Here is a 56,834-nt window from a genome sequence, read left to right on the forward strand (position 1 = left end):
TGGGCAGAACTCCTGGCCGCAGATGGGCAGTTCTATTGGCCACCAGCGGGCACTTCTGCTGGCCGCCGATGGGCACTTCCTACTGGCCGTTGACAACGCTGCACTCCTTCTCGAAATGTTCACTTCTTTGAACAGGAGAGTATGATGTTCAATTAATTGATCACACTCCACCTGCGAACAGGCAAGGCGAGGTGAGTTGGATGAGCCTGATCACGTTTCGCGATGCCGTCGAGCGGATGCCGTATAGCAAATCCGAGCTGGCGCGTCGGGCTGACATTTCGCGAACCACTGCGCTTTCAGTGACCGCAGACCAGTCAAGCGCTCGCGTCGACACACTCCGCGAAATGGCGCTCGCGCTTGGATTCGACATCTCCATCGAACTCGGTCGCGCGAGCGAGCCGCTTGCGGCAGCCGCAGCACGCGTCATGCTCGGGGAGACGGCGCTCCGCGACATCCTCGAGGCTCGTGAACTCGACGCGTGGATCGCTCGGCTGGAGCGCTATGTCGACATCAGCTCTGATGAAGGCCCAGACATCCTCGACGTCATCGCCGAAGCGGCTCATGTCGCGGGCGCCCAAGACCGCGAGGGCGCGGTCATGTTAAGCGGCCGCAACGACGCCGACCGGCTGGTCTCGGCCGGACGAGCATCCGGCGCCCGATGGGCGCTCTCGGGGTCGGCTTCGCTCGAGGCACTCGGGGGCGACCCGGGCAAGACCGTCGTGTTCTGGACTGAGGACGCGAAGCACGTCGCGGAGCTGCTCGCCGGCACGCACCGCCAGGTCAAGATCCACACGGCTGCCGACGTGATCGTCGCGCCCGCCCATCCGAGCGTGTTCGCGGGTTCGACGACGATCGAGGATGTGAACCTCGTCACCCCGATGCAAGGGATCATCGACGCAGTGGCAATCGGCGGCATCGACCGAGAGATCGCCGAACAGCTCGTAGGGAGTTGGTGAGCGATGAACGCCCAAACGGATGGGCCGGGCGGCAGTGGCCCCGCGTACGTACGGCGCCCTGCAGGTCGCGCAAGCACAGGGCGGCCGGCGAATCAGCGCGGCACGCTTCCGGGCGACGAACTCACGCGCGCCGAGAAGCTCGATCTGCTCGGCATCGACTGGGACCGGTCGGGTATCGACGCGTCCGTGATCGGCGGGAGCGAAGGCGAACTCGCGGTCGAGCGATCGCTCGCGCGCTTCCGAGCCAACCTGACGGTCATCATCTGGGATGCCGCACGGCTCGAAGGGAACACCTTCACACTCCCCGAGGTGCAGACCCTTCTCAGCGGCGTCACCGTCGAAGGCAAGAGGATCGAGGAACAGCAGCAGGTGCTCGCCCTGAGCGAGGCGTACAACGAGTTGGATCGTCTGGTGCGGTCCGGTGAGTTCAAGCTGACCAAGGATGTCTCGGACAAGCTGCATGGGCTCGTCGCACGTCACGAGGCGATCGAGTCGGGTCGTTTCCGCGGCGAAGGGTCTGCAAACGGCGGCGGGTCGGTGCGGTTGTCGACCGGCGGCGTTGTCGACGGGCGAGCGCACGGCGACGGCGGGTCGCTGCTCGTCGAGGCGTTCAACGACCTGACAGACTACCTCGACGGCGTCGACGACCCTCGTCAGCGGGCGCTGCTCTACGCTGCATCGGCAACGCGGCACCAGTTCTACTTCGACGGCAACAAGCGCACCGCGAAGCTCATGGCTTCGGGCGTGCTCATGTCATCCGGCTTCGACGCGATCTCCGTGCCGTACAGCCGACTGTACGAGCAGAATGTCTCGCTCGACCGGCTCTTCTCGACCGATGACGCGACGAGCTACATGAACCTGCTTGCCGACTGTGCGCGGTGACGCGCTGCCAAGGATCCCGGCTGGTCGAATGCACCTGACGTTCAGGGTCCATGGTCGATCTGGGCGAGTGCGCTGATGACGCCGGCCACACCGTGACCCGACGTGGGAGGCACTGTCAGTCCCCGTCTTGACAGGATCTCCCGCGCATCGCGCGAGTGGAGTGACATGGAGTCATGCCGGGCGAACATCGTCGGCACATCCTGACTGAGAAGGACTTCATGAAAGCCACATTCATGTACGGAGCCGGAGACGTTCGCATCGAGAACGTGCCCGACCCCGTCATCACCGCGCCCACCGATGCCATCGTGCGCGTCATCCGTGCCTGCATCTGCGGCTCGGACCTGCACCCGTATCACTCAATGCCGCACAACGAGCACGGCGTGCCGATGGGGCATGAGCTCATCGGCGTCGTGGAGGAGACCGGCTCGGCCGTCACCACCGTGCGCAAGGGCGACTTCGTGATCGCCCCGTTCGCGATCAGCGACAACACGTGTGCATTCTGCCGGGAAGGCCTGCACACCTCCTGCATCCACGGCTCGTGGTACGGGACGCCGGAGACCGGCGGCCTCCAGGCGGAGCTGTCGCGCATCCCGCTCGCCGACGGATCGCTCGTCAAGGTCCCGGGTGTCGACCTGGCGACCGCCGACGAAGGCCTGCTCGCGTCGCTGCTGACCCTGTCGGACGTCTACCTGACCGGCTACCACGCCGCGCACCTGGGCCAGGTGGAACCCGGCAAGACCGTCACCGTGATCGGTGACGGCGCGGTGGGCCTCTCCGCGGTGCTCGCGTCGAAGCAACTTGGCGCCGAGCGCATCATCCTGATGGGCCGCCACCAGTCCCGCACCGACCTCGGCATCCGGTTCGGCGCGACCGACGTCGTCGCCGAACGTGGCGCCGAGGGTGTCGCGAAGGTCATGGACCTGACCCGTGGCGAAGGCTCCCACATCGTGCTCGAGGCCGTCGGCCACCTGCCTGCCTACGAGCAGGCGTACGGCATCGTCCGGCCCGGCGGGATCATCTCCCGAGTCGGCGTCCCCCAGTACGAGGAGGCCCCGATCGGATTCGGCTCGCTGTTCGGCAAGAACGCGCGCCTGGCCGGCGGACCCGCCCCCGTGCGCGCCTACCTCGAGCCCGCCATCGCGCGGGTACTGAACGGCGAGATCAACCCCGGCCTGGTCTTCGACCGCACCGTGACGCTCGACGACGTGCCCGCCGGCTACGCCGCGATGGACAACCGCGAAGCGCTCAAGGTCATGGTCACCGCCTGACCCTGGCCCCCTGATCCCCGGCGCGGCCGCCGACGTTCCTCCCCCAAACGGTCGACGGTCGCGCCGGTTCTGCGTTCCCGGCCATCAGCATTCCCGCCCTTCAGAAGGAGCACCACGATGACGACCACCGGCTCGGTCGCGGTTGCGGCGCCCGCCGACACCCGCCGGACGGAGCCCCGCGTACTGAGTCGATCCACCACATTCGGGCTGGTGTCGGCGGCGCTCGTGCTCGTGTTCGCGTCATCCGGCAGCCCCATCCCGCTGTACAACACCTACCGCGTCGCCGACGGCATCGACGACGCCGCACTCGCCGCGACCACGGTCACCTAGCTGGCCGTCACAGCGCTGTCGCTGCTGCTGCTCGGCCGCCTGTCCGACCACCTCGGTCGAAAGCCAGTTGCGACGACGGCAGCGGTCGCCATCCGTCGCACCAGAACTGGAGAATGAACGATGAACATCGAACCCACCCGCCCCACGATCAAGAACCCGCCCGAGCAGTTCGCCGGCGATGTCTGGGTCGACATGATCGCCCTCCCCCACGAGGAGGATCAGCGGATGACCGTCGCAACGGTGCGCTTCGCACCCAGTGCGCGCACGGCGTGGCACTCGCACGCGCGCGGACAGTACCTGCACGTGACGCAGGGCGTGGCCCGCTTCGGGCACCGAGACGGCACCGTCATCGAGGTGCACGCCGGACAGACCCTGTACACCCCGCCCGGCGAAGACCACTGGCACGCCGCAGCACCGGGATCCTTCATGGAGCACCTCGCGATGCTCGAGGCCGGGGATGACCCGGCCACGACCACCGTCTGGAAAGAACACATCACCGACGACGAGTACGACGGGCGCCCCGGCGCCTGAGAGAAGAGAAGGGGACCGACATGGCCACGTGGACAGATGCAGAACTCCGGCAACTGGATGACGCGCACGAGGTGAGGGTCGCCGGCCGCCGCGCCGACGGGTCCTCGCGCACCCCGAAGATCGTGTGGCACGTCGTCGTGGACGGCAACCTGTACCTGCGATCGGTCTATGGCACCGAGGGGCAGTGGTACAAGGGTGTCGCCCGGCACTTCGAGGGATTCCTGCGCTGGGATTCGGCGACCCGCGCCGTGATCTACACGCTCGACGGTTCCCACGACGACGCGATCGACGCGGCATACTTCGCCAAGTACGGCAACGGGGCGCCCAGCCGCTCGATCACCACCGCGGCCGCGCGCGAGACCACACTGCGGGTCGACCCCCGGTGACGCATGGCGAAGCAGGTTCTCGCCGCAGGCAGCGAGTGAGTGCGTCGCCGTTGCACGCCATCGTCGTCGGGGGTTCACTCGCGGGGCTCGCGGCGACCCTCGCGCTCGCTCGCGTGGGGGTGCGGGTCACCGTTCTCGAACGCTCTGGACCGCAGCCCAGGTCGGGCGGCGCCGTCGGTGTGGACCAGGACCACCTCGAGCGGATCACCGGCATCCCCGCGGCCGATCCCGGCCGGCGCGGCTCCGCGCCCGAGTCGTGGAGCGGACTGCATCAACGGCTCAGGCGAGCGGCCGAGGCATCCCATCTCGTACGCATCGTGGATCACACCACCGTGACCGGTATCCGGCAGAGCGAGGATCACGTCACCGTGTTCGCAGACGGTGAGCAGTGGCACGCGGATGTCGTGGTCGGTGCAGACGGACACCGGAGCGTCGTGCGGCGCACCGTGGCGCCCGACCACACCGAAGCCAGATTCGCCGGCTACGGGCTGTGGTTGGGGATCGCCGCAGAGTCCGCTGTCGCCGGCCTTCGACCATGGCCTGCGGATGCCGACATCCTGGGCGCCGACGACGCCGTGCTCATCGGATATCCGCTCGAGGGCGAGGACGGCCGTCGACGAGAGGGCACCCGCCGCTTGGGCTGGGCGTGGTTCGACCCGACGCGGAACGCACTGCTTCGAGACCGTGGAGCGGTGCGCGACGGCGTCGTGCGGCACTCGGTCCGTGCGGAGGATGTGCCGTCGCGCACGCTCGACGAACTCGGCCGCTCCGCGTCGCAGTGGCCCGAGCCCTGGCGCGCCGCGATCCGCGACAGCATCCGGCGTCGCTCTGTCACGGGCACCCCTATCGCCGAATACGTGCCCCGCCGACTCGTGGCCGGTCGGGTCGCGCTCGTCGGAAATGCGGCGCACGTGCCGACACCGATGACCGGCCGCGGGTTCGACACATCGCTCGACGACGCGGCATCCCTCGCCGAGATCCTCGACGGGGCCGCGAACGACGACGTGCCGCGCGCGTTGGAGCAGTACGAGTTCGAGCGTCTGGAGCCGTCCCGGGCGATGGTGCGATCGGGACAGTCGTTCAGCGAGTGGTTCGGTCGCAGCTGACCTTCGGTCGTGGCATCCATCACCTGCTGCCGACTGCTCGCCCAGCGCGATGGCACGGTCAAGCTCAACTCACCGCTGCCACCGGGTCGGTGATCGACAAACCCAAGTGTTCGGCAACCGTCTTCATCGTGGCGTCGTGACTGGCGACCGTCACCGGAGCACCGATCAGGAGCGCGGTCGCCAGATGGAGTGCGTCGAGGGTCTTGATGTGCCGCTCGAAGGACTCGGCGACGGTGTGCGTCTCCCGCGTGATCTCCAGCATGCCGACGCGGTCGAGTAGCGGTGCTCCGTCAGCGAGCGATCTGCCGTCGCGCCGCAGTACGCGGATCACCTCGGTCCGCAGGAGGCGAGAAGAAACGTATGTCGTCTCCGGCGTCTGCATCCACGACTGCAGCCGCGTTCGCTCAGGCACATCCAGAATCGTGCGGAGCGCGATCGAGGTGCGTTCATCACCGGCAGCGACATCCTCATCGATGGCGGCGGCACCGCCTCGCACTTCTACGGCGCCCTCGCCGGCCTCGCCCCCACTCCGAAAGCGTGAGGAAGGGTGCGTCGGGCTCAATAGTCTGGGGTCCAGGTCTGTGCACGGATGCCGCATCGCGGCATGATGATCGCGTGGGTGAGGGTCGATGGTGACGGAACGCAGCCGACGCATGGATGCACTTCGCACGCGGCTGAGCGGAGGCGTCGGTGCGGCGGCGCTGCTGCTTCTGGCAACAGTGCTCGCGCTGATCTGGGTCAACTCGCCGTTCGGCGACACGTACGACGCGTTCTGGCACACCGAACTGGGCGTGAGCATCGGCGACCTCGAACTCTCGTTGACGCTGCAGCACTGGGTCAACGACGGACTGATGACCTTCTTCTTCCTCATCGTCGGATTCGAGGTCAAGCAAGAACTGGTGCTCGGGGAGCTTGCTGACCCGAGACGGGCCGCAGTACCGGCCATCGCCGCGCTGGTCGGACTCGCTGTTCCGGCGCTCGTGTACGTCGCGTTCAACCTCTCCGATGGCGAGGTCGGCGCGTGGGGAGTGGTGATCTCCACCGATACCGCGTTCGTGATCGGCATCCTGGCGCTGCTGGGCAGAGCAGTGCCGTCGCAGCTGCGGGTGTTCCTGCTGGCCGTCGCGATCGGCGACGACGTGGGCGCGCTGACGGTGATCGCGGTGTTCTACTCGGAGGATCTCAACCTGCTCGCGTTGGCGGTCGCTGCCGCCGGTCTGCTGGTGATGGTCGGGCTGCGGGAGTTGCGGGTGTGGCGGGGGCCGGCATACCTCGTTGTGGGGACAGTGTCGTGGGTGGCGTTGTACCTCTCGGGTGTGCACCCCACGCTGCTCGGGGTCGCTGTCGCGCTGATCACCCCGGCCTACCTGCCTCGCCGTGGTGAGGTGGAGGATGCTGCCCGCCGCACCCGGATGTACGCGCAGTCACCGAATGCGGGGTACGCGCGGGCCGCACGATTGTCGATCGAGCGGTCCACGCCGCCAGGCCCGCGCCAGAGGGAGCTCTGGCAGCCCTGGGTGAGTTTCGTCTTCGTTCCGCTGTTCGCACTGGCCAACGCGGGGGTGCCACTGTCGGCCGAGACACTGGCGGAATCGCTGACGTCTCCGATCACGCTCGGCGTCGTCGTCGGTCTCGTGGTGGGCAAGCTCATCGGCATCACGCTGGGGACCTGGTCGGCGGTCGCCCTCCGATTGGGCACGCTCGCTCCGGGCATCCGCCGGATGCACGTGATCGGCGGGGCGGCGCTGTCGGGGATCGGATTCACGATTTCGCTGTTCATCATCGATCTGGCCTTCACCGACGACCGGCTCGCGAATCAGGCGAGGGTCGGTGTGCTCGCGGCATCCGTCATCGCAGGCATCCTCGGCAGCGTGCTGCTGCGGGTGGCGGCGCGCCGCCATCCGGTGGAGGCCGGTCCGCGGCTGCTAGACCCACCGGTCGATGCCGAGCGCGACCACATCCGGGGCCCGGTCGATGCGCCGCTCACGCTGGTCGGGTACGGCGACTTCGAGGCACCCTACCGGGGATGGGGCGCGGTCGACGAACTGCAGGAACGTCTGGGCGATCGGTTCCGGTATGTGTTCCGTCATGCTCCGCAGCCCGGTGTGCACCCGCAGGCGGAACTGGCGGCAGAAGCCGCCGAGGCCGCTGCGGCGCAGGGGCGCTTCTGGGAGATGCACGATCGCCTCTACACGCACCAGGACCAGCTCAGCGCCAACGATATGGTCGCTCACGCCGCCGCTCTCGGCCTTGACCTGCCGCGCTTCACCCGCGACCTCGGCTCGGGGCGATTCGCGCGGCACGTGCGCCACGATGTGGAGTCCGCTCAGGCCAGTGGCGTGTCCGGATTTCCCGCGTTCTACATCGGGGGCCGTCTGCACACCGGCGAGCACGATGCGCGCACCCTCGCCGCGGCGCTGCTCGCGGCGGAGGGGGCGACTCCGGCCGAGCAGCGTGCCGTGACGGCTTCCTTCGTCGCCGTTGTTCCCCGCCCGTCGATGGCGACGACTGAGTGGGATCCGGCCGCCCTGCTGGATGACCTGCCGCCTGACCTGCCGGAAACACCCGACTCCGGCGGCGATCAGCCGCGCCTGACCGACGAGCAGCTGGCCCGGCTCACCGGTATCGGCGAGCATCGCGACGTCGCCCGGGGCGACATCCTGTACCGCCCCGGCGATCCCGGCTACGACTTCTATGTCGTGCTGGCCGGCGCCGTCGCCGTTCTTGCCGATCCGGAGGATCGGAAGCGCATCGTCCGGATCCATGGTCCACGGCGATTCCTCGGGGCCCTCGACCTGTTCGATCAGACCACCGTTCAGCGGACCGCCGTCGTCATCCGCGACGGATCGGTGCTGCGGCTGACCATCGAGCAGCTTCGCGAAGTCCTCGCCGCGGACGACGAGCTGCGCGAGCTCGTGCAGCGCGCCTATCTCATCCGCCACGCGATCGGCCTCGAGAACATCGCCGATGTGCGCATCGTCGGGCACGTCGACAACCCGCAAGCCCGCCGCCTGCGCGAATGGGCCGACGCCAACGGCCTGTCCTCCGTGGTCATCGATCTCGACAGCGGCGATGCCGCCGAGGCTTACATGACGAAGCTCGGGCTTGTCGATTCCGACCTGCCGGTGGTCGTGTGCCCGCGTGCGGGAGCCGTGCTTCGCGATCCTGACGAGACGCAGCTGCGCGAAGCACTGCAGGGCGACAAGAAGTGAGTATGGCGACGTTCTCGCCGCTCGATCAGACAAGGGTTCACCGTCAGATCAGACGATGGAGTGCGCGTCCGTCTCGTTCGTCGTCTCGTGGCTGGCCGCCCAGGAGGCGAGCAGCTTGAGCGCGTCCGCGGTCGGCGACCCGGCGGGCGCCGTGTACACGTTCATCACGAGACCCGGTTCACTGGGCAGATCCATCGACTCGTAGTTCAGGTCGAGGTCGCCCACGACGGGATGGTGGAGCCGCTTGACGCCGCTGCGGTGGAACATGACATCGCGCGATGCCCACCGCTGACGGAACAGTTCGCTGCGCGTGGACAGCTCCCCCACCAACTGCACGAGCGCCTGATCGTTCGGGTTGCGACCCGCCTCGAGGCGCAGCATCGCCGCCGCGTCGTTCGCGATGGTGTCGTAGTCGCGGAAGAAGTCGCGGGCCGCGGGATTCAGGTAGACGAACCGCGTGGTGTTGGCGGGTCGGCGCGGGTCGTCGAAGACCGGCGCATACAGCGCCCTGCCCAGACGGTTCGCGGCCACGATGTCGTGTCGGCCGTTGCGCACCCACGCGGGCGCGTCGGTCATGGCGTCCAGCACCTGCTGCACGGCCGGCTTCACCGATGTCGCGGGATTCTTCGCCCGGCGCCGCGGTGCCGGGCCTGCGGCGCGGGCGAGATCGAAGAGGTACTCGCGCTCGGCCTCGTCGAGCTGCAGCGTCCGTGCCAGGGCATCGAGCACGCTGTCGGATGCCCCGGCGAGGTTGCCGCGCTCGAGGCGCACGTAGTAGTCCACCGAGACGCCCGCCATCATGGCGACCTCCTCACGGCGCAGCCCCGCCACTCGCCGGTTGCCGCCGTAGGCCGGAAGGCCCGCCTCCTCGGGTGAGATCCGCGCACGCCGGGAACTCAGGAACTCCCTGACCTCTGCTCGTGTGTCGCTCATGTCTTCACGGTAGATCGATCCCGCGCGTTGCGGGAGGGTCTGCCAGTACCCCGATGCGGCCAGGCGAGAGCGGCGACGGTGTTACGGCGCACACGTCGGCGACCTGTGCGCGAACAGTGATTCTCCACCTCCTGAGCCACGCAGGATGAGTCGCCGCCGGCCCCCTCCGGAAGAGGAACTCGTCGGCGAGGCGATCCCCTCGCGCTTGTGGCGGTCAGTGGTGAACGACCGTTAGTCCGACCAGGTCCGTCGGTGGCGCCGGCAGCACGGTCAACCCGCCTTCCTCGCAGGCGTCGAAGCCGTCGATTGGGTTGGAGTCGACCGGTCGGCGATCATCGGGCCCTGCCGGGCCGAACACGGCCCAGGAGGTCGCATCGAAGTAGGAGAAGCGGCCGCGGTAGTGCACGCCACCGAAGCCGGCGTCGTCGAATGCTCGTGCCCACGCCTGGGGAACGCTGTAGTCGCTCATCGAAGTCAGTTCCGCCGTGATCGGATACCCACCGACTCCGGGCGATTCGAGATCCGCCGCCCGCAGCCTCCGAGGCAGCTCCAAGCGGGAGACGACCATCTTCTCGGCATCTTCGGGAGCGGCGATCCGCCGGGCCGCGAACTGCTCCCCCAGGCGCTCGCGCACCGCGGCCCCAACGGTGTTCGCCAAGTAGCAGGTGCCGCGCTCGCCAGCCAGGTCGAAACGACCCTCGCCGCTGTTGGAGAAGTGCCAGGGACCGATGCCGCGGCTGTGTGCCCGGTACACCGGATCCCTCGAGGAGAGCACAGGGAAGTCGGCCAGGTCCAGACCGGCGGGCGGCGGTGCCTGGATGACGTTCTGACGGCTCACTGAGCGCGCCGGTCGATGTCCGCGTGCGCGAGCTGCATGACGCGATCACCGTTACCGCGATGCAGCAGCTCGGCGGGTGTGCGCTCGCCGAACGCAGGCACGGGAGTGTTGAGCCAGAGGGCCTGGGTCCACGGGCTCTCCATCTGCTTGCGCAGGATCGGGAGTACCTCGCGGAGGCGGGGAAGCAACTGGCCGCTGTCGGAGAATTGAAAGCGCGGGTAGAGCATGCGCCGGCCGACCATCACTGCCAGCAGGTCGCCACGCGCGACGGCGTTCGAGACGTTCTGCCGGTTGCCGTAGTTCAGCCATGTGACCACGCCCGCCGTGTCGAGGAATGGCCCGACGGCTCGGTCCCACTCGTTGCGAGCTCGGCGGGAGGCAACGAAGCGCGACGCGACTTCCTCCGGAGACTCGTCATCTGTCAGTCGGAGGTCCTCCTCGGGCATCGCCTCGAGCCGCCGCTCGACCGCTGCGATGACTTGCAGCTTGAACGACTCGTGGGCCCGCCGTCGCTCTTGCGTTTCCATGGCACTCTCCGTCAAAGTTGTCAACTTCCACGCTACGCGCGATCGTCAAAGTTGTCAAAGGTCTGTCGGCGTCGCCGTCGCCGCGGTCGTCGAGCAGCAGCGCGGCGAGCTCGCGACGTGGGCCGTGTCGAGCACGTACGCAGTGCCGAACAGGTCGACGTGCACGATCCGCTCCGGTGAGACTTGGGTCGGGGAGACGCCGGCGGCATGGATGACGCGCACGGATTCTCCTTGAGGTGATGGATGTCGCTTCTCGCACGACCATTCGGACATGCTCGCCTTGCACGCGCCCGTTAACCTAGGGGGATGAGCACCGCCACACCGTCGAGTGTCGCCCTGCGGGAGGTCATCGACGCGCGCCGCCCCGAGCTCGACCTTCTGCTGGCGAAGTTTGCCGCGCGGAATCCGCGACTGTTCGGCTCCGTGGCACGCGGCAACGCGAACGAGAGCAGCGACATCGACATCCTTGTCGACATGGACCCCTCGGACGGGAACCTGCTCATGCGAGCCAGCGGAGGAAACCCGGCAGCTGTACGGGCGGGAGGACATCGACATCTTCCCGGAGCAGCTCCTCAAGCGACCGATCTCGGAGACAGCGCTCGCCGACGCGGTGGATCTGTGACCATCATCGGCGAAGCTGTCGCCCACCTCCCGGCGGAGATCACCGATGCCCACCCGGAGATCGCGTGGCCCCAGATCCGCGGCTTCCGCAACATCCTGGTTCACCAATACTTCGGCGTCGATGTCGACACGGTCCGGGATGTGATCGAGTCCCATCTCCCCGCGTTGGAGACGGCGCTTCGCGCTCACGTCACCGAGTAACGAACTCGCTCAAGACCGTGCCATCGACCCGGGTTGCGTGCGAAGAATCTCCTGACGTCAGCTTCGTGCTGCAATTCCTCCACAGGGCGAGGTTGGTTCGCGTTGTACCCAATCTGTCGGGTGCGGCAAGTCCCGCCGGATCTGCCACGGGATGATCGCCGCATGGGAATCCGCTACTACGCATACGCCTTCGACCCTGAGCTCACACAGCGGGCGGTCGATGACCCGCACAGCATCCTGTCCACCGACCCACTCGCCGACGCATGGGGTTTGGAGCCGCACGCGAGCGTGAGTGTCGCGACCTTCGAGCAGGTTTCGCCGAAGCGCGACATGCTCTACCTCGACAAGGCCTGGTCTGCTCTGCAGTCCCTCACGCGCCCGACGTCCGACGATGCCGCCGCTGGCTCGTCATACCGCATGTTCGAGGGCAGCGTGACGATGCACGACATGGGTTGGGACCCATGGGTGAGGACGATCCTCCCGGAGGAGGTGCCCTCGATTCGTGACGACCTCTGCGCAATGGACGAGTTCCGGGTGCGGTCGTGGGCGCGTACCTGGCGGAGCCGGCACGGAGCGGACGATGACTCCGAGCTTCGATACGTCCTCGACTACCTCAGGCGAGCGCAGGAGTTCGTCGAGTCGCTCGCGGCGGATGGCCGCGGAATGGTCTACCTCATCGGGTGACCTGCAGACGTGGGTGGCGGCCTGTTCGCGTCGGCTGATGTCGGTGGTCCGAGGGTAGGCAGATGGCTGCGCCGCCGGGAGGTACTGCCAGTACCCGGAACGACCGTGACTGGCTCGGATGCCGCGACGGGCGTGTGATGGATATCGGGACGCGGAGCGCCGCCCACCCCGACGAAAGGAATCACCACCCCATGCGAACAACAGTCGACTACGGAACCGGCGAGGTGCGGACCCTGAACAACGGCGTCGTCATGCCGGCGCTCGGCTTCGGCGTCTTCCAGACCCCACCCGAGGTCACGACCCGCGCCGTCGAGACCGCACTCGAGACCGGCTACCGCTTGATCGACACCGCGGCCGCGTACGGCAACGAGCGCCAGGTCGGCGACGCGATCCGCAACTCGGGGATCGCCCGCGACGAGGTCTTCATCGAGACCAAGGTGTGGATCAGCGACTACGGCTTCGACGAGACGTTGCACGCGTTCGACAAGAGCGCCCGCAAGCTCGGCGTCGACTCAATCGACCTGTTCATCCTGCATCAGGCACTGCCCGGTGAGTTCGACAAGACGGTCGATGCCTACCGTGCGCTCGAGCGGCTGGTCACTGACGGCCGGGTGCGCGCCGTCGGCGTCAGCAACTTCATGCCGGGCCACCTCACGGATCTGCTCGAGCGCACCGAGATCGTGCCCGCCGTCAACCAGGTCGAGGTGCACCCCTACTTCGCCCAGCCCGCTCTTCAGGAGGCGAACGCCGAGCGCGGCATCCTCACGCAGGCGTGGTCGCCCATCGGCGGCATCACCTCGTATCGCGGCGACAGCGAGCGGAGTACGTTCACCGACCCGTTGATCCTCGGCATCGCCGAGCAGTACGGCAAGTCCGCCGCGCAGGTGATGCTGCGCTGGCACCTGCAGCAGGGCCGCTCCGCGATCCCCAAGTCGGTGCGCGCCGAACGCATCGCCGAGAACTTCGACGTCTTCGACTTCGAGCTCACCGCCGAACAGCTCGCCGCCGTCGACCGCCTCGACACCGGCGTGCGGGGCGGCCCCGAGCCCGAGGACATCACCCTCGAGACGTTCGGCCTGGTCATCCCCGAGGCCTGAGATCGCGTCATCCGCCAGGCCGAACCGGAAGGAGGGCACCGTGGATCGGGACATCCCGAAGATCAGTCGGCGAGCGCTGCTGCAGCACACCCTGTTCACCGGCTCGGCCGCCGCGGCGGCCGTGCTGCTGAGCAGCTGCACGCCGGCCTTCGTGCGCCCACCGGTCGCGACTCCCGAACCGACGGCGGCGCCGACGACACCTGCGCCCACGGCGACGCCGGCCGGGGCATCCGTGCTCGTCGTGTTCTTCTCGCGAGCCGGCGAGAACTACTCCTATGGCGATCGCATCGACCTCGAGGTCGGCAACACCGAGGTACTGGCCGGCAAGCTCAGCGCGCTCATCGACTGCGACGTCTACGAGATCGAGGCGGCAGAGCCCTACTCCGACAGTTACGACGAGACGCGCGATCGGAACGTGCGCGAGCAGGACACCGACGCACGCCCCGCGATCGCGAACCTGATCACGTCGATCGAGCAGTACCAGACCATCCTCGTCGGCAGTCCGATCTGGAACGTGCGGCCCCCGATGATCATGTCGACGTTCGCCGAGAGCTTCGACTTCACCGGCAAGCTGGTCCACCCGTTCGTCACCTACGCGGTCAGCGGCCTCGGCAGCACCGAGCGAACCTACGCCGAGCTCCTGCCCACGGCGACCTTCGGCGAGGCTCTCGCGGTGCAGGGTGAGATCGTCGCCCAGTCGGATGCCGACGCCGAAGCCTGGCTGCGCCGGATCGGGCTGCTCGCATGACCTGCACAGACCAACGCTCCGCGCTTCGGCACGCGATCTCGCTCGCCGGCCGGATGCCCCGGCGAGTCGTCGCGCTGCGTCGCCCGCGTTGGATGCGCGGGCCGCGCCTGCCGAACCCGGTACACGCGCCCCGGTTGCAGACGGAACGCCTGGTGTTGCGGCCGCACCGACTCTCGGATGCACCAGCCTGGTTCGCATTGCAGTCGGACCCGCGCGTCATCGAGTTCCTTCCGTGGCCTCTGCGCAATCGACGCGAGTCGCTCCGGCATCTCGCGCACCGCATACGCCACGTGCGGCTCGAGCAGAACGACGACTTCCTCGCGCTCGGCGTCGAGCTCGACGGCATCCTGATCGGTGACGTGTCGCTGCACCTTCGTGACATCGACCCGGAGCGCCATGCAGAGATCGGGTGGATCATCGGTTCGCGGCGAGGGATGCCACACGGAGTTCCGATCGGGCATCGCGATGGTGCACGCGCGGGCCGTCGTTGACGCACGGTCAGCGGCGACTATAATGTCAGCGTGTGCTGACCATTACTTCTCGCCTCGACGTCATGAACCGCGTGGGTCGCGCGATGGCGGACCCCACTCGATCACGCATCCTGCTCGCGCTCCTCGAGGGCCCCGGCCATCCCGGCGCGCTCGCGCAGGAGCTCGGCCTCACCCGCACGAACGTGTCGAACCACCTCGCCTGCCTCCGCGGCTGCGGGATCGTCGTGGCCGTGCCGGAAGGGCGGCAGACACGGTACGAGATCTCCGACCCTCACCTCACCCGTGCCCTCGGCGAGCTCATCGGTAGCGTGCTCGCGGTCGACGAGGGCGCTCCCTGCATGGATGAGCACTGCGACCTGCCCGGATGCCGCTGATGGCCCTCAACACGGCACATGCCCGCGTGCACGTGCTGCGACGCCGCATTCGCCTCGTCGTCGCCTTCACGATCGGGTACAACGTGATCGAGGCGGTCATCGCCCTCGCGGCCGGCAGCGTGGCCTCGTCGGCCGCGCTCATCGGGTTCGGCCTCGACTCGATCGTCGAGGTGCTCTCGGCCGCTGCGGTCGCGTGGCAGTTCGCGGCGCCCGACCCCGAGGCCCGCGAGAGAACGGCCCTGCGCATCATCGCCGTCTCGTTCTTCGGCCTCGCCGCCTATGTCGCGGTCGACGCGACGCTCTCGCTCGCGGGCCTGCGCGAACCCGAGCACAGCCCGGTCGGCATCGCGCTCGCCGCGGTCAGCCTCGTGGTGATGCCGGTCGTCAGCTGGATCGAGCGCCGCGCCGGCCGTGAGCTCGGCTCCGCGTCGGCGATCGCCGACTCGAAGCAGACGCTCATTTGCACCTACCTCTCGGGCGCGCTGCTCGCCGGCCTGCTCCTCAACTCGCTGCTCGGGTGGGCGTGGGCGGACTCGATCGCCGCCCTCGTCATCGCCGGGTTCGCCGTGCGCGAGGGCGTCGAGGCGTGGCGGGGCGAGGCATGCGCCGTGCCCGTCGCGGCGCTCACCGGCGAGCGCGAGATCGAGCACCACGACCACGATTGACCACGGTCGACGGATGCCGCGACCGCCCGATCGCTCCGCCCGAGGCATCCGCTCACCGCGCTGTCAAGGGGCAGCGGTCGACCGGCGCGCGTGCAACGCTGACGGCATGGACACCGCTGACGGCACGCAGGACGCACCGATCCAAGAGGGACACGACGAGGCGAGCCTCGCCGACAAGATCGCCGGCATCGCCGAGCAGATGCGGGCCGACGCCGACGCGGGCGCCGTCGACGAACTGCGCTCGATGGCAAGGCAGCGCCTCGAGGAGGCGCACCTGCCCACGGATGACGCGACCGTCGACTCCGTCGTCGACGGCATCCGCGGCGCCTGACTCGCGACGACACGTTGACGCGTGCAGCGGCGACGAGGATGATCGTCGCATGGCCGCGATGGCTGCCGACGACACCGCGGCATCCCGACGTCAGGCACGGCGGACGCCGAAGCGCCGGGCCTCGAGCCTCGCCGAGCGGTGGACCGTGATCGACGGCGTCGACGTGTTCTACCGGGAGTCGCCCGACATCCCCGACGAGCCGGCGATGGTGCACCTGCACGGCTTCGGCCTCTCGGGGCGCTACCTGCTGCCCACCGCCGAGCGGCTCGCCGACGAGTTCCACACGGTCGTGCCCGACCTGCCGGGGTTCGGACTGAGCTGGCGGGCACCCCGGGCACTCGACGTGCCCGGACTCGCGCGCACGGCAGCTCGGTTCCTCGACGATCGCGGAATCGAGTCGGCCACGCTGGTGGGCAACTCGATGGGGTGCCCGGTCATCTGCGAATTCGCGTACGAGTTCCCCGAGCGAGTCGACCGGGCCGTACTCGTCTCGCCCGCGGGAGGACGCTTCAACCAGCCGCTGCTGGGTGCCATCACGCAGCTGGCCCGTGACGGAGGACGCGAGCCGAAGCAGATGATGCGCGTCGCCGTGCCCGACTACCTGCGGTTCGGTCTCTCGAGCACGTTCCGGATGTTCCGAGCGCTCACCCGGTATCCGACGCTCAGGCGCCTGCTCGACTTGCGCATCCCGACGCTGGTCGTCGTCGGCGACCGCGATCCGCTCATGCCGCCGCCGATCGCCGTGCGCGAGGTCGCCGCCCAGGCCGACACGCCGGTGGTGCTGGTCGTCATCGAGGGGGCGGCGCACGCCATCAACTTCAGTCACCCCGACGAGCTCGCCAACGTCATCCGCCTGTTCATGGCCGACGAGCCCATCGTCGACGATCCCGATGCCCCGGGTGTCGCCCGCGAGATCGACCTGCATCCGCAGTCGTGACGCAGCCGCGAAGTGACGTGGCAGCGTGCGCCGCCCGTGGCGGCGTGTTCAGCCGCCGCGACTCCACTCGAGCAGGCGCTCGGCCGGCCAGGTCGTCACGACGCGGTCGGCGGGCACGCCGTTCGCCTCGGCGCGCGCCGCCCCGAGGTCGAGGAACGAGAAGTGACCCGGCGCGTGCGCGTCGGTGTCGATGCTGAAGAGGCATCCGGCCTCGAGTGCCAGCCCGATGAGCTCGTCGGGCGGATCCTGGCGCTCGGGGCGCGAGTTGATCTCGACGGCGACGTCGTGCTCGGCACACGCGGCGAACACCGCGCGAGCGTCGAACGTCGACTGCGGCCGCGTTCCGCGCGCGCCCTCGACGAGCCGGCCCGTGCAGTGGCCGAGCACGTTCATCCGCGGATTCTCGATCGCCCGGAGCATCCGCTCGGTCATCTCGCGCGACTCCATGCGCAGCTTGGAATGCACGCTCGCGACCACCACGTCGAGGCGGCCGAGCATCTCGGGCGACTGGTCAAGGGCACCGTCGAGCAAGATGTCGGTCTCGATGCCCGAGAGCAGTCGGATGCCGCTGCGCACCTCGTTCGCCGCATTCAGCTCGTCGAGCACGCCGAGCTGCTCGCCGAGGCGCTCGGCGCTCAGCCCGTTGGCGACCGTGAGGTTCGGCGAGTGGTCGGAGATCACGAGGTACTCGAGGCCCACGAGCTCGGCCGCGCGCGCCATCGTGGCGATCGGCGTCGTGCCGTCGGACCATTCGGTGTGGCTGTGCAGGTCGCCCTTCAGCTCCGAGCGCAGGCCGGTTCCGGATGCCGCGACCGCCGGGCCGCTCCGCTCGCGCAGGTCGGCGAGGTAGACCGGCACCTGTCCGCCGACGGCCTCGGCGATGACCGTGTACGTCGTGTCGCCGATGCCCTTCGTGCGCTTCAGCCGGCCGTCGCGCACGCGAGCCGCGAGCTCTTCGACCGAGATGCCGCCGATGACGTCGGCCGCCCGGCGGAACGCCTTCGACTTGTACGACGAGGCGCGATCGCGCTCGAGCAGGTAGGCGATCTCCTCGAGCGCAGCCACGGGGTCCATCCGACCATTGTGGCCCGCTCCGCGGCATCCGTCACTGGGACATCAAGGAACGACTACATCGTGGAGTATGACGAGAAGGTCGCGATCGACGCGCTCACGACGTTCGCGATGATCACGCCCGTCCACACGAATATCCCGATGAGCATCGCCACGTTCAAGGCGATCACGACCCACATCGGCGCCATTCCGCGTCGGGCCTGCTTCTTCACGACCACCGACCGCCCGATCACGTAGACGAGCGACGACAGGAACGCCCAGGCCCAGTGGAACTGGCGGGCGTAGCCGAGCGCACGAAGGGCCTTCACGTCGAGGAACGCGAACCACACCATGACCCCGTAGGTGATCCAGCCGAGCGCAACCGTCGTCAGGTACCACGGGTCGAAATAGAGCCCGACCTGCGCCAGCGGATCGGTCATCGAGCGCAGCATGTAGCCCTCGAGGTCCCAGAAGAAGAGTGGGATCAACCCCACCAACGGCAGCATCACGATCAGCCAGATCCACGGCGTGTCGACCGTGGTGCCCTCGGGCACCTGTGGCTTCTCAATGGCGTCGTACTGTGGCAGGGCGGGTGACGGTGGAGCGATCGGCGACGTGTGCTCGGTCCACCGCGCGCCGTCCCACCAGCGCTGGCCGAACGTGCCATCGGGTTGGGGGTACCATCCGGCGGGCGCGACGTGCGAGTCGGTCATGTCTCTCCTTCGATCATGCGTTCTGTGCGATGATGCGTTCTCTCGGTTCCGGATGCCGCTACAGCTCGACGACCGTCATGCCCGACCCCGCACCGCCGGCGGTGCCCATTGCGGCGAGCGCGTTCGGCACCTCGTCGAGGGTGATGCGGCGGCCGACCAGCTCGATCGGACGGAAGTCGCCCGACGCCACGGCGCCGAGCATCGAGGGGTACTCGTGCGCCGCCATGCCGTGGCTGCCGAGGATCTCGAGCTCGCCCGCGATCACCGCGTCCATCGGCATCGCGGCGAGCGCGTTCTCGCCGAACATGAGGCCGATCTGCACGTGCCGGCCGCGCTTCTTCAGGCTCCTCACCGACGCGAAGGATGTCTCGGTGCTGCCGAACGCGTCGACCGAGACATCCACACCGCCGCCGGATGCCTCGACAATGCGTTCGGCCGTGCCCTCGCCGCCGCGCACCGGAACGGCGCCGAGCTTCTCGGCGGCGCCGAGTGCGGCGTCGGAGACGTCGACGCCGAACACCCTCACTCCGGCGGCGACGGCGATCATGATCGCCGAGAGGCCGACGCCGCCGCATCCGTGCACCGCGATCTGCTCGCCCGGAGCGAGCCGGCTGCGCGACACGATCGCCCGGTAGGCGGTGGCGAAGCGGCATCCGAGCGATGCGGCCTCGACGAAGCCGAGCGAGTCGGGGAGGCGGATGAGGTTGAGCGCGGCCTCGTCGATCGCGACGAGTTCGGCGAACGAACCCCAGTGCGTGAAGCCCGGCTGCGACTGGTTGTCGCAGACCTGCTCATTGCCCGAGGAGCACTCGGCGCACCGCCCGCACGCGCAGATGAACGGGGCGGTGACGCGGTCGCCGACCTTCCACTTGCCCTGGGCCCCGTCGAAGGGTCCGCTGTCGTCGGGCACCTCGGCGCCGAGGGCGGCGATCTCGCCGGCGAACTCGTGACCGGGCACATGCGGCAGGGCGACGGTGTCGTCGTGGCCCATCCAGGCGTGCCAGTCGCTGCGGCAGAGGCCCGTGGCGCGCACCCGGATCACCGCGCCGCGCGGCGGGCACTCGGGCTCGGGCACCTCCGCGAGTCGGGGCGTCTCGCCGAAGGCGTCGAAGAGCACGGCGCGCACAGGGGTCCTCCGGTTCGGGTCGGCCCCTCGATCAGCTCGGGGCATCGCGGATGTCGCGGCGGCGGCTCGAGGCCGACCTGTCCGAGTCTGCGCACGTTCGGGCGACTCGAGATGGCGCCGCGACATCCGCGAGCCTACCGGCCCGGGGACCGCGTCGAGCGCGCTCCCCGGGCCGGGCCTCAGCACTGCCGCAGGTTCAGCACGTTGTCGCTGAGCGTCGGCTGGCCGCCGAGCAGGATCACGTCGCGCACATGAAGGCGACCGATCTCCTGCAGCACCGAGCCGGGGACGCAGTTCTGGCCCACGAGATAGATCGGCGCGAACCACGAGCCCGCCAATGCCGCACCGGCGAGGGCGTCGGGGAAGCCGGACCCCGTGGCGAGGAACGCCGCGTCGGCGAGCGGGAACGACTTCTGGTTCGTGACGAGCGAGGTGGCGAACCGGTCGGCGCCGTTGCGACGATACGACTCGACGACGAACGGCAACGCATCGATGCTCTTCTTCAGCCCCGCCGACACGCTGGGCTCGCCGCCCGCGACGACGACCTTCTCGATGCCGAGGTCGCCGAGCAGCGCCTTCGTCTCGACGTCGACCGTCTGGAGCCCGCCGTTCACCAGGATGACCGGGGCGGACTCGTTCGCAGCGGCCGGTGCCGCCGACAGCGCGTCGGGGAAGTTCATGCCGGTCGCGAGGTACGCGGTGCGGTTGTCGTCGCCCGCCCAGAAGTGGTCGGCGAGGAGCCGCGAGGTGTGGAAGCGATCGATACCCGCGAAGCGCACGATGTCTGACGTGTAGTTCGTCGCGAGCTCGGCCTCGACCGCCGCGGAGACCGACGGCTCGCCGCCCACGATGTAGATCTTCGAGGGTGCGAGCTCGGTGAGCTCGGCCTTGACGACGTCGGGAATGCTCCCCGGCGTCACGAGGAGGATCGGCGAGCCCTCGCGGGCGGCGGCGGGACCGGCGCCGAGTGCGTCGGGGAAGTTCAGGCCGTTGACGATGAACACCGAGCGCGAGCTTCCCTCGGGGAAACCGGAGGGGAACGCGGCCTTCGCGATCTCGACCGAGGTGGCGAACCGGTCGGCACCGGCGAGCCGCCCCACGTAGACGCCGCCCGGGCCGACGGTCGCGTCGAATCCGGTGAGCTGCTGGTCGGCTGCCACCTCGACCGGCGTGCTCGCGGCGATCAGCTCGGAGTCGTCCCAGTAGACGGTGGACACGAGTGCCTGATCGTAGATGTCGCCGAACCGCAGGATGTACGTTCCGGCGGGGAGCCCCCGGATGGTGTAGTTCCCCGACGCATCTGCGGGGGCGCGATACCCCCAACGCTCGTACTCGCCGGTCGTGTGGTCGAGGAGGAATGCCGAAGCCGCAGCCGACGGTTGGGGTCCCTCGGCGAGACTGATGACGCCCGAGATCGTCGAACCGATCTCGAGCTGCGCGTCGAGCCCGGTGATGGGCGTCGATCCCACCTCGATGATCTGGGACTGCGCCTCGTGCGGCGTGTTGCCGAGCCACGTCGAGGTCAAGCCGGCGTCGTTCACGCCGATCCGCTCGAAGTGCAGGCGGTAGCGGCCCGGCTCGACGCCGTCCAAGGTGAAGCTGCCGTCGGCGTTGCTGGCAACTCCGACGGCGATGTCGCCGGAGCCGGTGAGCTCGTAGAGCGAGACGGATACCCCGGCTTCCGGCACGAACGACCCGTCAGGGGCCTCGCCGGTGACGGTTCCCGTCAGCGTGACGCCGCCGTCCGCGGCGTTGGCGGGCGCCGCGGTCACGGCGATGAGGAACCCCGCGGCGAGCAGCGGAGACAGCACCATCGCCGTCAATCTGCGCGCGAAGGTGGAATGCGTTCGGGTCAAGGGAACTCCTGTTCGGGTGTGAAGGGCCGATGCGATCCTATGCGTCGGCACGTATTCGCAAGCGACCCCCGAACAGGGGTGTCCCATGCGTCGGCACCGCCGCCACGTCGGCGGTCACCGGTAGCGTCGCTCCCATGGACATCATCCTCATCCCCGGTTTCTGGCTCGACGCATCCTCATGGCAGGAGGTGACACCGATCATCCAAGAGGCCGGCCACCGCGTGCATCCCGTGACCCTGCCCGGGCGGGAGTCGGTCGATGCCGACCGCTCGGGCGTCGGCCTGCGCGACCACATCGACGCGGTCGTGCGGCTGGTCGACGATCTCCCCGCCGACGCCCAGGTCGTGCTCGTCGGGCACTCGGGCGGCGGTGCCGTCGCCCATGGGGTCGCCGACGCGAGGCCCGATCGCCTCACCCGGGTGGTCTACGTCGACGCCGGCCCACAGCCCGACGGCGATGCCATCAACGACCAGCTCCCGGTCGTCGACGGCGAGATCCCGCTCCCCGATTGGTCGGAGTTCGAAGATGCCGACCTCGTCGACCTCGACGACGAGTTGCGCGCGGCATTCCGCGCGCGTGCCGTGCCCGAGCCGCGCGGCGTCGCATACGACCCGATCTCGCTTCACGACGAACGGCGCTACGACGTGCCGATCACCATCATCGCGTGCGAGTTCCCGAGCGCCGCGCTCACCGAGTGGATCGCCGCGGGTTCGCCCTTCACCCGCGAGCTCGCGAAGGTCACCCACGTCGACTACATCGACCTGCCCACCGGTCACTGGCCCCAGTTCACGAAACCGGTGCAGCTCGGCCAGGCGATCGTCTCGGCGATCGGCTGATCGGCCCGCGTCGGCCGGCGTCGGCCTGCGTCGGCCCGCGTCGCGCGGCTCCCGCGATCTCCCCCGAAATGGGGTCTCGGGCCTGTCTGCGCGCCCACGATAGTATCCACACAGGTAGTGAGTCTTTCTCGCTTTGATCGAAAGCCCGCTCGATCCGGGAACGACCCAGTACTCAACCCGAGCACCCGAAGTGATGCGACGCCAGCTACCCGATTCGCGGTGAAGTATCGTGAGCAACTCCCCGACGACCCGCCCAGCGGCCCCCGCCACCCGAGGCAGGGGCCACTCGACCGGCTGCGCCCGCAGCGACCCGGCCGAGCTCCCACGAACCGAGCCATGAGATGTCCGTCCTCTCAGGCCGGCACCCGCGCGCGACCCGATCGCGCAGGCTTCGCCTGGTGCCCGACGTGGCGGTCGACCCACAGCTCGGCGACGCGCGCGAGTCGGGCGCACGCTGGGCGCGGCGATACCGGGTACGGCTCGAGCTGACGGACACGGCGATCATCGCCGCATCCGTCCTGGCATCGCTCGGGAGCTCCGCGTGGAGCCCCACGGGCGGAGCGCTCGGCATCCCGCTCGGCGACGCCGCCGTCCCCTTCGTGATCCTGGGCGTCTGGCTCCTCGCGCTCGCCGCGTACCACACCCGCGATGCACGAGTGCTCGGCGTCGGCGCCACCGAGTACAAGCTCGTCGTGAATGCGAGCGCTCTCGCATTCGGGATGACGGCGATCCTCTTCCTGGTCCTGCAGGTGGATCTCGCACGCGGGTACTTCCTGCTGGCACTCCCGCTCGGGTTGATCGCGTTGGTGCTCGGCCGTTGGCTCTGGCGCAAGTGGCTCCTCCATCAACGAGCGTTCGGCCACTACCTCACCCGCGCCATCGTCGTGGGCCGCCGAGACGACGTCGAGTACGTCATCGCACAGATCGCGCGCAGCTCCGGTGCCGCGTACCGGATCGTCGGAGCGGCCGTCGACGACGCCGCAGCAGGCACTGTCACGGCCGGTGGGCTGCGGGTCCAGGTGATCTGCGAGATGAGCGACGTCGCCGAGGCGGCCGCCGCCGCCGACGCGGACTGCGTGATCGTCGCCGGGCAGCCCACCGAGGGCGGCGAGTTCGTGCGCAAGCTCGGCTGGGACCTCGAGGGCACGGCGGCAGAACTCGTGCTCTCCTCGCGGCTTGCGGATGTCGCAGGGCCGCGCATCCACTTCCGCCCCGTCGACGGGCTGCCGCTCATCCACGTGGAGACCCCGAGGTTCGAGGGCGGCAAGCACGTGCTCAAGCGGTCGATGGACGTCATGCTCACGTCGATCGCGCTCGTCGTGCTGATGCCGCTCATGCTGGCGATCGCCGTGCTCATCAAGCTCGACAGCCCGGGCCCCGTCCTCTTCCGACAGCAACGCTGCGGCCGCAGCGGGCAGGCGTTCCAGATGCTGAAGTTCCGCTCCATGGTGCAGACGGCCGAAGACGACCTCGCCGGCCTCCTCGACCGGAACGAGGGGTCGGGTGTGCTGTTCAAGATGCGCAACGACCCCCGGGTGACCCGCATCGGGCGCAAGCTCCGCAAGTACTCGCTCGACGAGCTCCCGCAGATCTGGAACGCCCTCGTCGGCGACATGAGCATCGTCGGGCCACGTCCCCCGCTCGTCACCGAGGTCGAGTGCTATGACGGCGCCGTCCATCGCAGGCTGTACATCAAGCCGGGCATCACCGGGCTCTGGCAGATCAGCGGACGGTCCGATCTCACGTGGGAGGACAGCGTGCGCCTCGACCTCTACTACGTGGAGAACTGGTCGCTCACGGGTGATCTCATGATCATCTGGCGCACATTCAAGACCCTCCTCAAGCCGGTCGGGGCGTATTGACATGGATCCCCTGGGCAGCGGAGCATCACGCAGCAGAGCACGGCCGGTACCGCAATCGATGAGTATCGCGATGATCGGCACACGCGGCGTTCCCGCCGCGTACGGCGGATTCGAGACGGCCGTCGAGGAGATCGGGCGCCGTCTGGTCGACCGCGGCCATCGCGTGACGGTCTATTGCCGCTCCGGACGGGTCCCGCCGACGCACCTCGGCATGCACCTCGTCCGGCTGCCCGCACTCAGGCTCAAGGCCGCCGAGACGCTCAGCCACACCGCGTTGTCGGTCGGCCATGTCGCGGTGCATCACCGGCCGGATGTCGCGTTCGTCTTCAACGCGGCGAACGCCCCGTTCGTCCCGATGCTCCATGCCCGCGGCATCCCCACCGCGGTGCACGTCGACGGCCTGGAATGGCAGCGCGACAAGTGGGGCGGAGCGGGACGACGCTACTACCGCCACGCCGAGCAGAGCGCCGTGCGCTGGTCCGACGCCCTGATCGCCGACGCCGAGGGCATCGCCGAGTACTACCGCAGCGAGTTCGACGTGCCCACCGAACTCCTGGCCTACGGCGCGTCGATCCTGCGTGAGACCCCCTCGTCGCGGCTCACCGAGCTCGGGTTGCGGCCCGAGGGCTACCACCTCGTGGTCGCCCGGTTCGAGCCCGAGAACCACGTCGACGTCATCGTCGACGGCTACGCGCGCAGCACCGCCCGGCAGCCCCTCGTCGTGGTCGGTTCTGCGCCGTACGCCGCCGCGCACACGCAGCGGATCCGTTCCATCGCCGCGAACGACCCGCGCATCCGGCTGCTCGGCCCCGTGTGGGACCAGGAGCTGCTCGACCAGCTCTACACCCACGCGACGAGCTACGTGCACGGGCACTCCGTCGGCGGCACGAACCCGTCGCTGCTCCGCGCGATGGGCGCGGGCACCGCGGTGATCGCCTGGGACGTCGTCTTCAACCGAGACGTCGCCGGGCCGGTCGCGGCGTACTTCGACGATGCGGAGTCCCTGTGCCTGCTCGTCGAGGACGCCGAGCTCAACCCGCAGCACACGCTCGAGGCCGGCGAGTCGCTGCGGGCTCGAGCGGCGAGCCGATACGTCTGGGATGCGGTCGCCACCGGTTACGAGCAACTGGCGCGCCGCCTGATCGCCGGGTACAGCACACGCGGCCCCGACCACCCGCGCACGAACCACTCGGCGTGGTCCGCGGTCGCGCCGCACGGGAGGCACGCGCAGGCCGCCCTGCCCGGTGGGAGATGACGATGAGCCGCTCCGCCGCCGGAGACTCGCTCGCCGTCGTCGTCGTGAACCACGGCGACACGGAGCTGCTGCAGCGAAACCTCGCCGCGCACGACCCCCGGCCCATCGCCGAGCACGTGGTCGTGGTCGACAACTACTCGAGCGAAGCGCGACGCGGCGAGGTTCGGGACCTCGCCCACCGGATGGGCTGGCACCTCGTCGCACTCGCCGAGAACGCCGGCTTCGGCGCGGGCATGAACGCTGGCGTGGCCCGCGCGCAGGCGCTCGGCTGCTCCGTATTCCTGCTGCTGAATCCCGATGCCCGGATCGATCGCGACGTGCTCGCCGACCTCCACCGCGACTGCGTCGCCGAACCGCTGCGGATGCTCGCACCCCGCATCATCCGCGACGACGGCTCGACATGGTTCGACGGCGCCACCGTCCTCGTCGACCGGGGCCTGACGAGCTCCGCCCGCGGCTCCGACAGCTCCGCGGCCAACGGCTGGCTCACGGGCGCGTGCCTCATCGTGCACGAGGAGCTCTGGCAGCGGCTCGGCGGGTTCGACGACGCGTACTTCCTCTACTGGGAGGACATCGACCTGTCGTGGCGCTGTCGCGACGTGGGCGGACGGCTCGGTGTGCGCAGCGACCTGTCGATCGTGCACAGCGTCGGCGGCACCCAGCAGGCGACCGGCAAGTCGCCGAGCTACGTCTACTACAACTGCCGCAATCGCATGGTCTTCGCCGGGAAGCACCTGCGGCGGCGCACCGTGCTCGCGTGGATGGTGCGGAGCCCCGGCTATGCATGGCGGGTCGTTCAGCGCGGAGGACGGCGGGCCCTGTTGCGACGACCGCTCTCACTGACCTGGGCGGCGATCCGCGGAACCGCCGCCGGTTCGATCGCCGCCCTTCGACTGCCGGGTCCGTGAGGCCACGATGCCCGTCCCCGGCGCCTCGTCACTCCCGCAGCCCGCTGCGCGCTCCCGCGTGCTCATCGCCCACCCGAGCGCGGACCTCTTCGGTTCGGATCGCATGCTGCTCCAGAGCGTCAGCGGGCTCGTCGCCGCGGGCCACGAGGTCGTGGTCACCCTGCCTGCCGCCGGCCCCCTGGTCGATGAGATCGAGCGCCGGGGGGCCCGGGTGCGGCTCTGCCCGACCGCGGTGCTGCGTCGGAGCCTTCTGCGGCCGGCCGGCCTCGTGCGCCTGGCGGGCGAGAGCCTCCGCGGCCTCGCGGCCGGACTCCGGCTGGTGCGGGAGGTACGACCCGACGTCGTGTACGTGAACACCGTGACACTCCCCCTCTGGCTGGTGGTCGCACGACTGGCCGGATGCCCCAGCGTCGTGCACGTGCACGAGGCCGAACGCTCGGCGCGCCCGGCCGTTCGCCGCGCCCTCGCCACGCCGCTGCTGCTCGCGCGCGTCATCATCGCGAACAGCGAGTACTGCGTCGAGGTCGTCTCCGGCGTCTACCCCTTGCTCCGCGACCGGTCGGAGGTCGTGCCCAACGGCATCGACGGGCCCACCGAGCCGCGCGCCGCGCGCCGGGCGCTCGAGGGTTCACTCCGGGTCGCCTACATCGGCAGGCTGTCCGAACGGAAGGGGGTGGATGTCGCGATCGAGGCAGTCGGCGCCCTCCGAAAGGCGGGCGTGCCCGCCACCCTCGACATCGCCGGCTCCCCCGTCGCCGGGCAGGAGAGCGTGGTGCGGGCGCTCCACGACCGCGCCGGGGCGCCGGCGCTCCGGGGTGCGGTGCGATTCCTCGGGTACCGCGACGACGTGTGGCCCGTCCTCGCCGACTGCGACGTGCTCGTCGTCCCATCCCGGATGGAGGAGGGGTTCGGGAACACGGCGGTCGAGGGCGTGCTCGCGGCGCGCCCCGTCGTGGTCAGCGACACCTCGGGCCTTCGCGAGGCATCCGCTGGATTCGCCTCGATGCAGCGCGTGGCGCCGGGCAGTGTCGCTGCCCTGCGAGACGCGCTCGCCGCGGTCATCGACGACTGGCCTCGCTACCGCGCCCTCGCGGCGGAGGATCGGCTGGTCGCCCTGCACCGGCACGATCCCACGCGCTACGGGGCGCGGATCGCGGCGAGCGCGGCGCGGGCGCAGTCGATGCCCCACCCCTCGCGGCGCCTGCGGGCCACCGGCGTCGTGCACATCACGCGTCGCCCGGCGGCCGGCGGCGGCCTCGGACGGTGACCGATGGCGCGCCCGCGGGTAGTCTTAGCCCCAGGACACCGAGGGGGTGCCATGGAGCCGCGCGACTACCTCAACGCCCTGCGGCGTCGTTGGCTCGTGATCCTCGGTCTCGGCCTGCTCGGCGCACTGATCGCACTTGCCTACGACTCCACCCTGCCGACGCTCTACAAGGCGACGAGCAGCGTCTTCGTCTCCACCCAGCGCGGCGAGACCACGAGCGAGCTGGTGCAGGGGTCGACGTTCACGCAGGCGAACGTGCAGTCCTATGCGCGGCTCGCCACCATGCCGATCGTGCTCGAGCCCGTGATCGCCGAGCTCGACCTCGACATCGCGCCACGGGCGCTGGCCAGGGCCATCACCGTCGACACGCCGCTCAACACGGTGATCATCGAGATCACCGCCTCGAGCCCTGATGCCGCGAAATCCGCGGAGATCGCGGATGCCGTGACCGAATCCCTGTCGAACGCGGTCGCGCGGCTCTCGCCCGAGGGACCCGACGGCGAGCCCGCGATCACCATGACCACGGTGTCATCGGCGCAGGTGCCGAGGTTGCCGTATGCGCCGAACACTCGGTTCATCGTGCTCACGGGATTGCTCGCCGGATTCGCAGCCGGCTTCGTCTTCGCACTCGCGTCCGAAGCATTCGACACCCGCCTGCGCAACGCGGCCGACCTGGCCAGGGTGACGGATGCGCCCCTCCTCGGCACCGTCAGTCGCCGTCGCCGGCGCGGCAGCTCGGGCTTGGTCATGCGCACCGATCCGCACGGGCCGCAGGCCGAGTCCTACCGGCGCATCCGCGCGAACCTCGAGTTCGCCGATGTCGACAGCCGGGTGCGCGCGCTCGTCGTGACGTCGGCGGTCGCCGGCGAGGGCAAGTCGACGACGTCGATCAACCTCGCCCTCGCGCTCGCCGAACGCTCCGACCGCGTCCTCCTCATCGACGCCGACCTGCGCCGGCCGTCGATCGGCCGCCACTGCGAGATCGAGGACGCGGTCGGCCTCACGACGGTGCTGCTCGGGGAGGTCGCCGTGGCCGACGCCGTGCAGCGATGGGCGGGGGTGCTCGACATCCTCCCGTCGGGAGTGGTTCCGCCGAACCCGGGCCAACTGCTCGGGTCGACCGCCATGGCCGACCTCATGAGCGAGCTCATCGCCTCGTACAGCTTCATCATCGTCGACTCGCCGCCGCTGCTGCCGGCGACCGACGCGCTCGGACTCGCGCACATGACCGACGGAAGCATCGTCGTCGCCCAGTACAAGTCGACACGGCGGGAGCAGCTCGCACGGGCGATCGAGTCGCTCGTTGCGGTGCGTGCACGCGTGATCGGAGTGGTGCTCGATCGCGTCCCGGCGCCGGCTTCCTCCGCCAGCTACTACGGGTACCGGGCGCGCGACGAGGATGAGACCGCCGTCGCCGACGGCCCCCAGGCACAGCACCGGCACGACCGCCGCGACCGGCCCGCCGAGGAGCGGTCTCCCGCGGCGCCGCCTCCCGCAGCGCCGCCTCCCGCAGCGCCGCCTCCCGCAGCGCCGTCTCCCGCAGCGCCGCCTCCCGTCGCGCCCGAGAGCGGAGCCGCCGAGCCGTCGACCACACGCTGATGCGGGTGCTTCAGTCGTTCCCCGAGGGGCGGCCGACGACGAATCCCTACCTGCTCCAGCTCAGCGACTCGCTTCGCCCGAGCACCGTCGTGCTCGGTTTCTCGTGGCCCCGCGCGCTCTTCGCCCGCTACGACGTCTTCCATGTCCACTGGCCCGAGCTGCTCTGCCGCGGCACGACTCCCGCACGCAGCCTGGCCCGCAGGACGCTGGTGCGGGCACTGCTGATGCGACTGCGCCTCACGCGCGTCGCCCTGGTGCGCACGCTGCACAACGCGTCCCCGCACGAGCAGGGCGGGCGCTCGGAGGGCGAGCTGCTCCGCAGACTCGACGCGCGCACCACGCTCTGGATCGCGCTGAATCCGACGACCGCGAGGCCTTCGGCAGCGCATCCGGGCAGCCCGCTCGTCACGATCCCGCACGGCGACTACCGGGCATGGTTCGAGCGGATGCCGCGGCCGGGCCAGGTCCCGGGCCGACTCGCGTTCGCCGGCTTCATCCGCCCCTACAAGGGGGTCGAGGAGCTCATGGCCGCATTCGCCGCACTCCCCGACGACTCGCTGACGCTGCGCATCGTCGGCCGGCCCGCCTCCCCCGAACTCGCGACCGCGATCCGCACGTCGGCAGGCGCCGACCACCGCATCAGCCTGAATCTCGACTACGTCTCGGACGAAGAACTGGCGGAGGAACTGGGCCGCGCGGAGTTGGTCGTGCTCCCCTATCGGACCATGCACAACTCCGGTGCGGCGCTGCTCGCGCTCTCGCTCGGACGCCCGGTGCTCGTCCCCGTGACCGAGGTCAACGCATCGCTCTCCCGAGAGGTCGGCGCGGGCTGGGTGCACACCTTCAGCCCGCCGCTCGCGCCGCACGCGCTCGCCCGGGCGATCGCGGCGCTGCGCGAGACCCCCCGCTCGCCCGCTCCCGACCTCTCCGAACGCACGTGGCCGGGCATCGCCGACCTGCACCGGGAGGCCTACGACCGGGCGGTGCGGCTGGTGCGGTCGCGTGCCACCGCCCTCAGCGCGCGTGCGAGCGGATGAAGCGGGCGAGGCCTTGCGCCAGGTGCGTGGTGGTGAGGCCCTGCTCGATCGCGACGCGTCCGCGGTCGCCCATCTGCTCGGCGCCGGCGGGGTCGTCGAGGAGACGGACCATGCCCAGAAACAGGTCCTCCGGACGGCGGCTCGGCACGAAGACGGCCGTGCTCCCGTCGTGCAGGTAGTCGTCCATCCCGGGCGACTCGGTGATGACCACCGGGCGGCCGGTCGCCATCGCCTCGAGCGACACCGTGAGTCCCGACACGTGGAGGTTCGGCCGGGTGGCGACGGCGACCACGCTTGCGCGCGTGTACAGCGCCCTGAGTTCCACGTGCGAGAGCCGGGGAACCTTGACCACCCCCGGCGGCGGGTCCACGGCCGACGCGCTCTGCACCACGATCTCGACCTCTGGACGGGCGCGTCTGAGCAGGGCGAGTGCCGCGAACAGCGTCTCGGGGTCGCGGTCGCGATCGCCGCCGACGCTGACGACGAGCGGGCGTTCGGGATACGGGCGGCGCTCGAAGAACATCGCGTCGACGCCGAAGCGGAAGTAGTCCACCGGCGGGCCGGCCGCGCCGACGAACTCACGCAGCGGCTCGAGCTGGGCACGGCTGTTGACCCAGAGTCCCTGCATCGTCGCGAGCACCGCGCGCGCCCGTCGCTCGGCGCCGGCGTCGCGGCATCCGTCGGTCAGCCAGATGACGCCCGTGAGCATCCGCGTGAACGGCCGGACCTGCACCATGCGCTGCGCGACGTGCTCATCCCACGTCAGTCCGATCCCGCTGCCCGCGAGCATCGAACGCACCCGGGCCGGAACCAGCCGCGAGAGGCCCGTCTGCAGCGTCGTGGCGGGGCCGACGCTCTCGGCCACGACGCTCAGCCCGCAGTCGGCGAGTCCGTCGAGGCCGTACGGCCAGCGTCCCGGCACCTCACCCGCCGCGTGCCGCTCCTGCCACCGGGCGAGGTCGCGCTCGGCTCGGTAGAGCACGTGCACGAGTTCAGGCGTCGGCATCGCGCTCGTTCCCGACCGCGGCGCCCGGCGGCCGCTGCTGCGTGCGACGGGCCGCGAGATCGCGTCGCACGTACCAGAGGTTCGGGATCACCTGACAGACGAAGACGGCGATGCAGGATGCGATCACGGCGCCCGCGGCGCCCAGCACGCCGATCAGCCACCAGCCGAGGCCGAGCGTCAGCGGAACCATGACGATGACCGGAACGACCTGGAAGCGGAGCCCACGTTCATCGGTCATGTACATCCCCGTCGGGTACTTCGCGGCCTGCAGCGCCACGAACACCACGAAGCCGAGGACGAGCCAGCCATCGAGCGTGAAGGCGCCGTCCGTCACGAACGCGACGACCCACGGCGACACGGCAGCCAGGGCCGCGGCGAGCAGCAGGCCGCCGGCCATGAACCACAACGAGGTCGCCACCGGCGACTCGACGCGGGACTCGGCCCGGGCAGCCGCGTAGAGCGGCCACAGGGCGAGGCCGGCCGCGGCGATCGTCTGCAGCACGACACCGAAGAGCTGCGACGCGAGGTTGTACTGGGCGAGCTCGTCTCCGCGCGTCAGGTGGCTGATGAGGATGCGCTGCGTCTGCATCGCCACCGGGAGCGCCACCATCTGCACGAGCATCGGCCAGGCGAGCGCGATCACCGGCACGGACGGCACGGTGCGCAGCCTCGGCACCTCCCGCACGGCGGTGCGGAGCTGGGTGCCGAGCGCCCGCCCGGCGAGCCAGAGGCACACGACCGAGACCAGTCCGCTCGCGATGTACGAGAAGACTGCGAGCATGGTGCCCGCCGGCACGGCCAGCACCACCACCGCGCCGACCGAGAGCAGCATGAACGGCGCGACGACACCCTGGCTGGCCACCTGCGCGTTCGTGCGCCTGAGGCCCACGAGGATGCGCTGGCCGACGGTGAGCGGGAGCACGATGCCGAAGATCGCCATGCAGGCGAACGCGGCCATGCTGCCGCCGTCTGCGATGAGGCCCTCGCCCAGCAGCGGCCGCCACCAGCCGAGCAACGTGATCAGCGCGGCGACGGCGACGATTGCGGAGCCCGAGACGATGAGGATGCGGATGGCCGTCACGATCGTCCGTCGCGCGAAGACGTCGTGCCGAGGATCCGGCGACCCGGCGACGGCGTTGATCACGACCGCCGCGATTCCCAGGTCCGCGAAGGGGAGGAGGTTCGGGAGGGTCGTGAGCAGGCCGTACTGCGCGTACGCCGCGGTGCCGAAGTGCTCGATGATGAGCCGGCTGGTCACGAGGCCCAGGATCCCCGACAACCCCATGATGACGACCTTGGCGGTCGCCGTCGATCCCACCGCCCCCCAGAGCCCCCGCTCTCGCGGGTCGGCGCGCCGCCCCCGGCTACGCGGGCGCCGCACGAGCGTCTCCCGCTTCCGCACCGACGTCTCTCGTCTCCGCACCGGCACCACTCGGTTCCGCGCCGCCGAACAGCCACGAGTCCGCGGCGAGACGTCCGTCGACCTCGGGCAGGCTCGTGAGCACGGATGCCGGTGCGATGGGCCGGCGGAGTGCGCCGGCGAGTGCGGAGGCGAGCGCGCCGGCGCTCGTCGGCACCTGGAGGACGCCGTGGCCGGCCTCCGCCAGCCAGTCGGCGAGCCCCGTCTCCGTGGACGTGATCACCGTGCAACCGTGCGCGAGGCCCTCGACGATCGGGAGCCCGATCTGTTCGCGCCATCCCACAGCGGGCTGCGAGGGCAGCGCGAGGACGCTGGCGGCGGCCAGCTCGCGGTGGATCTCCTCCCGGGTCGGGTCGACGATGAGCTCGATGCGCGGGTCCTCCGCCGCGGCGGCCTCCGCCAGGCCGGTGAGCGGACCGGTGCCGAGGAGGACGAGCGTCGCGTCGGGAAGCTCCGCTCGCACGGCGCTCCAGGCGGCGAGGAGGATCGGGAACCCCTTCCGCTCGGCGAACGCCCCGAGGAACACGACCCGTTGCGGCCGAACGACTCCGGCGGCGCACGGGCACGGATTCGGCAGCGCGGGGATGACCCGGGATTCGAGGTCGTCGCGAGGCGGCATCAGGGACGCGTAGACGGCTCGCGCGGCGTCCGAGCCGTACGCGACGCGGTCGAGCCGCCGCCACACGGCGCGCCCCAGCGCGACATCCGCTCGGTGGGACAGCCGCTGCCGGAGGGACCGGGACGGGGGCAGCCGGCGCGGATCCTCGTTGCCGATCGCGTAGCAGACGACGAGCGCCCTGCGGCCGGTGATCGCGGCCTTCAGCCGCACCGCCGACACCGCGAGCGCCGCGCCGCGCGCACCCGACAGCATGAGGGGCTCGTTCACCTCCAGCTCGCGCACCCGCGAGCGCACGAGGATCCCCGCGGAGCGCCAACGCCCGGCCTGCACGACCTCGAGTCCCGCCAGCAGTCGCTCATCGAAGTCGTAGCGCCTCGAGGTGAACAGGATCGCCGCGGGGGCGAACTCATGCGCGCGCTCGAGGTGGGCGGTGCGCAGCGTCTGGTAGACCCTGGCCCGCGCCGCGTGGATCGGACGCAGTGACACCTCGCTCCCCCCGCCGGCCGATCACGTCCGCTTGTACTCGGAGTAGACGGATCCGACGGCGCCGGTGAGCATCCCGGCGCCGCGCGCCGCGGTCCGCAGGCCCCTCGCCCGATCGACCAGCCGCCGGGTGACGAATCCGGCGACGAACCGCACGGATCCGGCGAAGACGCGGATCGACCCCCGCAGCAGCATGCGGGCGCGCACGATCGCGCGGCCTCCCACCGTCACGCCGGTCAGGTTGATGCGGCTCCACGCGTTCCCGATGCGGTAGGCGCGGCGGAGCACCCAGTCCCTGGTCATCCGATCGGCGGGCACGATGTCGTGGACCACGGCCTCGTCGCACCACACCAGTTCGCCGCCGCGCGCGTGGAGGTACCGCGTGAACACCGAGTCCGATCCGCCGCTGATGCCGAACCGCGCGTCGAATCGGGCACCGGTGCGTCGCACCACGTCGAGGTCGAGCAGGAGGTTGTTCGTGGCGGCGACCTCGACCCGCGTTCCGGTGGGCATCCGCCGGCGATCGAAGAACCGTCCCGCGGCGATCCACTCGTCGGGCTGCTCGTCGAACCTGGAGATGACGGGTCCGACGACCGCGGCCGCGCGGTTCCTTCGCCACGTCTCGAGGAGCAGTCCGAGCCAGCCGGGTTCGGGGCGCTCGTCGTCGTCGATGAAGACGAGGAGCCGCGCGGCATCCGATTCCTCGAGTGCGCGGTTGCGCGCGGCGGCGATGCCGGGTGCGGGCTCGTGCACGTAGCGCACCGGATGCTCACGGGCGAAGGCCCTCACCTGTGCCACGGCCCCGGCGTCGGGATCGTTGTCGACGACCAGGATCTCGACGTCCGCGTCGACGGATGCCGCCTGCTCGACAAGCGCCGGGACGATGTCGGCGAGGTCGCGCGGCCGCCGGAAGGTGAGCACGGCGATGACGAGGGGGAGCCGATCGACGTCCGCCACCGATTCCCCCCTCGCCATCGCGCAGCACTCAGTTCGTCGGGCGTGCCACGAGGTCGTCGAACGCGACCGTGAGCGGCACGACCGTCGCGCTCCCGCTGACGTAGACCGACAGGCCGAGTCCGCCGGCCGCCTGCAGCGCCGCCGTGGCATCCGTCGTGCTCAGCTGCCAGGCCGCGGGCTCCGCCGTGCCGACCTTCCAGACCTTGCCGCGGATCGTCGTCGGCGAGGTGCCGAAGACCTGCAGCCGCACCTGCAGCTCGTCGCCCGTCGCATAGGTGAGTCCCGCGATGTTCAGCGCCTGCAGGGTCGTTCCGCCGCGCATGAGCTGCAGCTGCACCACCCCGGCTGAGGTGATCTTGACCCGCGCGCGGTAGTCGTTGCCGACGACGGCGCGCCCGATCACGGACACGTAGGTTCCGCCACCGGATGCCGCCTGCTGCAGGGCCAGCTCGACCTGCACATCGGCGTCGGTGGAGGTCGCACCGTTCAGCATGCTCGTCGTGGTCGCGCCCGCGCCGGGGGCGGTGAGCCGAGCTGCGCCGCCGTTGACGGCGAGGTTCGCGCTCGCACCGCTCCACGTGCCGCCGAGGTCGGCGGACCCGAGGCCGCCGGTCACGGTCCGCTCGAAGGCGTCCTGCGCGAACGGGGCGGGCTGGCCCGGGTCCGTGACCGTCACCGATTGGGTCTCGGCGTCGGTCGCGCCGCCGTTGTCGGTCACTGTGAGCGTCACCGGGTAGCTGCCGCCCGCAGCGTACGTGTGCGAGGCCGTCGCCCCGGTCGCGGTGCCGCCGTCGCCGAAGTCCCACGCATACGAGGCGATCGAGCCGTCGGGGTCGGATGACCCGCCGCCGTCGACCGCGACCGAGAGGCCGGTCGGCGTCGCCGTGAACGCGGCGGTCGGCGGCGCGTTGCCGGGCGCCGTCACCGTGACGGTCTGCACCTCGGAGTCGGTCGCGCCGCCGTCGTCGGTCACCGTGAGCGTCACGGGGTAGCTGCCGCCCGCGGCATATGTGTGCGAGGCCGTCGCCCCGGTCGCGGTGCCGCCGTCGCCGAAGTCCCACGCATACGAGGCGATCGAGCCGTCGGGGTCGGATGACGCGCCGCCGTCGACCGCGACCGAGAGCCCGGTCGGCGTCGGCGTGAACGCGGCGGTCGGCGGCGTGTTCGCCGGAGGAGCGTCGGTCGTCGCGCCGGCCCAGAGCTTGTCGAACGCCACCGTCAACGGCGAGGTCGTAGCGCTGCCACTGAGGAAGAGCGAGAGGCCGATCGAACCCGCCTGCTGCATGGCGGCCGTCGTATCGGTGGTGGTGAGCTGCCACGCGGCCGGCTCGGCGGCGCCGACCTCCCACACCTTGGCGCGGAGCGTCGTCGGCGCGGTGTCGAACGCCTGCACGCGCACCTGCAACTGCTCGCCGGTCGTGTATGCGACGCCTGGGATCGTCGCGGTCTGCAACGTCGTTCCGCCGCGCATGAGCTGGAGTTGCACGGTACCGCTCGAGAGCACCTTCACGCGGGCACGGTAGTCGTCGGTGCCCACCCGGCGGGCGATCACCGACGCGTACGCGCCACCGCCGGTTGCCGCCTGCTGCAGCGCAAGCTGCACCCGCACCTCGGTGTCGTCCGACGATACCGCCCCGAGGTAGCCGTTCACGGTGCCGCCCGCGGACGCGCGCAGCCTGCCGGTGCCGCCGGTGACCGAGTAGTTGCTCATCGAGCCGGTGACCGTCCACGCCCCGCCGCTGTCGGCCGTGCCCAGTCCGTTCACCACGTTGCGCTCGAACTCGTCGGTCGCGAGCGGAGTCCCGGGCGGCGGCGCCGTGACGACGACGCTCTGCGAGGTCGATCCCGTCGCTCCGTCGTCATCCGTCACCGTGAGTCCGACGGTGTATGTGCCGCCGTCGGCATACGTGTGCGTCGGGGTGGCGCCGGTTCCCGTCTGGCCATCGCCGAAGTCCCAGGCGTAGGAGGCGATGGTGCCGTCGGGGTCGTCCGAGCCGGTGGCGTCGAACGCGACCGCAAGACCGGTGGCCACAGCGGTGAAGTCGGCGACCGGCGGCTGGTTGGTGCCGGCCCCCGTCTTCCCGATCTGGTAGTGGTTGGCGATCGTGGCGGGCGTGAGCACCTTCATGTACACCGCGGCCTCGTCGATGTCGCCGCCGAAGTAGTCGCGGTTGGGTCGGCTCGGCCAGCTGGCGAGGCTGTCCCCGCCGATGCGCCAGTACCCCGAGTAGGCCTGGCCGGTCGTCACGTCGGCCCGCTGGGCGACCAGGGCGCCGTCGACGTAGAGCGCCATCCCGTTCGGGCCGAGCGATGCCGCCACGTGATGCCACTGGTTGTTGTTGTACGCCGCCGGCGAGGTGATCGTCTGCGCCGACCCCGGGAATGCGCCGAAGACGATGCGACCGGCGTTGGTCATGTAGAGGTGGCGGTCGTAGGTGGTCGAGTTGCCCGAACTGGCACTGCCGAAGCCGATGATCTTCCCGCCCTGGCCTGTGTTCGTCTTGAACCACGACTCGAGGGTGAAGGTGTTCGGCGCCGTCTTCAGCGTGGCGGTCGACACATAGCCGCCGGTTCCGCCGTCGAAGTGGGAGGCCTTGCCGGAATCGCCGAAGATCGCGCCGGTCACGCCGCGCGTCACTCCGGATCGTGCGGTGCCGTCGTCGCCGCCCGCCCAGTCGTAGACAGTCGATCCGCTCGCCTCACCGAGCGGCCAGAAGTTCGCGGCATCCGCGAGCACCGATTCGGCGTAGTTGCTCAGCGTGCCGCTCGTGCCGGCCGTGAGGGTCTTCCAGTCGCCGGTGCTCGTGTTGCCGTACGGGTCGATGGCTCTCAGCCGGTAGGTATAGCTCTGCCCGGGCACGAGCCCGGTGTCGGTGAATCCGATGGTCGGCCGGTTCCACACCACCGAGCGGCTGGTCGTCTCGTAGACGGGCGTCGTCATGTTCCCGTCGCGGTAGACGCGGTAGATCAGGCTCTCGTTGTCACGATCGTAGTTCGTCTTCCAGTTCACCCTGATGGTGCCGGCAGCGAGGGCCACGCCACCGGGCACGAACTCCGCCGCGGTGATCCTCGGGCCCTGATTGTTCGGGGCGATCTCCTTGACCGCGAACCGCACGAGGCCCTGCTGGCGCTTGTTGTTCACGATCGTGAACTCGCCGCCGTACGAGAGGTACTGGCCATTGGTGGCGATGTTCCACGGCCCCTGGCTCTGACCGGTGAACGTGCCCGAGTTGATCTCGGGATACCAGCTGAGGAGCCGTGGTGCCGGCGTCCCCTCCCAGTTGGTGTAGCCGTAGGGCTCCCGCCCGGCGACGCCGTCGGGGTAGTTGGTGAACGCGAGCGCGCGGTAGAACGTCCACGGCGTGGTCTGCGGGAACCCGCCCGGCACGTTGCCGCAGTAGTGCGCGTGCGAGGTGGTGTAGACGACGTCGCCGACGGGCACTGCCGAGTAGGTGTCCCCGTGGCAGTCTTCGACCCATTCGAGGGTGCCGCCGTTCCAGCTCGCCTTGAACGTGCCCTCCAGGGTGCCGCCCGCGCGACCGAAGGTGTAGCCGACGCCGTAGACGCTCGCGGCATCCGAGGTCAGGCTCAGGATCGCGCCCTGGCTCGTGCCGTTGCGCACCTTCGAGTTGATCGCCCACGGAAGCAGGGCGCCCGTGGTGCCATGAATGGACCCGAGGCCGTAACCCGGGTTCGAGGAGCCGTTCAGCGAGGTGAACGAACCGCCGACGACGACCTGGCTGCCGTCGGACTTCGCCGCGAGGGCCTCCACGCCGCCGTTGGCGACCGTGGCCGTCCACGGCAGCAGCGCGCCCGACGCGGTGGTGAAGGCGGCGAGGTCATTGCGCGTGCCGCCGCCGGCGCTGGAGAAGATGCCGCCGACGTAGAGCGTCGTGCTCGTGACCGCGAGGGAGGTCACGCGGGCATTCGTGCCCGGGTTCCACGGCGAGACGAGCGCGCCCGTCGCGGTGTCGAACGCCGCGATCCGATAGCGATTCTGCCCGCCGGCCGAGGTGAAGCTCCCGCCGATGTAGACGCGCGAGCCGTCGGGCGAGGCCACGACCGCCTGAACCGGGCCGTTCGTTCCCGGATTCCAGGTGCTGATCAGCTCACCCGTCGTGAGGTTGTACGCCAGCAGGTTCGCACGGGGCACGGTGTTCACGCCCACGGCCGCGCCGGCGGGCTGCGCCGTCGTGAACTCGCCGCCGACGTAGACGGTGTTGCCGACGATCGCCTGCGACCAGACGACGCCGTCGAGCTGGACCGTCGGCAGCGCATCGGCCGCGAAGGTCACCGGCGTTCCGGGATCGGGCGGCGACGTGTCTGCGGCGGCGGGACCTGCTGCGACGAAGACCGACGCCACGAGGGCGGCGGCCACGGACAGCGTGAGTACTCGGAGGCGAGTGAAGACGGCTGCACCCATGAGAAAGGCCTCGGTTCGGCGTCGTCGGCGCGCCTCGGGTCGGGCGCCGCGCTGCCAGTCTAAGTGACGATCCCTCACAGATCCGATGCCCCCGAAGGGGTCACAACGCAGTCATCGCGCCGCTCAGGACGGCGCCGTCCCCTGGAACACGACGATCGGCACGCCGACGGTGAAGTCGATCGAGATGGTCACCTCGTCGCGCTGTTCGAGCGGCACGCTGAACACGAACACCCCGGACGCCGCGCCTCCTGCGACGACCTCCGCCGGGAAGGGCTCGACACCCGGACCGCTCAGATCCTGCGCCGGCTCCTGCGACGACCCGCTGAACACGTTCACGACGGTCGTACCGAGCTCGACGGGCGCGGTCGTCGCGTTGGCCACATCGACGCGGAACCGGATGGCGGGCCCCGCGACCTCGCCACGGCCCTCCGCCTCGCCCTCGACCGCCTCGAGGTCGGCGATCGAGAACGTCACACCGGGGACGACCTCCGCCTCATCGTCGAATCCGACCGGCGGGGCCTGTGGCGGCGGAGTCGGCTCCCCACTGGCGGGCGGCGTCGGCGTCGGCTCGGAATACGACGGCGCCGACGCCGTGGCCGGCGCGGGCTCGCCCGATGCGCCCGGCTCGGCGACGGTGCCGGCGCGAGGCCAGAGCGCGAACGCGATGATCACCGCCGCGATGACGACCGCGCCGACGGCGATCCATCCCCACATCGCGCGCCGTGGTCTCGTGTCATCCGGTTCCGTCGATGCACTCATGGCACCAGCCCCAACGCTCGCCCGGCGCGCAAGCGAACGGGCGGGCCCTCGTGTTCTCCGACCGGATCGCCACACCTGACGATCGTTCAGCCATTAATACACGAGGACCCGCCCGAACGGGAGTCCCGAGGTCAGCCCTTGCGCACCGTGACGAGGGTGTGGTCGGGCGTGTAGTAGTTGCGCGCGAGCGAGGGAACGGTCGTCGTCGGGGAGATGACCGCGCAGTTCTCGTGCTTCGTGGTGCGACCGAAGGTGTTGTCGTTGATGACCACGCCCTTGATCGAGCCCTTGCCCTTCTCCGCGATGTTGATGGTGCAGCCGCCGCCGTCGAGCAGGTTGCCGTCGAAGGTCAGGTTCGAGACGATGCCCGCGTCCTGGGTGACCTGGATGCCCGAGTTCTTCGCGCCGCTGATGTTGTTGCCGGTGAAGCGGATGTTGCTTCCGGCCTGGATCTGCACGGAGTCGTCGTGGCTCGGGCTGCCCCCGTGGTTGGGGTCGTTCGTGAAGTGGAGGTTGTCGTGCAGCCACGAGTCCTCGACCGTCACGTTGCCGCCGACGAGGTGGATCCCGTCGATGACGCCGTGGATGTCCATCCGCGTCGCGGCGAACTCCTTGCCGATGATGCCCATCGCGTACGGCGACGCCTCACTCGGGAAGATCTCGGTGTCGATGATCTTCAGGCCGGTGTTGCCCTTGTTGTTGCTGATCATCGCGGTCGGGTAGGTCAGCGACTTGCCGCGCACGATCGAGTTCTTGATCGTCACGTCGTCGGCGCGCACCGAGACCGTGCCGCGGATGTCGAGTCCGTCCACCACGGTGCCGGGCGTCGTGATCACGAGGTCGCCGTTGTGCACCGTGAGCGCGGTGCCGGCGGGCACGCCGGTGTTCGCGTCACCGGGAACCCCGGGGGTCGGGGTCGGCGTGGGAGTCGGGGTCGGGGTGGGAGTCGGGGTCGGAGCCGGCTCGGGTTCGGGAGTGGGCGTCGGGGCCGGGGTCCCCGCGGGGTCGGCGACCTCGCCCAGGACCGTGGCCGTGACCCGGGCGCTCGCGTCGCTCGTCGAGACCGTGACCTCGTCGCTTCCGGCCGGAGCCGCCAGCAGCACGGTGTTGGTCGAGGTGACGCCCGAGGTGGCGTTCATCACGGCGGTCTTCGCGGAGGAACCCACGGCGGCGCTGATCACGGTGTCGCGCCACTGCCCGGCGACGTCGAACTTCACGAGGAGGGCACGCGTCCCGGCGTTCACGCCGCTGAGGGGCATCGTCGCCGAACCCCCCGACTTCGCGGTGACCGAGCCGGTCGGCAGCGACGCGGTCGTCGCCTGCATGATGCCGGCGTCGGGCGCCTTCGCGGACTCTTGGAAGAATCCGAGCACGTCCACGTCGAGACGACCGGCGCCGGTGTTGTTGTAGAGGCCGATCTGGTTGCCGTTGGAACCGCCGAGCTTGACGATCGCGAACTTCTGGCGGTCGCTGCCCGCGACCGGGTTCAGCACCGAGGTCTTCGCGCACGCGGAGGCGCTCAGCCCGGCAGGGCACGCGGCCACGTAGCTCGTCTTCGCGAACCCGCTCGAACCGAGGTTGACCGCCACCGCCGTCGCGCCGGCGGGCACGCCGGGGATGGTCACCGTCTTGGTCTCGCGCTGGCCGATCGGGAGGTCGTTCGCGGCGCGCACCGGCTTGACCGCCTGGTAGCGCGAGTCCTTCGCCGCGGTCGCGTCATCGGCCTTGATGAGGAACCCGTTGCGGTCGACGTACACCGTCGACGAGTCGGTCGAGGCGACCACGATCTTGTTGCTGGCCCCGAGCGTCACCCGCACCGGGGAGGATGCCGCCTCATCGGCCTTCGCGGTCACCGTCGGCTTCGCGAGGCAGTCGGCGACGCCGACCTCCGCCGCGCAGACGGAGACCGAGGCACCGTTCGCGGATCGCGACGCGGTGACGTTCAGCCAGACGGATGTCGCGCCGGCCGGCGCGCCGGTGACGTCGACGATCTTCGACTCGCCCGCGGCGAGGGCGGCGCCGTTGAGCAGGCGCACCGGATCGGTGGCTCGATAGAGCGACGGGGCCTTGGCCTCCGCGACCGAGGTCGCGTAGGACGGCACCGTCGTCGCGGCCGCCTGGGCGGGAGCGGCCGCAAGCCCGACCATGACGACCGACGCGGCTGCGGCGATCGCGGAGATCGGGATGAGGCGGGAGAGAAGGGGACGATTGGAGCGGATGGGGCCAGACGGCGTGCGTGATGAATTCATAAAGGAGTGGGGAATCTTCTAACGTAACGAGCGTCGAACGATGGACACGACGGCGTGATCACTGGGGACCACGAAAGGTCACGAAATTGTTACAAAGGCATCCGACGGAGTCAAACCGGCCTCAATTTTTCCTCACATTCGGAGGATGTTCTCCACTCGGCGGTGGCCGAACGCCGATCGCCGGAGTCCGACCCATGCCCGGCAGGCGCCTGCGGTCGTCCGCGGGAAGCAACGCCAGTCCGACGGCGAGGATCAGCAGCGGGACGGAGCTGTATACCGGACCGAACGGCACGTTCCAGAGCGTCCGGATCGCAACGTAGATGAGCACCGCGCCGGCCGTGTTGTGCGCCACCCGCTCGCTGAGCCCGCGCACGAGGACGACCGCGAGAACGACGACGAGCACGATGCCCGGAATTCCGAAGAACGCCCAGAAGTCGCCGAACAGCGAGTGCAGCTCGAACCGGCCGCCGAACATGTAGTTCTCGACATAGCCGTTGTCGGGCTCGTACGCGATGGCCGCCATCCCCGTCTTCGCGGTGGTCACGTCGCCGAGATTGGGGATCGTGCCCGATCCGTAGCCCCACGGATGCCGCTGCAACAGCGCGAGCGTGGCGGCGAGCTCGGGCCTGCCGCCGAGCAGGAGCGATCCCGATGTGTCGATCTGCTCGAGCGACCGCTGCCTGGTCTGCTCTCCGAGGACCCCGTCGAGGATCAACGACTGACCGAAGGTGTAGACGATCGCACCGAGGGCGCAGAGTCCGGCGACGACGCGCAACGCGGACGCACGCCGGCTCGCGCGCCGTGGACGCATCTGCCAGAACACGAGCAACGCGGTGAACATGAGGATCGCGAACGACGATCGGGCGTCACTGAACGCGGACGCCACCGTCAGCCCCAGCACGACGACGCCTTCGACGATCCGACCGCCGATCATCTGCGCGAGCGCGAGCATGATGACGGTGACCGGAACGGCGAAGCCGAACTTCCACGGGTTCTCCGCGAACAGCGCGCTGTTCGGCGAGACTCCGAGGAGCAGGCCCGCGCCGTACGCGAGCGCGACCTGGGCGTCGGTCAGGAACTGCCGGCTCCACAGCACGACCCCGACGCTGCACAGGGCACCGCCGACGAGCACGGAGATGCTGATCATCAGCGAGACGCTGACCGGGTTGGTCGATCTCGACAGCTCGGTCAACCACGCACCCGACAGCAGTGCGACGCCCCCGAACACCAGCAGCGAGCGGGCGCCGCGGTATCGCTTGAGGGTGCTCCACCACAGGGGGATCATCACGATCGACAGCACCGCCCCCGCGGTCATGTTGCCCGGGATGTCGACGCGCATCGCGATCACGACGAGCGCGATGATCGCGATGAGGCGGCCCGCCCTCGGGCGCGCGGCCTCCGCGACGCTCGGGCCCGCGACCGGCGCGCGCGTCGGGGTCGGTCGGTCTCGAACCATGGCCACCCCCTGCCGGCCGGATGACGCGTCGCGGCGCTCGTGTGCACCTGCGTGCCAGACTAGTCCTCCTCCGCCCGCCGCAGCGGGCGGGAGAACACGCCGCGTGCGGCGAGCTCCTCCAGGATCCGATCCGCGACGCCGGACCCGCTCACGTGGCCGACGTGCTCCGCGACCTCCCGGCGCCGTGCCGATGAGCCGATCCCGCCGCCCTGCACGTCGCGGCCGAACTCCCGCACGTCGTCGAGCGTTCGGAGCTTCGGGCCGGGGAGCCAGTCGAGCGCGTCGGGCGGGTCGAATCCGCGTCCCGACGTGTAGCCGGCCTCGTCGGACACGACGAAGCCGATGGGCCGGTCGAGCGCGAGGTAGTCGATCCAGACGCTCGAGTAATCGGTGAGCAGCGCGCTCGAGGCGCCGATGAGCTCGTAGAGCTGCACCGCCGCGTCGCGCAGGTGCTCGTTCGTGACCACGAGCGCTCCCTCGATGCGCCTGCTCTCCGCGTCCTGCGGATGCGGCTTCACGACGACGGTGACACCGAACTCACGCGTGAGCACATCGACGCCACGCGCCATCACGGCATTGACGTCGGATGCCTCGTCGGCCGCGACATCCGACCATGCTGCCGTGAGCCCCCGGCCCCTGTTCCGCCTGAAGGTCGGCATCCAGAGCACGAACGGCCGGTCGGCCGGGATCCCGAGGCGGTCGAGGCCCACCGCACTCGCCGCGGCGAACTGGTCGATCCGGGGATTCCCGGTGAGCAGGAGCCCTCCGGCGGGGAGACCGCACTGCCTGGCGAGGATCTCGCCGAACTGACGCGTGCTCGCGACCAGGTAGTCGGAGTGGATGGCGGGCCGCCCCTTCGCGTCGCTCATCACCGCGCCCTTGAAGCCGCCGCCGTGCCACAGGTTGACCATGGTCTTCCGCCGCACCCGCCGGGGGTTCCCGTACAGTCCGTGGGTGAACATCGAGACCTCCGCGGTCACGAACCGCCGGATCCCCGAGAACGAGCGATGCGCCACGAGCCGAATGTGCTCGTGGGGGTCGGCGCGCGACGATCCGAGCACGGCTCGCGCCTGCTCGACGTCGGGCACGAGCCAGTACACGGGGCCCGGATACCGCTTCGCGCTCGCGCGCAGCATCTCGACGGCGTTGCCCTCGTCGACCGGGAATCCGCTGATGACGAGGTGAGCCGAACGCGGCGTGAGCGCCATCGCCCAGCGCACGAGCACGCGCTGTGCTCGCCGTGCGACGGTCGCCAGGCGCCGCACCGATCACCCGTGTTCGCCGTGGATCATCTCGATGGCGTCGCGCAGCCGCGTGCTCGAGGTCGTGTCGGTATAGGGGAAGTAGACGATCTCGACGCCGATCTCGGCGAACTCGCGCTCGAGCGCGTTCCAGCGCTCGGTTCCCCGCCAGTCGTCGCCGACGAACATGCGGTCGAATCGCAGGCTCTCCCACGCACGGCGCTTGTCCATCGACGTCTGCGGCACGGTGAGGTCGACGCAGCGCAGGGCGGAGACGATCTGCCGGCGTTCGTCGAACGGCACGATGGGCGCCTTGCCCTTGGCCTCGACCGCGAGCTCGTCGGTCGTGATGCCGACGATCAGCTGATCGCACTCCGCCTTCGCGCGTTCCAGCAGACGCAGATGACCGATGTGGAACATGTCGTAGACACCCGTGGTGTACCCGAAGATCATTCGCCCAACTGCCCTTCCCCGAAGGTGTCGCAGGCCCCGGCGCCCTGCTGGAACCCGGTCATGAACCACTGCCGGCGCTGCTCGCTGGTGCCGTGCGTGAACGTGTGCGGGTTCACCTGGCCCTGCGTCGCCTGCTGGATGCGATCGTCGCCGACGGCGGACGCCGCGCTCAGCGCATCCCGGACCTGCGCCTCGGTGAGCGGCTGCAGGAACGGCACGCCGCTCTCGTCGGGCACGTCCGAGGCGTTCGCCGCCCAGGCGCCCGCGAAGCAGTCGGCCTGCAACTCGACGCGCACCGCATTCGAGGTCGGGCCGGTCTGTCCGTCCTGCGCGCGTTCGAGGATGCCCGCGAGATTCTGCACGTGATGACCCCACTCGTGCGCGACGACGTACATCTCGGCGAGCGGTCCGCCGCTGGAGCCGAAGCGTCCGCGAAGCTCGTCGTAGAACGTGACGTCGAGGTAGATCGTCTGGTCGGGCGGACAGTAGAACGGCCCGGTCGCCGACGACGCGTTGCCGCAACCGGTCGTCGTCGCGCCGCTGAAGAGCACGAGGTCCTGCGGACCCGCGTAGTCGAGGCCGACGGTAGGCGCCTCCTGTTGCCAGTAGGCCTCCAGCGAAGCGGATGCCCCGACCATGCGGCATTCGACGTTCTCGTTCGCGTCGGCACCGGTCTGGCACTGCTCGAGCGACGACTCGGTCTCGGGCGGGGCGCCGCCGCCGATCAGCCCCGTGAGGTCGACGCCCAGGAACTGGGACAGCACGAACAGCGCGATCACGCCGAGGCCGCCGCCGACGGCGATGCCCGCGTTGCGTCCGCGCTTCGAGGCCTTGCCGCCGCCGATGTCGGCGTCCGGGTTGAACGTCATGGTCTGAAACTACTCCGCGTCGCGGACTTCGTCGTCGGCGTCGCGCTCGTCGTCGTCGGCGTGGGCGTCGGCGTCGTCGCGCTGGGCGCCGGCGTCCGCGTCGCGCTCGTCGTCGGCGTCATCCGCCGGATCATCGTCGTCGCCGTACCCGCCGGCGAAGGCGTCGGTCGCCTGGATGAGGGCGTCGAGGATGCCGGGCTCGTCATACGCATGGCCCGCGTCGCCGATGATCCGCAGCTCCGCCTCGGGCCACGCCCTGTGCAGGTCCCACGCGGTCATGGCGGGCGTGCACATGTCGTAACGCCCCTGCACGATGACCGCGGGGATGCCCGCGAGGCGCGTGGCGTCACGGATGAGCTGCCCCTCCTCCCACCAGCCGCCGTGCCGGAAGTAGTGGTTCTCGATGCGGGCGAACGCCGTGGCGTACTCGGGCGCGGTGAAGCGGGCGATGGTGTCGGCCTGCGGAAGCAGCGTGATCGTCGACGCTTCCCAGCGAGACCACGCGATGGCGGCGGGCCCGTGCACGTCGGGGTCCGGATGGTGCAGGAGCCGGCCGTACGCCTCGATGAGGTGTCCGCGCTCGAGCACGGGGACGGGCGCGACGTACTCCTCCCAGAGGTCGGGGAAGACGGCCGACGCGCCGCCCTCGTAGAACCAGTCGAGCTCCTGACGGCGCAGGGTGAAGATGCCGCGCAGCACCATCTCGGTGACCCGCTCGGGGTGGGTCTCGGCGTAAGCGAGCGCGAGGGCACTTCCCCAGGAGCCGCCGAACACCTGCCAGCGTTCGATGCCCAGATGGTTCCTCAGCCGCTCCATGTCGGCCACGAGATGCCAACTGGTGTTCGCCGAGAGGTCGGCCTCGGGTTCCGACGCGTGGGGGATCGACAGCCCGCAGCCACGCTGGTCGAAGAGCACGATCCGGTAGCGCGCCGGGTCGAACAGGCGACGATGCGCCGGGTTCGTGGCGCCGCCGGGACCGCCGTGCAGGAAGACCACGGGCCTGCCCGCGCGATTGCCCGAGACCTCCCAGTAGATGTGCTGTCCGTCACCAACATCGAGCATGCCCGTCTCGAGCGGCTCGATCTCCGGATACAGGTCTCGCATGACCACACGGTAACGACCGCCGGATGCCACGCGCCCACGCCACGCGCACACACGCTCGGAGTCGGCCCGAGCAGAGCGCACACCCGTGGCTCCCGTCCGTTCTCAGGATCTCGTCCTACCCTCGGAGCATGCGGCCCGCCCCCGACCCGGTGCGCCCCGGCCAGGAGTCCGTGTGGGACTACCCACGGCCGCCCCGCGTCGAGCGCATCGACGTCCGCGTCACGATCGACCTCGGCGGCGAACGCGTGGTCGACACCCGGGATGTGGTGCGCGTGCTCGAAACGAGTCATCCCCCGGTCTACTACCTGCCGATCGCAGCGTTCGCGGCGGGAGCGCTCGCCCGCGACCGTGGCGCGTCGTTCTGCGAGTTCAAGGGAACGGCCCGGTATCTGAGCCTTGCGGGCGGCAACCGATTCGTGTCGCGCGCGGCATGGAACTACCCGTCACCGTCGCCGGGCTTCGAGGCGCTCGCCGACCGGGTCGCGGTCTACGCGGGGCGGATGGACGCGTGCTCCGTGGACGGCGAGCGCGTCGCGCCGCAGGAGGGCCGATTCTACGGCGGATGGATCACCTCGAACGTCGCCGGTCCGTTCAAGGGCGCCCCCGGCAGCATGGGCTGGTGAGCGGCCGGAGCGGGGCGGATGTCGCCGTCGGCGGCCCGGCGTAGGCTCTCCTTTCATGAGCGTCTCGCCGGTCACGATCACCATCACCGGAGCAGGAGGGCAGATCGGCTACGCCCTGCTCTTCCGCGTCGCGTCGGGCGCGATGCTCGGACCCGACACACCCGTGCGACTGCAGCTCCTCGAGATCCCGCAGGGCGTACGTGCCGCCGAAGGCGCCGCCCTCGAGTTGCAGGACTCGGCGTTCCCACTCCTCTCCCACGTCGAGGTCACCGACGACGCCGCCACGGCGTTCGAGGGCACGAACCTCGCCCTCCTCGTGGGCGCGCGGCCGCGCACCGCGGGCATGGAGCGCGGGGAGCTGCTCGAGGCCAACGGCGGCATCTTCGCGCCGCAGGGCGCAGCGATCAACGCGGGCGCGGCCGACGACATCCGCGTGGTCGTGGTCGGAAACCCGGCCAACACGAACGCCCTCATCGCGGCCGCACACGCTCCGGATGTCCCGGCCGAGCGCTTCACGGCGCTCACCCGGCTCGACCACAATCGCGCGCTCGGGCAGCTCGCGCCCACCGTCGGCTCGGCGGTCGGCGACATCCGCGACCTGACGATCTGGGGCAATCACTCCGCCACGCAGTTCCCCGACGTGGCGCACGCGACGGCCGCGGGCCGCCCGGTGGCCGAGCTCCTCGCAGACCGCCTCGGCGGGCCCGATGCGGCACGCGAGTGGCTCGTCGACCGCTTCATCCCGCGGGTCGCGAAACGCGGCGCGGAGATCATCGAGGTGCGCGGCTCCTCGTCGGTCGCCTCCGCTGCGAGCGCGACGATCGACCACGTGCGCGACTGGGTGGGCGGCACCACCGCCGGCTGGACGAGCGCCGCCGTGGTCTCCGACGGGTCGTACGGGGTGCCCGGGGGACTCGTCTCCTCGTTCCCGGTCGAGTCGGTCGACGGCGTGTGGCGCATCGTGCAGGGGCTGGAACTCGACGACTTCGCGCGGCAGCGCATCGCGGCATCCGTCACCGAGCTCGCAGACGAGCGCGAGGCGGTGCGAGCCCTCGGACTCGTCTGACGCGCGCGCCGCCGCGCCTAAGCTGGTCGCATGGCCTCCGAACCGATGTCGCCCGCCCGCCGCAAGCAGCTCATCGCGGGGCTCGTCGTCGGCGCACTCGTGGGGGTCGGAATCAGCCTCTGGACCGGCTTCTGGCTCTGGTTCGCCGCCGGGCTCGCCGTGGGACTCGCGGCGGGCGCGCTCATGAGACCGCCGGCCGAGTAGGCGACCGGAGCGTCCGGCGCGTCACGCTACTCGAACGTCGAACGGCCGCCGCCGCCGACTGATGCGGCGACGTACGCCTCGATTCCGTCGATCACGCGGGCGAGCCCGAATTCGAATGCCCGCTCGGGACTCCCCGCCGACGCGTACTCCTCGCCCGCCGCCTGGCCGACCCGACCCGACACGGGATAGCGCTCGGCATCCATGATCTCCTCGAGGATCGGCGCGTTGCGCTCCCACCACTCGACGTCGGTCTCGGCGACGGTGCGGTGCAGCCGCTCGGCGTCGACGTAGGCGCGCGCCGGCCCTGTCACGAAGCCGACCAGCAGGGTGACCACGTGGTCCATGTCGAGGTCGCTGAGGCCGAGCCCGTCGATGGCACGCAGGCTCCATTCCCACCGGTCGGAGACGTTCGGCCCGAGCGGCGGCCTGCTGGTGTCGATCGAGAGCAGCCATGGATGCCGCAGGTACTCGTTCCAGGCCAGGCGCGCGATCTGCTCGAGTCGCTCGCGGAGCGACCCGCCGAGTTCTGGCAACGGCTGCTCGCCGGCGACGCGGTCGACCATGAGGTCGATCAGCTCCGCCTTCCCGGGCACATAGGTGTAGACCGACATGGTCTTCATTCCGAGCCGTTCGGCGATGCGACGCATGGAGAGCACGTCGATGCCCTCATCGTCGGCGATCTCGATCGCGGCGTCGACCACGCCGTCGACGCTCGCCCGCTGCTTCGGACCGCGCGAGCCGGACGGTTCGCCGAGCCGATCCCGCCACAGCAGCCGGAGGGTGCGGTCGGGTTCGCCGCGCCCGGTGGATTCGTTCGACATGGGGGCTAGCCTACATTCTCCGTATGGTGTACGGTTCGGAATAACCCCGTACGCCGTACGTTGAAAGTGAGAGCGATGACCCCGACACCTGTCCAACCCGCCTCGTTCCCGACTCCGGCTCTCGAAGCGAGACGGCTGCGCAAGCGCTTCGGCGAGCTGAGCGCACTCGACGGCTTCGACCTCACGATCGCCCGCGGCGCTGTGCACGGCCTGCTCGGACCGAACGGTGCGGGCAAGACCACCGCCGTGCGCTGCCTCACGACGCTGACCGACCTCGACGAGGGGCGGGCCACGGTCGACGGCATCGACCTGCGCCGCCACCCTGGTGCGGTTCGCGAGCGCATCGGCCTGGTGGGCCAGTTCCACGCCGTGGACGAGGCGCTCACCGCCCAGCAGAACCTCGTACTGTTCGCACGACTGAGCGGGCTCTCGAGACCGCGAGCGGTGCGCCGCGCTCACGAACTCCTCGATGCATTCTCGCTCTCGGATGCCGCGGGCCGGGCGGTCTCGGGATTCTCGGGCGGCATGCGCCGTCGCCTCGATATCGCGGCGAGCCTCGTGCTGACCCCGGCGATCCTGTTCCTCGACGAGCCCACGACGGGGCTCGACCCGCACGGTCGGGCCACGGTGTGGCAGGCCGTGCGCGAGGTCGCCGCGGCGGGAACGACCGTGCTGCTCACCACCCAGTACCTCGACGAGGCCGACCAGCTCGCCGACCGCATCACGGTGATGGACGCCGGCCGCGTGATCGCGGAGGGCAGCCCGAACGAGCTCAAGGGTCGCATGGGCGGCGATCGGGTCGCCGCGGTGATGGCGGATGCCGATCGCCTGGCCGATGCGGCGAGCGCCGTCGCCGCCGCGATCGGCACCGAGGCATCCGTCGACGCCGACACCCGCACGGTGACCGTCGAGGTCGCCGACGGCGCGAAGGCGCTCGCGCCCATCGTGCGAGCGCTCGACGCCGAACGGCTCGCCGTTGACGACCTGATCCTGCGCCGACCGACGCTCGACGAGGTGTTCCTGCATCTCACGGGCCATGACGCGACCGATACCGCATCGGATCCCGCGGGTCGACCCGCGAATCCGCCCGTCGTCCAGCCGGCCGACCTGTCCGCCGTCCCGCCCGCCGACCTGCCCGCCGACCTGCCCGCCGACCTGGAGACACGATGACGACCACGCACACGACCTCGATCGCCGCGCCTGCAGGGCTGCGGGACCGGCGCTCCAATCCCCTCCGCGAGGGCTGGCTCATCGCCGGCCGCGACGTGCTGCACTGTGTTCGCGAACCCTGGGGCCTCGTCTTCGGACTCGCCTTCAACATCATGCTCGTCCTGATGTTCGGATTCCTGTTCGGCGGCGCCATCGAGGTGCCGGGCGGCGGCGACTACATCGCCTTCCTGCTGCCCGGCATGTTCGCGCTCGCCATGCTGTTCGGGCTCGAGAGCACGATGTCCGCGATGGCTGAGGACGCGAAGCGCGGCATCACGGACCGATTCCGCTCCCTGCCGATCTCGAGCGCTTCGGTCGCCCTCGGGCGCGCGATCGCCGACCTGGCGAACTCGATGCTGAGCCTCGGGGTGCTCGTGTTCGGCGGCCTGCTCATCGGATGGCGGCCGACCACCGGGCCCGCCGAGATCGCGCTCGCCGTCGTGCTGCTGCTCTGGCTCCGCTTCGCGCTGCTCTGGCTCGGGATCTTCCTCGGCCTGAGCTTCCGCGGCACGGGTGCCACGACCGCCGTGCAGGTGCTCGTGTGGCCGATCGGCTTCCTGTCGACCGTGTTCGTCTCCGCCGAGACAATGCCCGGGTGGCTCGGTGCGATCGCAGCGTGGAATCCCGTCTCTGCGACCGCGACCGCGGCGCGTCAGCTGTTCGGCAACCCCACAGGTGTCACGAGCGGTTGGCTCGCCGAGAACGCGGTGCTCGCGGCATCCGTGTGGCCGCTCGTGATCACGGCCGTGTTCCTGCCGCTCGCAGCGTCCGCCTACCGGCGTCTGCGACGCTGAGACGCGGCCGAGCGCTACTTCTTCTTCGACTTCTCGGGCACGGGGAGCGTGCCGGCTGCCCGCCGCGCGGCGTAGTGCGCGCGTGCCTCGTCCTGGCGCTCGAGCTCTGCACCCGACGCGATCTTCGCGCGCAGGTGATCGGGCGTGTAGCCGAACGCGTCGACCAGGTCTTGCGCGTGCGGACGCAGCCGCTCGAGCAGGCGGTCGATGTACGCGGTCACGGCGAGCGCGCGCTGTGGCGAGAGTCGCCCGTGGATGAGGTACCACGCGAGGTGCTTCTCGATCAGGCCGAGGCCGAAGAGGTCGCGCACCCATGTGAGCACCTGCTTCGTGCCCGGGTCGGTCGTCTTCCCGAGGCCGCGGGTGAACGCCTCCCACTGCAGCAGCTCGGCGTGGGCACGGGCGGCCCCGATGAGCTCGTTCTGGTTTCGGTTGAACGCCGCCGCGGCATCCGCCTTCGCCAGCTTGCGCGTGTTCCGGAGGCGGCCGGCGATCTCGGCGATCATCTCCTCGACCCGGTCGGTGAGGAGCTCACGCTGCGTCTCCTCGTCGCGGAGCTCGGACACCGACCGGGCCGTCGAGCCGAAGTCGGCGATCGTCTGCGCGAGTCGCCGCAGGCCGGTGCCGTGGTAGGCGCGATCCGCGGTCTGGGCGACGACGTAGCGCGCCATCGCCCCGGCGTCCGCTTTCGCGAACTGCTTCGAGAAGTCGGTGAGGAGGCGCTTCGCCACGAGCTGCAGCAGCACGTTGTTGTCGCCCTCGAACGTGACGTAGACGTCGAGATCCTGGCGGAGGCCGACGATGCGGTTCTCGGCGAGGAAGCCGGCGCCGCCCGCGGCCTCGCGAGCCTCCTGGAGGGTCTCGAGCGCGTGCCATGTCGAGAGCGGCTTGAGGGCGGCCGCGATCGTCTCGAGATCCTGACGGTCGTCGTCGGTGTCGGCCTCGCCCGAGAACACGGCGTCGAACTTCACGAGGAACTCGTCGTGCGCGAAGATCTGCGCGTACGTCGTGGCGAGCTTCGGCAGGAGCCGGCGCTGGTGGCGCTGGTAGTCGAGCAGCACCTCCTCGTCGGTGTCGCTGCCGGCGTTGAACTGACGCCGTTGATTGCCGTACGTGATCGCGATGGCGAGCGCCATCGCCGCGGCGGTCGTGGCGGCGCCGTCGAGCGAGACGCGCCCCTGCACGAGCGTGCCGAGCATGGTGAAGAAGCGGCGCCCGGGGCTCGCGATCGGACTCGAGTAGGTGCCGTCTTCGGCGACCGAGCCGTAGCGGTTCAGCAGGTTCTCGCGCGGGACGCGCACGTTCGTGAAGTGCAAGCGGCCGTTGTCGATGCCGTTGAGTCCGCCCTTCAGTCCGTCGTCTTCGCCGCCGATGCCCTCCAGGAACTCGCCCTCGGCACCCCGGATCGGAACGTAGAACGCGTGCACGCCGTGGTTCACGCCCTTGGTGACGAGCTGCGCGAAGACCACGGCGGCGGTGCCGTGCACTGCGGCGTTGCCGAGGTAGTCCTTCCACGCGCCCCGGAACGGCGTGTCGATGACGAACTGCTGCGCCGCCTGGTCGTACGTGGCGGTGGTGCCGATCGCCGCGACATCCGACCCATGACCGGTCTCGGTCATCGCGAAGGCGCCCGGCACCTTCAGCGACATGATGTCGGGCAGGAACGTCGTGTGGTGGAACTCGGTGCCGAGGTGCAGCACGGCCGCGCCGAAGAGCCCCCACTGCACGCCCGATTTGATCTGCAGGCTCGGGTCGGCGAGCACGAGCTCCTCGAACCCGGCGATGTTGCCGCCGTGGTCGTCGTGACCGCCGAGCTCCTTCGGGAACGCGCGGTGCACGGCGCCCTGTTCGACGAGGATCTTCAGCTGACCGAGGACCCGCTCGCGGTGCTCCTCCATCGACTGGCCCTCGATGCGCTGGAGATCGGGCTGTGCGGCGCGCTCGCGGGCGGCGATGCGGATGTCGGCCCACGTTCCGAGGAGTTGGCGGCCGAGCGCGGCCACGTCGACCTTCGGCGCGGCGCCTGCGTCGACGGCGCCGGGAGTCGGCGCCGTCTCACGCACCGGCTGCGCTGGGGCGGGAGCGGGCGCGGGTGCGGGCACGTCGGCGCGCTGTTCGGAGGTCTTCGAGCCGGAGCGGGATGCCGTGTCAACCATCGTCGATTTCTCGTCCTTCGTGTGCGGCGGAACGTCTGATTCCACGGTAGGACGCACCCCTGACGCGCCGAAACGAGGGGTCCGGGGCCTACAAAGGGCGCGCACGCCCCTCCCGGCGTGCTGTGCGGACTCTACAATCGCTGGTCAGCCGCGGAAGAACTCGTTCGACCGACGCGACCAGAGGATGAGGAGCACGATCAGCGAGAGCGCCATGCTGACGTACTCGCCGATCGCCGTGGCCGGATGCGCGATCGCGAGGAACACCGAGCTCACGATCGACAGCACCTGGAAGATCGTGACGACGAGGCGAGCTCCCGGGCTGCCCCGGAGCAGGCCGCCGGCGACCGCGACCACGACCACGCCGATGAGGATCGTGACGATGGCACTCGCGATCAGCTGGCTCGCGCCGCCGAATGCCTCGACGGTCGAGGCGATGCTCGTCTGGAAGAGCAGGATGGTGCCGCCGAGGATGTCGAGTGCTCCCGAGATCCAGGTGAGCACGGCGACGAGCATCACGCCGCCGGGTCGAACGCCTGCCATGAGCACTCCCCCGAGTCCGGCACCGCCGGGACGCGATGCGCTGCTGCGATGCTAGCGCGCGGTCACCTCGCCGCCTCGGAAGAACGCACTCGCCGGGCGCGTCCAGAGCAGGATCAGGATGATCGCCGAGACGACCACGCTCGCCCACTCGCCGACCGGGTTGCCGAGGTAGGCGACCGCCAGGAACAGCGACTGGATGAGCGACAGCGCCTGCAGCACCGTGACGATCATGCGCGCGACCTCGCGGCCGAGCCAAAGGCCGTAGGCGAGCACCACGACGATCGCACCGAGGATCATGGAGCCGATCGAGGCGGCGAGCACTCCACCCGACCCGCCGAACGAGGCGTTCACCTCGGGATTGTTCGCCTCGAAGATGAGGAGGATGCCCGTGATGATGTCGATGACACCCGAGATGAACGCCAGTATCGACACGATCGCGACCCCGACCGGTCGACTCGCTGCTTCAGTCATGATCCGCCCCCGATTCGCCTGGTCGCGCCCGCGCGACGCCCTGGGGCTGATGCTAGCGCGGTGACGGATGCCGCGGGCGAGCACACGCGGCCGTCAGCTCGCCGTTCGTCCGGGCCGAGCCCGACGACGTACCGCGTTGCCGCCGGCGTCCCTCAGCCGGCCGCGACGACGCCGAGGAGCGCGTCGCCGTAGGCCTCGCGCTTCTTCGCCCCGATGCCCGTGATGCCGTCGAGGTCGTCGAGGTTCGCGGGGCGGGCGACGGCGACCGCACGAAGCGTCGCGTCGCCGAAGACGATGTAGGCGGGCACGCCCTGCTCCCTCGCCTCACCCGCCCGCCAGGCGCGGAGCGCCTCGAAGAGCTCCGCTTGCGCCGGCTCGAGGTCGGCCGCGGCGGGGGCGGCCCTCGGCCCGCGGGATCGCGCGGCCCGCTCGGGTTCGGTGCGGAGCATCACGGTGCGGGCGCCCGAGAGCACGTCGGCCGCGGCATCCGTGATGGAGAGCGTGCCGTACTCGCCGTGGGTCGCGAGCAGGCCCTGGGCGAGCAGTTGCCGCGCGACCCCGCGCCACTGCTGCTCGCCGAGGTCGGCGCCGATGCTCCACGTCGCGAGCGCGTCATGGCCGTACTGGCGCACTCGCGGGGTCTCCTTTCCGCGCAGGATGTCGATGAGGTGGCCGGCGCCGAACTTCTGCCGGCGTTCACGCTGGAGCCGCACGATCGTGGACATGAGCTTCTGCGCGGGCACCGTGCCGTCCCATGCTGCGGGCGGCTCGAGGCACGTGTCGCAGTTGCCGCACGGCTCACTCGCCTCGCCGAAGTATGCGAGCAGGTTCTGCCGACGGCACTGCACCGTCTCGCAGAGCGCGAGCATCGCGTCGAGGTGGTGCGAGAGGCGGCGGCGATGGGCGAGGTCGCCCGGGCTCTCGTCGATCATGCGGCGCTGCTGCACCACGTCCTGCAGGCCGTAGGCGAGCCACGCCGTCGCGGGAGCACCGTCGCGACCGGCCCGGCCGGTCTCCTGGTAGTACCCCTCGACCGACTTCGGCAGGTCGACGTGGGCGACGAACCGCACGTCGGGCTTGTCGATTCCCATGCCGAACGCGATCGTCGCGACGATGACGACCCCGTCTTCGCGGAGGAACCGCTCCTGCGTGCTGCGGCGCACGCGCGGATCGAGGCCGGCGTGGTAGGGCAGGGCATTCACGCCGTTCGCCGCGAGGAACTCCGCGATCTTCTCGGTGCTCGCGCGGGAGAGCGCGTAGACGATGCCCGACACCGGTGTGCCC

General features: G+C 70.1%; 55 protein-coding genes and 1 pseudogene (1 of these 56 running past the window's edge). 30 read left to right on the plus strand and 26 right to left on the minus strand.

Annotated elements, in window-relative coordinates; genetic code table 11:
* Positions 1-344 precede the first annotated feature (344 nt).
* The 7 genes from ACFWN7_RS15080 to ACFWN7_RS15110 all read left to right on the plus strand — a co-directional run bounded on the left by ACFWN7_RS15080 (position 345) and on the right by ACFWN7_RS15110 (position 5,459).
* The gene (locus ACFWN7_RS15080; protein WP_376939657.1) at positions 345-956 is read left to right on the plus strand and encodes a hypothetical protein; all 612 of its coding nucleotides are present in this window, start codon (positions 345-347) and stop codon (positions 954-956) included.
* Positions 957-959: 3 nt separating this feature from the next.
* Complete coding sequence (locus ACFWN7_RS15085; protein WP_376939658.1) at positions 960-1,838, plus strand: hypothetical protein; 879 nt, start codon at positions 960-962, stop codon at positions 1,836-1,838.
* Between the two features lie 218 nt (positions 1,839-2,056).
* A complete protein-coding gene (locus tag ACFWN7_RS15090) occupies positions 2,057-3,106 on the plus strand; it encodes an alcohol dehydrogenase catalytic domain-containing protein (RefSeq protein WP_376939659.1) in 1,050 nt (349 codons plus the stop codon).
* Positions 3,107-3,223: 117 nt separating this feature from the next.
* A complete protein-coding gene (locus tag ACFWN7_RS15095; protein WP_376939660.1) occupies positions 3,224-3,436 on the plus strand; it encodes a hypothetical protein in 213 nt (70 codons plus the stop codon).
* 120 nt (positions 3,437-3,556) lie between these two features.
* Complete coding sequence (locus ACFWN7_RS15100) at positions 3,557-3,967, plus strand: cupin domain-containing protein (RefSeq protein WP_376939661.1); 411 nt, start codon at positions 3,557-3,559, stop codon at positions 3,965-3,967.
* A 20-nt stretch (positions 3,968-3,987) separates the two neighbouring features.
* Positions 3,988-4,353 carry a DUF2255 family protein gene (locus ACFWN7_RS15105; protein WP_376939662.1) on the plus strand — a complete coding sequence of 122 codons (366 nt, stop codon included), beginning with the start codon at positions 3,988-3,990 and terminating at the stop codon, positions 4,351-4,353.
* Between the two features lie 35 nt (positions 4,354-4,388).
* Positions 4,389-5,459: an FAD-dependent monooxygenase gene (locus tag ACFWN7_RS15110; RefSeq protein ID WP_376939663.1), complete on the plus strand. Its 1,071-nt coding sequence runs from the start codon at positions 4,389-4,391 to the stop codon at positions 5,457-5,459.
* A gap of 64 nt (positions 5,460-5,523) precedes the next feature.
* Here ACFWN7_RS15110 and ACFWN7_RS15115 read toward each other — a convergent pair whose 3' ends face one another.
* A complete protein-coding gene (locus ACFWN7_RS15115; RefSeq protein ID WP_376939664.1) occupies positions 5,524-6,114 on the minus strand; it encodes a PIN domain-containing protein in 591 nt (196 codons plus the stop codon).
* Between ACFWN7_RS15115 and nhaA the strand changes: the two genes are divergently transcribed.
* On the plus strand, positions 6,113-8,671 hold the full coding sequence (gene nhaA, locus ACFWN7_RS15120; RefSeq protein WP_376939665.1) for a Na+/H+ antiporter NhaA: 2,559 nt from the start codon (positions 6,113-6,115) through the stop codon (positions 8,669-8,671). The genes ACFWN7_RS15115 and nhaA overlap by 2 nt on opposite strands.
* Positions 8,672-8,719: 48 nt before the next feature.
* Here the strand turns inward: nhaA and ACFWN7_RS15125 are convergent, their stop codons facing one another.
* From ACFWN7_RS15125 to ACFWN7_RS15140, 4 genes are all read right to left on the minus strand, one after another.
* Positions 8,720-9,604, minus strand: a complete 885-nt coding sequence (locus ACFWN7_RS15125; protein WP_376939666.1) for a helix-turn-helix transcriptional regulator — start codon at positions 9,602-9,604, stop codon at positions 8,720-8,722.
* Positions 9,605-9,818: 214 nt separating this feature from the next.
* Positions 9,819-10,442 carry an RES family NAD+ phosphorylase gene (locus ACFWN7_RS15130; RefSeq protein WP_376939667.1) on the minus strand — a complete coding sequence of 208 codons (624 nt, stop codon included), beginning with the start codon at positions 10,440-10,442 and terminating at the stop codon, positions 9,819-9,821.
* Entirely contained in the window at positions 10,439-10,984 is a 546-nt protein-coding gene (locus tag ACFWN7_RS15135; protein WP_376939668.1) for a hypothetical protein, read from the minus strand. Before ACFWN7_RS15135 ends, ACFWN7_RS15130 begins: the two co-directional genes overlap by 4 nt.
* A gap of 39 nt (positions 10,985-11,023) precedes the next feature.
* A complete protein-coding gene (locus tag ACFWN7_RS15140) occupies positions 11,024-11,191 on the minus strand; it encodes a hypothetical protein (protein WP_376939669.1) in 168 nt (55 codons plus the stop codon).
* Positions 11,192-11,275: 84 nt separating this feature from the next.
* Between ACFWN7_RS15140 and ACFWN7_RS15145 the strand changes: the two are divergent.
* From ACFWN7_RS15145 to ACFWN7_RS15190, 10 genes and pseudogenes are all read left to right on the plus strand, one after another.
* Positions 11,276-11,422 (plus strand): annotated as a pseudogene (locus ACFWN7_RS15145) (nucleotidyltransferase); the annotation flags it as partial.
* 165 nt (positions 11,423-11,587) lie between these two features.
* Complete coding sequence (locus ACFWN7_RS15150; RefSeq protein WP_376939736.1) at positions 11,588-11,791, plus strand: DUF86 domain-containing protein; 204 nt, start codon at positions 11,588-11,590, stop codon at positions 11,789-11,791.
* Between the two features lie 162 nt (positions 11,792-11,953).
* Complete coding sequence (locus ACFWN7_RS15155; protein ID WP_376939670.1) at positions 11,954-12,475, plus strand: DUF1877 family protein; 522 nt, start codon at positions 11,954-11,956, stop codon at positions 12,473-12,475.
* Between the two features lie 191 nt (positions 12,476-12,666).
* Positions 12,667-13,572 (plus strand): aldo/keto reductase, encoded by a 906-nt coding sequence (locus tag ACFWN7_RS15160; protein WP_376939671.1) that lies wholly within the window; start codon positions 12,667-12,669, stop codon positions 13,570-13,572.
* Between the two features lie 40 nt (positions 13,573-13,612).
* On the plus strand, positions 13,613-14,320 hold the full coding sequence (locus ACFWN7_RS15165; protein WP_376939672.1) for a flavodoxin: 708 nt from the start codon (positions 13,613-13,615) through the stop codon (positions 14,318-14,320).
* Positions 14,317-14,811, plus strand: a complete 495-nt coding sequence (locus tag ACFWN7_RS15170; RefSeq protein ID WP_376939673.1) for a GNAT family N-acetyltransferase — start codon at positions 14,317-14,319, stop codon at positions 14,809-14,811. The genes ACFWN7_RS15165 and ACFWN7_RS15170 overlap by 4 nt, the downstream gene beginning before the upstream one ends.
* A gap of 32 nt (positions 14,812-14,843) precedes the next feature.
* A complete protein-coding gene (locus ACFWN7_RS15175; protein ID WP_376939674.1) occupies positions 14,844-15,185 on the plus strand; it encodes an ArsR/SmtB family transcription factor in 342 nt (113 codons plus the stop codon).
* The gene (locus ACFWN7_RS15180) at positions 15,185-15,850 is read left to right on the plus strand and encodes a cation transporter (protein ID WP_376939675.1); all 666 of its coding nucleotides are present in this window, start codon (positions 15,185-15,187) and stop codon (positions 15,848-15,850) included. Before ACFWN7_RS15175 ends, ACFWN7_RS15180 begins: the two co-directional genes overlap by 1 nt.
* A 106-nt stretch (positions 15,851-15,956) precedes the next feature.
* Positions 15,957-16,181 (plus strand): hypothetical protein, encoded by a 225-nt coding sequence (locus tag ACFWN7_RS15185; protein ID WP_376939676.1) that lies wholly within the window; start codon positions 15,957-15,959, stop codon positions 16,179-16,181.
* A 49-nt stretch (positions 16,182-16,230) separates the two neighbouring features.
* Entirely contained in the window at positions 16,231-17,118 is an 888-nt protein-coding gene (locus ACFWN7_RS15190; RefSeq protein WP_376939677.1) for an alpha/beta fold hydrolase, read from the plus strand.
* 48 nt (positions 17,119-17,166) lie between these two features.
* Here ACFWN7_RS15190 and ACFWN7_RS15195 read toward each other — a convergent pair whose 3' ends face one another.
* From ACFWN7_RS15195 to ACFWN7_RS15210, 4 genes are all read right to left on the minus strand, one after another.
* Entirely contained in the window at positions 17,167-18,192 is a 1,026-nt protein-coding gene (locus ACFWN7_RS15195) for a PHP domain-containing protein (protein WP_376939678.1), read from the minus strand.
* Positions 18,193-18,245: 53 nt separating this feature from the next.
* Complete coding sequence (locus ACFWN7_RS15200; RefSeq protein ID WP_376939679.1) at positions 18,246-18,881, minus strand: DUF2510 domain-containing protein; 636 nt, start codon at positions 18,879-18,881, stop codon at positions 18,246-18,248.
* A 58-nt stretch (positions 18,882-18,939) separates the two neighbouring features.
* On the minus strand, positions 18,940-20,007 hold the full coding sequence (locus ACFWN7_RS15205) for a zinc-dependent alcohol dehydrogenase family protein (RefSeq protein ID WP_376939680.1): 1,068 nt from the start codon (positions 20,005-20,007) through the stop codon (positions 18,940-18,942).
* Positions 20,008-20,186: 179 nt separating this feature from the next.
* Entirely contained in the window at positions 20,187-21,863 is a 1,677-nt protein-coding gene (locus ACFWN7_RS15210) for a cell wall-binding repeat-containing protein (protein WP_376939681.1), read from the minus strand.
* 134 nt (positions 21,864-21,997) lie between these two features.
* On the opposite strand from ACFWN7_RS15210, the gene ACFWN7_RS15215 reads away from it, so the two are divergent.
* From ACFWN7_RS15215 to ACFWN7_RS15245, 7 genes are all read left to right on the plus strand, one after another.
* Positions 21,998-22,699 carry an alpha/beta fold hydrolase gene (locus ACFWN7_RS15215; protein WP_376939682.1) on the plus strand — a complete coding sequence of 234 codons (702 nt, stop codon included), beginning with the start codon at positions 21,998-22,000 and terminating at the stop codon, positions 22,697-22,699.
* Between the two features lie 341 nt (positions 22,700-23,040).
* The gene (locus ACFWN7_RS15220) at positions 23,041-24,561 is read left to right on the plus strand and encodes a sugar transferase (RefSeq protein WP_376939683.1); all 1,521 of its coding nucleotides are present in this window, start codon (positions 23,041-23,043) and stop codon (positions 24,559-24,561) included.
* Between the two features lie 70 nt (positions 24,562-24,631).
* Complete coding sequence (locus ACFWN7_RS15225) at positions 24,632-25,816, plus strand: DUF1972 domain-containing protein (RefSeq protein ID WP_376939685.1); 1,185 nt, start codon at positions 24,632-24,634, stop codon at positions 25,814-25,816.
* Between the two features lie 2 nt (positions 25,817-25,818).
* Entirely contained in the window at positions 25,819-26,724 is a 906-nt protein-coding gene (locus ACFWN7_RS15230) for a glycosyltransferase family 2 protein (protein WP_376939686.1), read from the plus strand.
* A 7-nt stretch (positions 26,725-26,731) separates the two neighbouring features.
* Positions 26,732-27,991, plus strand: a complete 1,260-nt coding sequence (locus ACFWN7_RS15235) for a glycosyltransferase (protein ID WP_376939687.1) — start codon at positions 26,732-26,734, stop codon at positions 27,989-27,991.
* Positions 27,992-28,042: 51 nt separating this feature from the next.
* On the plus strand, positions 28,043-29,590 hold the full coding sequence (locus ACFWN7_RS15240) for a polysaccharide biosynthesis tyrosine autokinase (RefSeq protein WP_376939688.1): 1,548 nt from the start codon (positions 28,043-28,045) through the stop codon (positions 29,588-29,590).
* Between the two features lie 5 nt (positions 29,591-29,595).
* Entirely contained in the window at positions 29,596-30,627 is a 1,032-nt protein-coding gene (locus tag ACFWN7_RS15245; protein ID WP_376939689.1) for a glycosyltransferase, read from the plus strand.
* On the opposite strand, the gene ACFWN7_RS15250 is transcribed toward ACFWN7_RS15245, so the two are convergent.
* The 12 genes from ACFWN7_RS15250 to pip all read right to left on the minus strand — a co-directional run bounded on the left by ACFWN7_RS15250 (position 30,605) and on the right by pip (position 47,666).
* Positions 30,605-31,633: a glycosyltransferase family 4 protein gene (locus ACFWN7_RS15250; RefSeq protein ID WP_376939690.1), complete on the minus strand. Its 1,029-nt coding sequence runs from the start codon at positions 31,631-31,633 to the stop codon at positions 30,605-30,607. The genes ACFWN7_RS15245 and ACFWN7_RS15250 overlap by 23 nt on opposite strands.
* Entirely contained in the window at positions 31,620-33,035 is a 1,416-nt protein-coding gene (locus tag ACFWN7_RS15255; protein WP_376939692.1) for a lipopolysaccharide biosynthesis protein, read from the minus strand. Before ACFWN7_RS15255 ends, ACFWN7_RS15250 begins: the two co-directional genes overlap by 14 nt.
* Positions 32,998-34,158 (minus strand): glycosyltransferase family 4 protein, encoded by a 1,161-nt coding sequence (locus ACFWN7_RS15260; RefSeq protein WP_376939693.1) that lies wholly within the window; start codon positions 34,156-34,158, stop codon positions 32,998-33,000. The genes ACFWN7_RS15255 and ACFWN7_RS15260 overlap by 38 nt, the downstream gene beginning before the upstream one ends.
* A 21-nt stretch (positions 34,159-34,179) precedes the next feature.
* Entirely contained in the window at positions 34,180-35,112 is a 933-nt protein-coding gene (locus ACFWN7_RS15265) for a glycosyltransferase family 2 protein (protein ID WP_376939694.1), read from the minus strand.
* 28 nt (positions 35,113-35,140) lie between these two features.
* Positions 35,141-39,535, minus strand: a complete 4,395-nt coding sequence (locus ACFWN7_RS15270) for a PKD domain-containing protein (RefSeq protein WP_376939695.1) — start codon at positions 39,533-39,535, stop codon at positions 35,141-35,143.
* 123 nt (positions 39,536-39,658) lie between these two features.
* Entirely contained in the window at positions 39,659-40,294 is a 636-nt protein-coding gene (locus ACFWN7_RS15275; RefSeq protein WP_376939696.1) for a hypothetical protein, read from the minus strand.
* Between the two features lie 131 nt (positions 40,295-40,425).
* A complete protein-coding gene (locus ACFWN7_RS15280) occupies positions 40,426-42,543 on the minus strand; it encodes a hypothetical protein (RefSeq protein ID WP_376939697.1) in 2,118 nt (705 codons plus the stop codon).
* A 121-nt stretch (positions 42,544-42,664) separates the two neighbouring features.
* Positions 42,665-43,999 carry an O-antigen ligase family protein gene (locus ACFWN7_RS15285; RefSeq protein ID WP_376939698.1) on the minus strand — a complete coding sequence of 445 codons (1,335 nt, stop codon included), beginning with the start codon at positions 43,997-43,999 and terminating at the stop codon, positions 42,665-42,667.
* 59 nt (positions 44,000-44,058) lie between these two features.
* The gene (locus tag ACFWN7_RS15290; protein WP_376939699.1) at positions 44,059-45,264 is read right to left on the minus strand and encodes a CDP-glycerol glycerophosphotransferase family protein; all 1,206 of its coding nucleotides are present in this window, start codon (positions 45,262-45,264) and stop codon (positions 44,059-44,061) included.
* Between the two features lie 3 nt (positions 45,265-45,267).
* Positions 45,268-45,693 (minus strand): adenylyltransferase/cytidyltransferase family protein, encoded by a 426-nt coding sequence (locus ACFWN7_RS15295; RefSeq protein ID WP_376939700.1) that lies wholly within the window; start codon positions 45,691-45,693, stop codon positions 45,268-45,270.
* Positions 45,690-46,562, minus strand: coding sequence for a neutral zinc metallopeptidase (locus ACFWN7_RS15300; RefSeq protein WP_376939701.1), 873 nt, complete (start codon positions 46,560-46,562; stop codon positions 45,690-45,692). Before ACFWN7_RS15300 ends, ACFWN7_RS15295 begins: the two co-directional genes overlap by 4 nt.
* A gap of 9 nt (positions 46,563-46,571) precedes the next feature.
* Positions 46,572-47,666 carry a prolyl aminopeptidase gene (gene pip / locus ACFWN7_RS15305; RefSeq protein ID WP_376939702.1) on the minus strand — a complete coding sequence of 365 codons (1,095 nt, stop codon included), beginning with the start codon at positions 47,664-47,666 and terminating at the stop codon, positions 46,572-46,574.
* 128 nt (positions 47,667-47,794) lie between these two features.
* On the opposite strand from pip, the gene ACFWN7_RS15310 reads away from it, so the two are divergent.
* From ACFWN7_RS15310 to ACFWN7_RS15320, 3 genes are read left to right on the plus strand one after another with little or no spacing between them, the layout of a single operon-like run.
* On the plus strand, positions 47,795-48,289 hold the full coding sequence (locus ACFWN7_RS15310) for a DUF427 domain-containing protein (protein WP_376939704.1): 495 nt from the start codon (positions 47,795-47,797) through the stop codon (positions 48,287-48,289).
* Positions 48,290-48,344: 55 nt separating this feature from the next.
* On the plus strand, positions 48,345-49,355 hold the full coding sequence (locus ACFWN7_RS15315; RefSeq protein WP_376939705.1) for a malate dehydrogenase: 1,011 nt from the start codon (positions 48,345-48,347) through the stop codon (positions 49,353-49,355).
* 30 nt (positions 49,356-49,385) lie between these two features.
* Positions 49,386-49,559 carry an HPP family protein gene (locus ACFWN7_RS15320; protein WP_376939707.1) on the plus strand — a complete coding sequence of 58 codons (174 nt, stop codon included), beginning with the start codon at positions 49,386-49,388 and terminating at the stop codon, positions 49,557-49,559.
* A gap of 26 nt (positions 49,560-49,585) precedes the next feature.
* On the opposite strand, the gene ACFWN7_RS15325 is transcribed toward ACFWN7_RS15320, so the two are convergent.
* On the minus strand, positions 49,586-50,380 hold the full coding sequence (locus ACFWN7_RS15325; protein WP_376939708.1) for a TetR/AcrR family transcriptional regulator: 795 nt from the start codon (positions 50,378-50,380) through the stop codon (positions 49,586-49,588).
* A 75-nt stretch (positions 50,381-50,455) separates the two neighbouring features.
* Between ACFWN7_RS15325 and ACFWN7_RS15330 the strand changes: the two genes are divergently transcribed.
* The gene (locus tag ACFWN7_RS15330) at positions 50,456-51,550 is read left to right on the plus strand and encodes an ATP-binding cassette domain-containing protein (protein ID WP_376939709.1); all 1,095 of its coding nucleotides are present in this window, start codon (positions 50,456-50,458) and stop codon (positions 51,548-51,550) included.
* Positions 51,547-52,383, plus strand: a complete 837-nt coding sequence (locus ACFWN7_RS15335) for an ABC transporter permease (RefSeq protein WP_376939710.1) — start codon at positions 51,547-51,549, stop codon at positions 52,381-52,383. Before ACFWN7_RS15330 ends, ACFWN7_RS15335 begins: the two co-directional genes overlap by 4 nt.
* A gap of 14 nt (positions 52,384-52,397) precedes the next feature.
* Here the strand turns inward: ACFWN7_RS15335 and ACFWN7_RS15340 are convergent, their stop codons facing one another.
* The 4 genes from ACFWN7_RS15340 to recQ all read right to left on the minus strand — a co-directional run.
* Positions 52,398-54,539: an acyl-CoA dehydrogenase gene (locus ACFWN7_RS15340; RefSeq protein WP_376939711.1), complete on the minus strand. Its 2,142-nt coding sequence runs from the start codon at positions 54,537-54,539 to the stop codon at positions 52,398-52,400.
* 144 nt (positions 54,540-54,683) lie between these two features.
* On the minus strand, positions 54,684-55,079 hold the full coding sequence (locus ACFWN7_RS15345; RefSeq protein ID WP_376939712.1) for a hypothetical protein: 396 nt from the start codon (positions 55,077-55,079) through the stop codon (positions 54,684-54,686).
* A gap of 51 nt (positions 55,080-55,130) precedes the next feature.
* Entirely contained in the window at positions 55,131-55,550 is a 420-nt protein-coding gene (locus ACFWN7_RS15350) for a hypothetical protein (protein WP_376939713.1), read from the minus strand.
* A 152-nt stretch (positions 55,551-55,702) separates the two neighbouring features.
* Positions 55,703-56,834: the 3' portion of a DNA helicase RecQ gene (gene recQ, locus ACFWN7_RS15355; protein ID WP_376939714.1), read on the minus strand. The gene runs 917 nt beyond the window's last position; only the last 1,132 of its 2,049 coding nucleotides appear in the window; the start codon falls outside the window, past its right edge; its stop codon occupies positions 55,703-55,705.

The sequence above is a fragment of the Agromyces sp. NPDC058484 genome, from assembly GCF_042720415.1.
Lineage (GTDB): Bacteria > Actinomycetota > Actinomycetes > Actinomycetales > Microbacteriaceae > Agromyces.

Excerpts from the sequence above, each read along its gene's own strand:
- ACFWN7_RS15215 (WP_376939682.1), top strand. The coding sequence starts at position 21,998 with ATGGACATCATCCTCATCCCCGGTTTCTGGCTCGACGCATCCTCATGG.
- pip (WP_376939702.1), bottom strand. The coding sequence starts at position 47,666 with ATGCGAGACCTGTATCCGGAGATCGAGCCGCTCGAGACGGGCATGCTC.
- ACFWN7_RS15275 (WP_376939696.1), bottom strand. The coding sequence starts at position 40,294 with ATGAGTGCATCGACGGAACCGGATGACACGAGACCACGGCGCGCGATG.
- ACFWN7_RS15235 (WP_376939687.1), top strand. The coding sequence starts at position 26,732 with ATGCCCGTCCCCGGCGCCTCGTCACTCCCGCAGCCCGCTGCGCGCTCC.
- ACFWN7_RS15225 (WP_376939685.1), top strand. The coding sequence starts at position 24,632 with ATGATCGGCACACGCGGCGTTCCCGCCGCGTACGGCGGATTCGAGACG.
- ACFWN7_RS15220 (WP_376939683.1), top strand. The coding sequence starts at position 23,041 with ATGTCCGTCCTCTCAGGCCGGCACCCGCGCGCGACCCGATCGCGCAGG.
- ACFWN7_RS15085 (WP_376939658.1), top strand. The coding sequence starts at position 960 with ATGAACGCCCAAACGGATGGGCCGGGCGGCAGTGGCCCCGCGTACGTA.
- ACFWN7_RS15090 (WP_376939659.1), top strand. The coding sequence starts at position 2,057 with ATGAAAGCCACATTCATGTACGGAGCCGGAGACGTTCGCATCGAGAAC.
- ACFWN7_RS15350 (WP_376939713.1), bottom strand. The coding sequence starts at position 55,550 with ATGACTGAAGCAGCGAGTCGACCGGTCGGGGTCGCGATCGTGTCGATA.
- ACFWN7_RS15125 (WP_376939666.1), bottom strand. The coding sequence starts at position 9,604 with ATGAGCGACACACGAGCAGAGGTCAGGGAGTTCCTGAGTTCCCGGCGT.
- ACFWN7_RS15160 (WP_376939671.1), top strand. The coding sequence starts at position 12,667 with ATGCGAACAACAGTCGACTACGGAACCGGCGAGGTGCGGACCCTGAAC.
- ACFWN7_RS15095 (WP_376939660.1), top strand. The coding sequence starts at position 3,224 with ATGACGACCACCGGCTCGGTCGCGGTTGCGGCGCCCGCCGACACCCGC.
- ACFWN7_RS15340 (WP_376939711.1), bottom strand. The coding sequence starts at position 54,539 with ATGGTTGACACGGCATCCCGCTCCGGCTCGAAGACCTCCGAACAGCGC.
- ACFWN7_RS15285 (WP_376939698.1), bottom strand. The coding sequence starts at position 43,999 with ATGGTTCGAGACCGACCGACCCCGACGCGCGCGCCGGTCGCGGGCCCG.
- ACFWN7_RS15195 (WP_376939678.1), bottom strand. The coding sequence starts at position 18,192 with ATGGACCCCGTGGCTGCGCTCGAGGAGATCGCCTACCTGCTCGAGCGC.
- ACFWN7_RS15170 (WP_376939673.1), top strand. The coding sequence starts at position 14,317 with ATGACCTGCACAGACCAACGCTCCGCGCTTCGGCACGCGATCTCGCTC.
- ACFWN7_RS15190 (WP_376939677.1), top strand. The coding sequence starts at position 16,231 with ATGGCCGCGATGGCTGCCGACGACACCGCGGCATCCCGACGTCAGGCA.
- ACFWN7_RS15320 (WP_376939707.1), top strand. The coding sequence starts at position 49,386 with ATGGCCTCCGAACCGATGTCGCCCGCCCGCCGCAAGCAGCTCATCGCG.
- ACFWN7_RS15250 (WP_376939690.1), bottom strand. The coding sequence starts at position 31,633 with ATGCCGACGCCTGAACTCGTGCACGTGCTCTACCGAGCCGAGCGCGAC.
- ACFWN7_RS15105 (WP_376939662.1), top strand. The coding sequence starts at position 3,988 with ATGGCCACGTGGACAGATGCAGAACTCCGGCAACTGGATGACGCGCAC.
- ACFWN7_RS15230 (WP_376939686.1), top strand. The coding sequence starts at position 25,819 with ATGAGCCGCTCCGCCGCCGGAGACTCGCTCGCCGTCGTCGTCGTGAAC.
- ACFWN7_RS15185 (WP_376939676.1), top strand. The coding sequence starts at position 15,957 with ATGGACACCGCTGACGGCACGCAGGACGCACCGATCCAAGAGGGACAC.
- ACFWN7_RS15315 (WP_376939705.1), top strand. The coding sequence starts at position 48,345 with ATGAGCGTCTCGCCGGTCACGATCACCATCACCGGAGCAGGAGGGCAG.
- ACFWN7_RS15310 (WP_376939704.1), top strand. The coding sequence starts at position 47,795 with ATGCGGCCCGCCCCCGACCCGGTGCGCCCCGGCCAGGAGTCCGTGTGG.
- ACFWN7_RS15115 (WP_376939664.1), bottom strand. The coding sequence starts at position 6,114 with ATGCGTCGGCTGCGTTCCGTCACCATCGACCCTCACCCACGCGATCAT.
- ACFWN7_RS15200 (WP_376939679.1), bottom strand. The coding sequence starts at position 18,881 with ATGACCGACTCGCACGTCGCGCCCGCCGGATGGTACCCCCAACCCGAT.
- ACFWN7_RS15330 (WP_376939709.1), top strand. The coding sequence starts at position 50,456 with ATGACCCCGACACCTGTCCAACCCGCCTCGTTCCCGACTCCGGCTCTC.
- ACFWN7_RS15155 (WP_376939670.1), top strand. The coding sequence starts at position 11,954 with ATGGGAATCCGCTACTACGCATACGCCTTCGACCCTGAGCTCACACAG.
- ACFWN7_RS15180 (WP_376939675.1), top strand. The coding sequence starts at position 15,185 with ATGGCCCTCAACACGGCACATGCCCGCGTGCACGTGCTGCGACGCCGC.
- ACFWN7_RS15270 (WP_376939695.1), bottom strand. The coding sequence starts at position 39,535 with ATGGGTGCAGCCGTCTTCACTCGCCTCCGAGTACTCACGCTGTCCGTG.
- ACFWN7_RS15100 (WP_376939661.1), top strand. The coding sequence starts at position 3,557 with ATGAACATCGAACCCACCCGCCCCACGATCAAGAACCCGCCCGAGCAG.
- ACFWN7_RS15300 (WP_376939701.1), bottom strand. The coding sequence starts at position 46,562 with ATGACGTTCAACCCGGACGCCGACATCGGCGGCGGCAAGGCCTCGAAG.
- ACFWN7_RS15080 (WP_376939657.1), top strand. The coding sequence starts at position 345 with ATGGCGCTCGCGCTTGGATTCGACATCTCCATCGAACTCGGTCGCGCG.
- nhaA (WP_376939665.1), top strand. The coding sequence starts at position 6,113 with ATGGATGCACTTCGCACGCGGCTGAGCGGAGGCGTCGGTGCGGCGGCG.
- ACFWN7_RS15240 (WP_376939688.1), top strand. The coding sequence starts at position 28,043 with ATGGAGCCGCGCGACTACCTCAACGCCCTGCGGCGTCGTTGGCTCGTG.
- ACFWN7_RS15280 (WP_376939697.1), bottom strand. The coding sequence starts at position 42,543 with ATGAATTCATCACGCACGCCGTCTGGCCCCATCCGCTCCAATCGTCCC.
- ACFWN7_RS15335 (WP_376939710.1), top strand. The coding sequence starts at position 51,547 with ATGACGACCACGCACACGACCTCGATCGCCGCGCCTGCAGGGCTGCGG.
- ACFWN7_RS15325 (WP_376939708.1), bottom strand. The coding sequence starts at position 50,380 with ATGTCGAACGAATCCACCGGGCGCGGCGAACCCGACCGCACCCTCCGG.
- ACFWN7_RS15345 (WP_376939712.1), bottom strand. The coding sequence starts at position 55,079 with ATGGCAGGCGTTCGACCCGGCGGCGTGATGCTCGTCGCCGTGCTCACC.
- ACFWN7_RS15295 (WP_376939700.1), bottom strand. The coding sequence starts at position 45,693 with ATGATCTTCGGGTACACCACGGGTGTCTACGACATGTTCCACATCGGT.